General features: G+C 63.8%; 60 protein-coding genes (2 of these 60 running past the window's edge). 49 read left to right on the top strand and 11 right to left on the bottom strand.

What is annotated here, in order from left to right; all coding sequences use genetic code 11:
- Positions 1–217: the 3' portion of an insulinase family protein gene (locus tag KF838_08825; GenBank protein QYK46888.1), read on the top strand. It extends 2,726 nt beyond the left edge of the window; only the last 217 of its 2,943 coding nucleotides appear in the window; the start codon falls outside the window, past its left edge; it ends in the stop codon at positions 215–217.
- 100 nt (positions 218–317) lie between these two features.
- On the top strand, positions 318–836 hold the full coding sequence (locus KF838_08820; GenBank protein QYK46887.1) for a hypothetical protein: 519 nt from the start codon (positions 318–320) through the stop codon (positions 834–836).
- A gap of 31 nt (positions 837–867) precedes the next feature.
- Here KF838_08820 and KF838_08815 read toward each other — a convergent pair whose 3' ends face one another.
- The 3 genes from KF838_08815 to KF838_08805 form a co-directional block, all read right to left on the bottom strand.
- Positions 868–2,391: a DEAD/DEAH box helicase gene (locus tag KF838_08815; protein ID QYK46886.1), complete on the bottom strand. Its 1,524-nt coding sequence runs from the start codon at positions 2,389–2,391 to the stop codon at positions 868–870.
- Positions 2,364–2,864 (bottom strand): hypothetical protein, encoded by a 501-nt coding sequence (locus KF838_08810; protein ID QYK46885.1) that lies wholly within the window; start codon positions 2,862–2,864, stop codon positions 2,364–2,366. The genes KF838_08815 and KF838_08810 overlap by 28 nt, the downstream gene beginning before the upstream one ends.
- Before the next feature lie 291 nt (positions 2,865–3,155).
- The gene (locus KF838_08805; GenBank protein QYK46884.1) at positions 3,156–3,980 is read right to left on the bottom strand and encodes a glycosyltransferase family 2 protein; all 825 of its coding nucleotides are present in this window, start codon (positions 3,978–3,980) and stop codon (positions 3,156–3,158) included.
- Between the two features lie 59 nt (positions 3,981–4,039).
- On the opposite strand from KF838_08805, the gene KF838_08800 reads away from it, so the two are divergent.
- The 45 genes from KF838_08800 (at position 4,040) to KF838_08580 (ending at position 47,172) form a co-directional block, all read left to right on the top strand.
- Positions 4,040–5,290, top strand: coding sequence for a tRNA-dihydrouridine synthase (locus KF838_08800; GenBank protein QYK46883.1), 1,251 nt, complete (start codon positions 4,040–4,042; stop codon positions 5,288–5,290).
- Positions 5,291–5,380: 90 nt separating this feature from the next.
- Entirely contained in the window at positions 5,381–6,472 is a 1,092-nt protein-coding gene (locus KF838_08795) for a hypothetical protein (protein ID QYK46882.1), read from the top strand.
- A gap of 178 nt (positions 6,473–6,650) precedes the next feature.
- The gene (locus KF838_08790; protein ID QYK46881.1) at positions 6,651–7,733 is read left to right on the top strand and encodes a DUF1573 domain-containing protein; all 1,083 of its coding nucleotides are present in this window, start codon (positions 6,651–6,653) and stop codon (positions 7,731–7,733) included.
- Positions 7,705–8,349, top strand: a complete 645-nt coding sequence (locus KF838_08785; protein ID QYK46880.1) for a rhodanese-like domain-containing protein — start codon at positions 7,705–7,707, stop codon at positions 8,347–8,349. The genes KF838_08790 and KF838_08785 overlap by 29 nt, the downstream gene beginning before the upstream one ends.
- Entirely contained in the window at positions 8,346–8,870 is a 525-nt protein-coding gene (locus KF838_08780; protein QYK46879.1) for a DoxX family membrane protein, read from the top strand. Before KF838_08785 ends, KF838_08780 begins: the two co-directional genes overlap by 4 nt.
- 196 nt (positions 8,871–9,066) lie before the next feature.
- The gene (gene rpsR, locus KF838_08775; GenBank protein ID QYK46878.1) at positions 9,067–9,309 is read left to right on the top strand and encodes a 30S ribosomal protein S18; all 243 of its coding nucleotides are present in this window, start codon (positions 9,067–9,069) and stop codon (positions 9,307–9,309) included.
- 20 nt (positions 9,310–9,329) lie between these two features.
- Positions 9,330–9,845 (top strand): GAF domain-containing protein, encoded by a 516-nt coding sequence (locus KF838_08770; protein ID QYK46877.1) that lies wholly within the window; start codon positions 9,330–9,332, stop codon positions 9,843–9,845.
- A 20-nt stretch (positions 9,846–9,865) separates the two neighbouring features.
- Positions 9,866–10,336, top strand: coding sequence for a GNAT family N-acetyltransferase (locus tag KF838_08765; GenBank protein QYK46876.1), 471 nt, complete (start codon positions 9,866–9,868; stop codon positions 10,334–10,336).
- Between the two features lie 48 nt (positions 10,337–10,384).
- A complete protein-coding gene (locus tag KF838_08760) occupies positions 10,385–11,398 on the top strand; it encodes an ATP-grasp domain-containing protein (GenBank protein QYK46875.1) in 1,014 nt (337 codons plus the stop codon).
- Positions 11,395–12,459 carry a hypothetical protein gene (locus KF838_08755; GenBank protein ID QYK46874.1) on the top strand — a complete coding sequence of 355 codons (1,065 nt, stop codon included), beginning with the start codon at positions 11,395–11,397 and terminating at the stop codon, positions 12,457–12,459. Before KF838_08760 ends, KF838_08755 begins: the two co-directional genes overlap by 4 nt.
- 11 nt (positions 12,460–12,470) lie before the next feature.
- Positions 12,471–12,995, top strand: coding sequence for a GNAT family N-acetyltransferase (locus KF838_08750; GenBank protein QYK46873.1), 525 nt, complete (start codon positions 12,471–12,473; stop codon positions 12,993–12,995).
- A gap of 40 nt (positions 12,996–13,035) precedes the next feature.
- Entirely contained in the window at positions 13,036–14,316 is a 1,281-nt protein-coding gene (locus tag KF838_08745) for a 6-phosphofructokinase (protein QYK46872.1), read from the top strand.
- A gap of 85 nt (positions 14,317–14,401) precedes the next feature.
- Complete coding sequence (locus tag KF838_08740; protein ID QYK46871.1) at positions 14,402–16,033, top strand: RDD family protein; 1,632 nt, start codon at positions 14,402–14,404, stop codon at positions 16,031–16,033.
- 108 nt (positions 16,034–16,141) lie between these two features.
- Positions 16,142–18,643, top strand: coding sequence for a tetratricopeptide repeat protein (locus tag KF838_08735; GenBank protein QYK46870.1), 2,502 nt, complete (start codon positions 16,142–16,144; stop codon positions 18,641–18,643).
- A gap of 31 nt (positions 18,644–18,674) precedes the next feature.
- Positions 18,675–19,145, top strand: coding sequence for a flagellar export chaperone FlgN (gene flgN / locus KF838_08730; protein ID QYK46869.1), 471 nt, complete (start codon positions 18,675–18,677; stop codon positions 19,143–19,145).
- Positions 19,142–20,098 (top strand): hypothetical protein, encoded by a 957-nt coding sequence (locus tag KF838_08725; protein QYK46868.1) that lies wholly within the window; start codon positions 19,142–19,144, stop codon positions 20,096–20,098. The genes flgN and KF838_08725 overlap by 4 nt, the downstream gene beginning before the upstream one ends.
- On the top strand, positions 20,095–21,600 hold the full coding sequence (locus tag KF838_08720; protein QYK46867.1) for a sigma-54-dependent Fis family transcriptional regulator: 1,506 nt from the start codon (positions 20,095–20,097) through the stop codon (positions 21,598–21,600). Before KF838_08725 ends, KF838_08720 begins: the two co-directional genes overlap by 4 nt.
- A gap of 70 nt (positions 21,601–21,670) precedes the next feature.
- On the top strand, positions 21,671–22,114 hold the full coding sequence (locus KF838_08715) for a hypothetical protein (GenBank protein QYK46866.1): 444 nt from the start codon (positions 21,671–21,673) through the stop codon (positions 22,112–22,114).
- Between the two features lie 20 nt (positions 22,115–22,134).
- Positions 22,135–22,551, top strand: coding sequence for a flagellar basal body rod protein FlgC (gene flgC, locus KF838_08710; protein QYK46865.1), 417 nt, complete (start codon positions 22,135–22,137; stop codon positions 22,549–22,551).
- A 63-nt stretch (positions 22,552–22,614) separates the two neighbouring features.
- On the top strand, positions 22,615–22,941 hold the full coding sequence (gene fliE, locus KF838_08705) for a flagellar hook-basal body complex protein FliE (protein ID QYK46864.1): 327 nt from the start codon (positions 22,615–22,617) through the stop codon (positions 22,939–22,941).
- A gap of 169 nt (positions 22,942–23,110) precedes the next feature.
- Positions 23,111–24,814 (top strand): hypothetical protein, encoded by a 1,704-nt coding sequence (locus tag KF838_08700; GenBank protein QYK46863.1) that lies wholly within the window; start codon positions 23,111–23,113, stop codon positions 24,812–24,814.
- 30 nt (positions 24,815–24,844) lie between these two features.
- Positions 24,845–25,882, top strand: coding sequence for a flagellar motor switch protein FliG (gene fliG / locus KF838_08695; protein ID QYK46862.1), 1,038 nt, complete (start codon positions 24,845–24,847; stop codon positions 25,880–25,882).
- A 39-nt stretch (positions 25,883–25,921) separates the two neighbouring features.
- On the top strand, positions 25,922–26,731 hold the full coding sequence (locus KF838_08690) for a hypothetical protein (GenBank protein QYK46861.1): 810 nt from the start codon (positions 25,922–25,924) through the stop codon (positions 26,729–26,731).
- Between the two features lie 65 nt (positions 26,732–26,796).
- Positions 26,797–28,158: a FliI/YscN family ATPase gene (locus KF838_08685; protein ID QYK46860.1), complete on the top strand. Its 1,362-nt coding sequence runs from the start codon at positions 26,797–26,799 to the stop codon at positions 28,156–28,158.
- Positions 28,159–28,252: 94 nt separating this feature from the next.
- Positions 28,253–28,678: a flagellar FliJ family protein gene (locus KF838_08680; GenBank protein QYK46859.1), complete on the top strand. Its 426-nt coding sequence runs from the start codon at positions 28,253–28,255 to the stop codon at positions 28,676–28,678.
- Positions 28,678–29,400: a hypothetical protein gene (locus tag KF838_08675; protein ID QYK46858.1), complete on the top strand. Its 723-nt coding sequence runs from the start codon at positions 28,678–28,680 to the stop codon at positions 29,398–29,400. The genes KF838_08680 and KF838_08675 overlap by 1 nt, the downstream gene beginning before the upstream one ends.
- A 37-nt stretch (positions 29,401–29,437) precedes the next feature.
- Positions 29,438–30,742, top strand: a complete 1,305-nt coding sequence (locus KF838_08670) for a flagellar hook-length control protein FliK (protein ID QYK46857.1) — start codon at positions 29,438–29,440, stop codon at positions 30,740–30,742.
- A 24-nt stretch (positions 30,743–30,766) separates the two neighbouring features.
- Positions 30,767–31,192, top strand: coding sequence for a hypothetical protein (locus KF838_08665; GenBank protein QYK46856.1), 426 nt, complete (start codon positions 30,767–30,769; stop codon positions 31,190–31,192).
- Positions 31,192–31,686, top strand: a complete 495-nt coding sequence (locus KF838_08660) for a hypothetical protein (protein QYK46855.1) — start codon at positions 31,192–31,194, stop codon at positions 31,684–31,686. The genes KF838_08665 and KF838_08660 overlap by 1 nt, the downstream gene beginning before the upstream one ends.
- A gap of 30 nt (positions 31,687–31,716) precedes the next feature.
- Positions 31,717–33,474 (top strand): flagellar hook-basal body complex protein, encoded by a 1,758-nt coding sequence (locus KF838_08655; GenBank protein ID QYK46854.1) that lies wholly within the window; start codon positions 31,717–31,719, stop codon positions 33,472–33,474.
- 165 nt (positions 33,475–33,639) lie between these two features.
- Entirely contained in the window at positions 33,640–33,942 is a 303-nt protein-coding gene (locus tag KF838_08650; GenBank protein QYK46853.1) for a hypothetical protein, read from the top strand.
- A gap of 37 nt (positions 33,943–33,979) precedes the next feature.
- A complete protein-coding gene (locus KF838_08645) occupies positions 33,980–34,498 on the top strand; it encodes a hypothetical protein (GenBank protein QYK46852.1) in 519 nt (172 codons plus the stop codon).
- A gap of 147 nt (positions 34,499–34,645) precedes the next feature.
- Positions 34,646–35,014, top strand: a complete 369-nt coding sequence (gene fliN, locus KF838_08640) for a flagellar motor switch protein FliN (protein QYK46851.1) — start codon at positions 34,646–34,648, stop codon at positions 35,012–35,014.
- A 55-nt stretch (positions 35,015–35,069) separates the two neighbouring features.
- Positions 35,070–35,978: a flagellar biosynthetic protein FliO gene (locus KF838_08635; protein QYK46850.1), complete on the top strand. Its 909-nt coding sequence runs from the start codon at positions 35,070–35,072 to the stop codon at positions 35,976–35,978.
- A 128-nt stretch (positions 35,979–36,106) separates the two neighbouring features.
- On the top strand, positions 36,107–36,967 hold the full coding sequence (gene fliP, locus KF838_08630; protein ID QYK49827.1) for a flagellar type III secretion system pore protein FliP: 861 nt from the start codon (positions 36,107–36,109) through the stop codon (positions 36,965–36,967).
- Positions 36,968–36,986: 19 nt separating this feature from the next.
- Positions 36,987–37,238 (top strand): flagellar biosynthetic protein FliQ, encoded by a 252-nt coding sequence (locus tag KF838_08625; protein ID QYK46849.1) that lies wholly within the window; start codon positions 36,987–36,989, stop codon positions 37,236–37,238.
- A 10-nt stretch (positions 37,239–37,248) separates the two neighbouring features.
- Positions 37,249–38,064, top strand: coding sequence for a flagellar biosynthetic protein FliR (locus tag KF838_08620; GenBank protein QYK46848.1), 816 nt, complete (start codon positions 37,249–37,251; stop codon positions 38,062–38,064).
- Positions 38,049–39,116: a flagellar biosynthesis protein FlhB gene (gene flhB, locus KF838_08615; protein QYK46847.1), complete on the top strand. Its 1,068-nt coding sequence runs from the start codon at positions 38,049–38,051 to the stop codon at positions 39,114–39,116. Before KF838_08620 ends, flhB begins: the two co-directional genes overlap by 16 nt.
- A gap of 35 nt (positions 39,117–39,151) precedes the next feature.
- Positions 39,152–41,305, top strand: coding sequence for a flagellar biosynthesis protein FlhA (flhA, locus tag KF838_08610; GenBank protein ID QYK46846.1), 2,154 nt, complete (start codon positions 39,152–39,154; stop codon positions 41,303–41,305).
- A gap of 88 nt (positions 41,306–41,393) precedes the next feature.
- Positions 41,394–42,776, top strand: coding sequence for a flagellar biosynthesis protein FlhF (gene flhF, locus KF838_08605; GenBank protein ID QYK46845.1), 1,383 nt, complete (start codon positions 41,394–41,396; stop codon positions 42,774–42,776).
- Positions 42,773–43,738 carry a P-loop NTPase gene (locus KF838_08600; protein QYK46844.1) on the top strand — a complete coding sequence of 322 codons (966 nt, stop codon included), beginning with the start codon at positions 42,773–42,775 and terminating at the stop codon, positions 43,736–43,738. The genes flhF and KF838_08600 overlap by 4 nt, the downstream gene beginning before the upstream one ends.
- 148 nt (positions 43,739–43,886) lie before the next feature.
- Complete coding sequence (locus KF838_08595; protein QYK46843.1) at positions 43,887–44,198, top strand: hypothetical protein; 312 nt, start codon at positions 43,887–43,889, stop codon at positions 44,196–44,198.
- A gap of 196 nt (positions 44,199–44,394) precedes the next feature.
- Positions 44,395–45,237 (top strand): FliA/WhiG family RNA polymerase sigma factor, encoded by an 843-nt coding sequence (locus KF838_08590; GenBank protein ID QYK49826.1) that lies wholly within the window; start codon positions 44,395–44,397, stop codon positions 45,235–45,237.
- 118 nt (positions 45,238–45,355) lie between these two features.
- Complete coding sequence (gene folK, locus KF838_08585) at positions 45,356–45,880, top strand: 2-amino-4-hydroxy-6-hydroxymethyldihydropteridine diphosphokinase (protein QYK46842.1); 525 nt, start codon at positions 45,356–45,358, stop codon at positions 45,878–45,880.
- Entirely contained in the window at positions 45,868–47,172 is a 1,305-nt protein-coding gene (locus tag KF838_08580) for a hypothetical protein (protein QYK46841.1), read from the top strand. Before folK ends, KF838_08580 begins: the two co-directional genes overlap by 13 nt.
- A gap of 26 nt (positions 47,173–47,198) precedes the next feature.
- On the opposite strand, the gene KF838_08575 is transcribed toward KF838_08580, so the two are convergent.
- The 5 genes from KF838_08575 to KF838_08555 form a co-directional block, all read right to left on the bottom strand.
- Positions 47,199–48,242, bottom strand: a complete 1,044-nt coding sequence (locus tag KF838_08575; GenBank protein ID QYK46840.1) for a tyrosine recombinase XerC — start codon at positions 48,240–48,242, stop codon at positions 47,199–47,201.
- A 23-nt stretch (positions 48,243–48,265) separates the two neighbouring features.
- Positions 48,266–48,532 carry a hypothetical protein gene (locus KF838_08570; protein ID QYK46839.1) on the bottom strand — a complete coding sequence of 89 codons (267 nt, stop codon included), beginning with the start codon at positions 48,530–48,532 and terminating at the stop codon, positions 48,266–48,268.
- Between the two features lie 54 nt (positions 48,533–48,586).
- The gene (locus KF838_08565) at positions 48,587–49,393 is read right to left on the bottom strand and encodes a hypothetical protein (protein ID QYK46838.1); all 807 of its coding nucleotides are present in this window, start codon (positions 49,391–49,393) and stop codon (positions 48,587–48,589) included.
- A 91-nt stretch (positions 49,394–49,484) separates the two neighbouring features.
- Positions 49,485–50,516: a PD40 domain-containing protein gene (locus tag KF838_08560; GenBank protein ID QYK46837.1), complete on the bottom strand. Its 1,032-nt coding sequence runs from the start codon at positions 50,514–50,516 to the stop codon at positions 49,485–49,487.
- A 547-nt stretch (positions 50,517–51,063) separates the two neighbouring features.
- Positions 51,064–51,333 (bottom strand): hypothetical protein, encoded by a 270-nt coding sequence (locus KF838_08555; protein ID QYK46836.1) that lies wholly within the window; start codon positions 51,331–51,333, stop codon positions 51,064–51,066.
- A 123-nt stretch (positions 51,334–51,456) separates the two neighbouring features.
- On the opposite strand from KF838_08555, the gene KF838_08550 reads away from it, so the two are divergent.
- Both KF838_08550 and KF838_08545 read left to right on the top strand, forming a co-directional pair.
- Complete coding sequence (locus tag KF838_08550) at positions 51,457–52,143, top strand: hypothetical protein (protein ID QYK46835.1); 687 nt, start codon at positions 51,457–51,459, stop codon at positions 52,141–52,143.
- Positions 52,144–52,206: 63 nt separating this feature from the next.
- The gene (locus KF838_08545; protein QYK46834.1) at positions 52,207–52,767 is read left to right on the top strand and encodes an NADH-quinone oxidoreductase subunit C; all 561 of its coding nucleotides are present in this window, start codon (positions 52,207–52,209) and stop codon (positions 52,765–52,767) included.
- Positions 52,768–52,812: 45 nt separating this feature from the next.
- Here KF838_08545 and KF838_08540 read toward each other — a convergent pair whose 3' ends face one another.
- The 3 genes in view from KF838_08540 to KF838_08530 are tightly spaced (at most 23 nt apart) and all read right to left on the bottom strand, a layout consistent with a single transcriptional unit that may run on beyond the window.
- Complete coding sequence (locus KF838_08540) at positions 52,813–55,935, bottom strand: hypothetical protein (GenBank protein ID QYK46833.1); 3,123 nt, start codon at positions 55,933–55,935, stop codon at positions 52,813–52,815.
- 3 nt (positions 55,936–55,938) lie between these two features.
- The gene (locus tag KF838_08535) at positions 55,939–56,451 is read right to left on the bottom strand and encodes an HAD hydrolase family protein (protein QYK46832.1); all 513 of its coding nucleotides are present in this window, start codon (positions 56,449–56,451) and stop codon (positions 55,939–55,941) included.
- Between the two features lie 23 nt (positions 56,452–56,474).
- Positions 56,475–56,722, bottom strand: the 3' end of a protein-coding gene (locus KF838_08530) for a KpsF/GutQ family sugar-phosphate isomerase (GenBank protein ID QYK46831.1). Its footprint extends 805 nt past the window's final position; only the last 248 of its 1,053 coding nucleotides appear in the window; its start codon lies beyond the right edge, outside the window; the stop codon is at positions 56,475–56,477.

The following is a 56,722-nucleotide window of genomic DNA, read 5'->3' as shown; positions in this document are numbered from 1 at the left end:
CCAGCAGGACCTGCTGGAGCCGGGGTACTGGTCGCGGCGGATCGGGCAGATGACGTTCCGGGGTGATTCGCTCGACGAGATCCTTGCCGATCCTGAGGCGTACCAGAGAATTGATGCGGAGGCGATCCGTTCGACGTTTGCGAAGTACTACAGGCCTGAGAACATGGTGACGGTCGTGGTGAAGCCGGAGCCGGCAGAAGGTGGCGGAGCACATTGACACACAAGGGTGGAAACCTGCGGCACATGATTGCCAACTGTGACCGGGCACGCTTGCGCGTCGCGAGGGTGGCCGGGTGATTGCGAAGGGAGAAGGTTCGATGGATGCGAGGGCGATTGTCGTTTCGGCGTTGATCGGTGCGGCCGGGCTTGCTGCGTTCAGCGGGGTTTCGGCGGTGCTTGGACAGCCGGCGCAGCCCGCGGGTGGGCAGCAGCGGGGCGGGCCGGATTTCGGGGCCATGCTCGCGGAGAGTCTGCAGAGCGTGGACGGGTGTCTGGGTGTTGAGTCGGCGCGCACGCAGAGCGGGAAGAACGTGATCGTTGCGTGGTTCAAGGATGTCGAGTCTGCGCGGGTGTGGTATCACCACCCGACGCATCGCCGGATGATCGAGATGACGGGCGGCGATCCGGATGTGAAGAAGCCGATGCGGCATGTGAAGGATGGGACACCGGTCATGGTGATGGCGACGATCACGCCCTCGGCGCGGCCGGAGATCGAGGGTGTGCCGATGCCGATCTCACAGATCTCGATCGAGTTGTACACGTCGCTGCCCGGCGGGGCGTCGATCAACGGGCGTTTCTCGCCCGAGGGGTTCCCGATCGAGCATCACAATGAGTGAAGCGGCGCGGGAGTGAGCCGCGGCAACCGACTCAAGTCGAAGCGGGCGGCGTTCCGCCGGGTGGGGGCGGCGGCGGCGCGGCGTCGAGTTTGGCGGTGCGGCTTGTGCGGACCTTGCCGAACATGCGCTTGGTCGGGAGTTGCGTCGGGATGATCCCACCGGGGAACTTCGCGGCGAGTTTCTCCTGGTCCACGGGCTGGGCGGCGGTGGCGGCTGCGCCGGCCGGGGGCGGCGCGGGCGTTGCGTAGCGATTGAATTTCTGCGAGCGCATCTGCTTGAGCTGGGCGTCCTGCTCGCGTTGCTGGCGGTAGCCGTCGGGGACGGGGCCGGGTTGGAAGTCCGGGTAATCGAGCTTGGGGATCTCGGTGTTGATCAGGTGCTCGATCTGGGTCAGGAGTTCGCCTTGCTCGGGGGTGACGAGCGACCATGCGACGCCCTGCTTTCCGGCGCGGGCGGTGCGTCCGATGCGATGGACGTAGATGTCGGGGTCTTCGGGGAGATCGTAGTTGATGACGTGCGTGACGCCGTCAACGTCGATGCCGCGGGATGCGAGGTCGGAGGCGATGAGCACTTCGAGCTTGCCGCTCTTGAGCTGAGCCATGACGGCGTTGCGTTTGCTCTGGGGGAGATCGCCGTGGATGGCGTGTGCCTCGATGTCCTTTCGAGCGAGATACTGCACCAGTTCGTCGCAGGTTCGCTTGAGGCGGCAGAAGACGACTGTGAGCGCGGGTTCTTCGTGGGTCAGGAGGTGTGCGAGGAGGCGTTTCTTGTCCCACGGCTGGACGGTGAGGTAGTGCTGCTGGACGAGCGAGACGGTGAGCGAACCGGAGGAGGTGACGATCTTCTCGGGGTCGCGCATGTGGCGACGGGCAAGGTCCTCGATCTCGTTCGAGATCGTCGCCGAGACGAACATGGTCTGGCGATCGGTCGGGCACATCTTGAGGATCTTGCGGATGTCGTCGCGGAAGCCGATGTCGAACATGCGGTCGACTTCGTCGAGGACGGCGAACTTGACGTTGTGGAGGCGGAGGTGTCCGCGTTCGACCATGTCGATCACGCGCCCGGGTGTGCCGACGATGATCTCGGGGTTCTTGGCGAGGCGTGCCGCCTGCTGGCGGATCGGCTTGCCTCCGTAGACGGTGACAGCGCTGAGGCCTGTGTAGCGACCGAAGTTGGCGAGGTCGTTGTGGATCTGCACGGCGAGTTCGCGCGTCGGGCCCAGGATAAGTGCCTGGAAGGGCTCGCCGGGTGTGCACATGTTGAGCAGGGGCAGACCGAACGCGGCGGTCTTGCCGGTGCCGGTCTTGGCTTGGCCGAGCACGTCTTTGCCTGTGAGGGCAACGGGAACGAGCTGGGCCTGGATGCGTGTGGGATGCCGGAACCCCATCGCCTTGATCGCACGCTGGATCGGCTCGGTCAATCCGAGCTGCTCGAAGGTCATTTCGGTGTCGAAGATTTCGGGGGAGAGCGGCTTGTGCTCGGGGGCGACGGGATCCGGGACGTCGAGGTCCGGATCGTGGTCGAGTTTCACGATCTCGACCATCTCGCCTGCCATGCCGCCGAGCGAGATGTCCTCGTTGGAAGCGGTGATGGGTCGATCGTCGTCGTAGGAATCGCCTCCGTAGCCGCCGCCACCACGTCCGCGTCCGCCTCGACCTCTGCCACCGCCACCGCCACCGCCACCTCCACCTCCACCTCCACCGCGTCCTCGTCCGCCGCCGCCACCTGAACCACTGCGCCGTCCACCATCTCCTCGTCCTTCAGATCGAGGTCCGCCGGAGGAACTGCCTTCGGCGCTCGGGACGGGCGACGGGCGTCCGGCGGATGCGCCTCCGTCTCTGTGACCATGGGCTGAGCCGGAGCCGCCATCGGTACCGCCGTTTGGGGCGGCGTTGGGAGATCCATCGGGATTCGAGCCGCGACTGCGGCCGCGCCGACGGCGCCGCTTCTTGCGAGGTCCGCCATCTCCGCCCCCACCCGCAGACGTGCCGCCTCCATCCGAACCGCCACCGCCACTGCCACTTCCACCCGAAGAGGAGCCGCCCTCACCACCCTCGTGTGAGTATCCAGAACTGTGATCGAACGGTGACGACGAGGCGGAAGAGGTATCAACGTCAGACATGAGTGTGGAGCGCTCGCAAAGGGTTCGCCGTGCGCACCCGAGCGGGCACGCTCACGCGGCGTCAACCACGGGCAGCTCGCTGCCGCCCGTCATCCACCAATCGTATGCCGAATCGCAATGCCCTGACGTTCCCCAGGCAACTTGTTGCCGGTGCGGCAATCCACCGACTTTCACACACGAAGCTCGCCCGTCGGTCCTCAGGCCTCTTTCCCACTCTCCTCCGTGGCCCTCCCGTGGCCCTCCGTGGTGAATGGCTTGGATTGCCTCTCCAACAGGATCACGTGCTTCATCAGCGTCCCCGCCGCGGCAGAACCCGCGGCGGCCCACCCTCGCCATCCATCCCTCCACGCCGAGCGGAGCACGATCTGCTTGAAGAGCGCGCCGATGGTGGAGATGACGAGGCGGGCGGCGTTGGTGCGGCGTCCTTCATTGAAGAGACTCTCGGCGGAGATGCGAGCGTGGCCGACCTGCTTGGCGAGGTGATCGGCGATGGTGGTCCAGGAGTCGTGGCGGAGGTCGCCGGAGAGGCGGGCCACGTATGCGGGGGCACCCGGCGCTTTGATGAGGGAGAGCTTATCGTGGGGGTCGAGGCCGCCCCATGCGGCGGCGCCCTGACGCACGAGGCGGAGGCGCCACTCGGGCTGGTAGGTGTGCTGGAGGAAGCGTCCGGCGTAGAAGATTTTGCGGTTGAGTTCGTAGCCGCGGACGGCGGGGTCGTTGCGGGTGAGCGCGGCGTCGATGGCGCGTGCGAGTTCGGGCTCGACGCTCTCGTCGGAGTCGAGCGAGAGGATCCAGGGGTGGGTGCAGGACTCGAGGGCGAGTTGCTTGGTCCTGACGTGTCCGAGCCACGGGGAGCGGATGACGCGTGCCCCGGCGGCTTCGAGCATCGGGATCGTCTCATCGGTCGAGCCGGAGTCGACGGCGACGATCTCTGAGGCCAGACCCCGCACGGAATCGAGGGTCCGACCGATGGTCGGGGCGTTGTTCCTGCAGACGATTGCGACGGAGAGGGGCAATGCCATGCCTCCAAGTAAAGCAGGATGGTGCTGATCACACAAACGCGCGGTCACTACGATTCTCTGTGACGCTTGAGCCCCTCCAGATCGGTCCGCTGCGACTTTCGACGAACCTGTTGCTTGCGCCGATCGCGGGGTATTGCGATCTGGCGTTCAGGACGGTGTGCCGCGAGTTTGGCGGGCTGGGCTTGGCGTGCACGGATCTGTTGTCGCCTCAGGGGTTGCTCCGGGGGACGGCGACGTCGCTGGACCTTGCGAAGACGAACGACTTTGACAAGCCGGTGGGGATGCAGCTTTACGGGAGCGACCCGGAGATCATGGCGCAGGGGGCGCGGTGGGCGGTGGAGCACGGCGCGACCGTGGTGGACATCAACATGGGGTGCCCGGTCGACAAGGTGACCAAGAAGGACGGGGGATCCAAGCTTCTGACCGATCTTTCCCGGGCTGTTGCGGTTGCCGAGCGCGTGCGAAAGGAACTCGACACCATCCCGCTCTCGGCGGCGGAGTGGTCGAAGCGACTGGGCGATGCCCGCATTGCCGCTTCCTCCCTCTCTCATTCGCCCGCTTCGCCTCCGCGGCCCTCCGCGGCCCACCGCGTTGAGTCCCTTTCTTCACCATTGCCCGTTGCCCATTCCCCATCGCCTCTCCCCGTCACTGTTCCTCTCACGTGCAAGATGCGGTTGTGCTGGCACACATCGGATTATGAGTCGGGGAGCGCGTGCTCGCCTCATCTCGCGCGGATGCTGGCGGATGTGGGGGTGAGCGCGGTCACGGTGCATGGGCGGACGACGGAGGACAAGTTCGCGGGGAGCGTGCGGCTGGAGGGGATCGCCCGGGTGGTGGAGTCGGTGCGGGGCGCGATCCCTGTGATCGGGAACGGGGATGTGCGCGAGCCCGAGGATGCGGCGAGGATGATGCGCGAGACGGGGTGCGCGGGCGTGATGATCGGGCGGGGCGCGCTTTCGACGCCGTGGATCTTCCGGAGCGCGTGGGGGGTGCTCACGACGGGCACGGCACCTGCGGCACCGACGGAGCCCGAGATCATCGAGATGATCCGGCGGTTCTTCACGCTGATGCGCGAGCAGCGGGACGATCGGTACGCGCTGTTCCAGATTTCGAGGCGGATCTCGTGGTTTGCCAAGCGGCTCGGGATGGAGCCGGGCGGCACGCGGCATGGGGTGAAGCCGTTCAAGGAGGCGATCCGGCTGGCGACGCACCCGGATCAGGTGCATGAGGCGTTGGATGCCTATCTGCGAGGGGATCTTCGGACGTACTTCCAGGATGCCGAGCGAGTCCAGGGTGCAGAGGCCGAATAACTGATCAGAATGGGCTGGTTCGGGGGAGGTTGATCTGTATATTGGGTTTGGCCGTGCTCTGGAATTGGACCCTGTGAGATGGAGAGAGGTATGTCACGCGTTGCTCGGATGTGTGTTGGTGCTCTTGTCGGTGCCTTTGTCGGGGCGATTGGTGCCACATCGTCGATGGCTTCGGATGCGTATCGGTTGACGCTCCAGCCGTCTTCCAGGGTGGTGGTGGACAACTCGATCTTCGCGCCCTCGACTGGGACGCTGATCGGGAACTACGACGCGACGACCAACCCGACGGGGACGCGGACACTGCCCGGCATCTTCGGCGGGAGCGGGAACAACCCGATCCCGATCTCGTTGGATGTCAACGTGGGTGAGGAGAGCGAGACATCGCCCGGGGGTGTGTTGACGCTGCTCGCAAACACCGGCGCGGGGACGTTCGCGATCTCTGAGCTTTGGATCGATCTCTTGAATGAGGTAGTCATCGAGGCACCGATCAGCGCGACCATCACGTATTCGACGTTTCGGACGGTGAGTCCGACGTTTCTCTATCCGGGCGGTATACCGATCACGATTCCGATCGGGAACGCACAGATCACCGTGCTCACGGCGACGCTTGGGGCGGGTGATTCGGTCGGCACGCTGACGCCGAACGGAGACGGCTCGTACACGCTGGCAGGGGTCGCATGGCTCGACGTCACGTTTGATGCGACGGTGCTTGGCCAGCCGGGGCAGGGGGGGACGTTTGCGATCGCGGCTCCGATCGGCGGGACGCTGACGCCGACGGTCGATGGAGCCATGCTGACGCTTGGGATCAATCTGTCGAACAGCTCGGAGATTCCGGGTCCGTTCCCGGCGGTTGAGAATGTGCCGCTCGATCTGCCGACGCTGGATCCGAACACGCCTGCGAAGGTGCTGCTGACGCTCGAGTTTCAGCGGATCGATGTGACGATCGCGAGCGAGGTCGAAGGTGTTGCGGCTGGGCCTCGGGTGTGTCTTGGGGACTTCAATCGGGATGGCTCGGCGGACATCCTGGACTTTCTGGACTTCTTCGACGCGTTCGGCGGGTGCCAGTTGCAGCCATCGCCGTGCCCTGACCCGCTTCGGGATGCGGACGTGAACTCGGATGGTCTGGTGGACATCCTGGATCTGTTGGACTTCATGCAGGCGTTCGCGGAGGGGTGTGCGTAACTTCCTGGCGGGAGGGTGCAACCTTCGGGCGGGAGCTTCGGTACGGACTTGATTCGGGGGCGTGGCGTGCCGATGCGTATAGTTCGGCGCGTGAGTCTCTCATCGCCGTTCGAGGTCGGACGGGGTGTGGTTTGTGTGTGTGTGCCGTGATTGACGGACCGGGAGTAGGAGGATTCGGATGAGAACCCTGCCAACAGCCGCGATGATTGTTGTGGGCACGTTTGTGGGCCATCGTGCGTGCGCGCAGTTGCTCGCGCCGCCCGCTGCGCCGGCCCCTGCCGCGTCGCCTTTGCTCGGGAATGCGGCGATCAGCTTCGATCGCACGACGCACGATTTCGGCGAGGTGCTCGACGATGTGAACGTTGACACGACGTTCAGATTCACGAATACGGGGGATACGACGCTGGAGATTCTCGATCACCGCGCGACGTGCGGCTGCACGGTGCCGGAGATCTCGAAGCGTTCGCTGCTTCCGGGTGAGTCGGCGACGATCAAGGTCGTGTTCCATCCGGCGCACAAGAAGGGGATGCAGCACCAGACGGTGACGCTTCTGACGAATGCTCGGGATCAGGAGCAGGTTCAGTTGGTGATCAACGCGAACGTCAAGCAGATGACCTGGACGGAGCCGGCGGTCGCCCACTTCTCGAGGATTGACAAGGGCGATCCGCGGGCCGTGGTGATCGAGGTGCTTTCGCGGGTGCCCGGGTTCAAGGTCGAAAGCGTCGCGGTGACGAACGAGGTCGTCTTCCGCGCAGAGGTGGGCGAGGCGAGCGAGGTGAAGAGCGAGGAAGGGGAGATTTTCAGGAAGTACCCGGTGCGGGTCACGCTTGCGCCGACGGTGCCGATCGGGAATCACAGCGAGACGATCGCGATTCGCACGAACGACCCGAAGAAGCCGGTCGTTCAGCAGCAGGTGATCGCGGAGGTGCTCGGCGACCTGGTGCCGAATCCGAATCGGATCTCGCTCGGAGTTGTCCGTCCTGGGGATCCGCTTCGTGCGGAGTTCAGGGTGACGAGCAGGAGCGGGAAGCCGTTCAAGATTCTGAAGTCGCAGGTTGTGCCGGCGAATGCGGGGAATCTGGTTGTGGAAGTCGAGGCGATCTCCGAGGGCGGCACCTCCGAGGTGAAGGTTGTGCTGACGGGGACCGCGCCGAACGCGGTGCAGCCGATTCGCGGGAAGATTGAGTTCACGACGGACAACAAGGACCAGCCCAAGGTTGAGGTGCCGTTCTATGCCACCGTTCGAGGGGGCGGGCGCTGAGATGGATAAGGCGTGCGGGGGTGCGTGCGGGTGCGGCGCGCGATCGGGTGCTGCTGCGCGCGTCGTGGGGCGGGCGATCATCATCGTGGGCATCGCGGGATTGATCGGCGTGATCGACTCTGTGCGACGGCCGGTGCAGTTGGCGCTGAGGCCGACCGCTCCGGCGGCGATACGTGCCACGGGAGCCGGGCAGGGCGCGGATGTGGATGCACAGCCGGATCGGGAGCCGGGCGTGAGCGAGCCGGTCGTGCTCGACGTTCGGATCACGCTGGCGCAGGCGCGGGCTCTGTATGACTCGGGCGATGCGGAGTTCATCGACGCGCGCGAGGCGAACGAGTATGGGCCCGGCCATATTCCGGGGGCGTACAACCTGACGCAGGCCGACTTCCGGGGGAGCAGGACGCCGGATGTGCTCACCTATCTTGATCCATCGCGGCCGGTGGTGATCTATTGCGGCGGCGGTGAGTGTCACGCTTCGGAGAACGTGGCGATTCTGTTGCAGCAAGCGGGCTTTGCATCGATCCACATCATGGTCGAGGGGTTTCCGTCATGGGTCGAGGCGGGGTATGAGGTTGAGGCCTCGCACGATGAGTCCGAAGAGGGTGGTGGCTCATGAGCGGCGGAGGGTGTTGCCGCACGGGGCCTCGGGCGTGCGAGTCGATCGGCGTCGGGTCTGTGCTTCTGCTCGCGATACGTCTGTTTCTGGGGGGCGTGCTGGTGTACGCCTCGCTGGTCAAGATCGGAGACCCGCAGCAGTTCGCGTTCGGCATCGAGGCGTATCGGCTCGTGCCTGAGGATGCGAAGCACCTGACAGCTCTGGGAGCGTTTGTCGTTCCGTGGATGGAGTTGATCGTTGGTGCGATGCTGGTGCTGGGTGTGTGGAGCCGCTCTGCGGCGGCCGTGGCCATGTCGCTGATGGGTCTATTTGTGTACGCGGTGTGGAGCGTGATCGCGCGCGACCTGGATGTCACGTGCGGGTGCTTCGGCAAGATGAAGGGGCCGTTCGGGTGTGAGGGACCGATCGGGATGTGCAAGCTCGCGGAGAACCTGACGCTGTTTGCTTCGGCTCTGGCGTTGGTTGTGCTCGGGCCCGGGTCGATCGCGCTCGACGGTCTTTGTCGGCGACGAGGGGCGTGAGAACCCGAACGCATTCCTTCCTCGGTTCTTGAGAGTGGGTGTTGCTGAGACGGAAGAAGTGTGCGGACCGGTTGTGAGAGGGCGTGTGGGGATTCGCGGGCGGGGCACGCCTATCGTCTTGGCCCGGTCGGACAGGTGTCCGGCCTTCCCGTCGCCTCCGGATTCTGGAGGCCGAAAGTCCACGACGGAGCATTGAATGAGCCGCTTCAACCGTTTCACGCAGACCCCGAAGATCAAGGTGACCCGCAAGTCCGGCAACGGGACTCAGTATGTTGATTGGAAGGACATCGAGAATCTTCGTCGGATGATGAGCCCGAACGGGAAGATTTACGGCCGCAAGCGTCTCTCGACGAGTGCGCGTGAGCAGAAGATGATCGCACAGGCGGTGAAGCGGGCCCGGTTCATGGGCCTCCTGCCGTTCACGTCCGCGACGCTGTGAACCGCTCAGAGTCGAGCACGATGGCTCCAGTTCATACCCAGGCCGTTCGTCGTCCGTATCACGACGTTCGCGTCGCGTCGCGCCCGTATGTGACGGACGCGGGCGAGCGTGAGCGTGTGATGCGTGAGGTGATCGATGCGCTCTGGGATGTGACGGGTCGGCACGGGGTCTCGTGGATCGGGTTTTATCTGCGAGTGCCCGGGCGTGATGAGATGGTCCTCGGTCCGAGGCGTGACAAGCCCGCGTGCTCGCCGATCGGGCTTCAGGGCATGTGCGGACGCTGCATGCTTGAGCGGAAGCCGATCCTTGTTGATGACATTCGGACGCTGGGATCGAACTACATCGCGTGTGATCCGAGGGACATGTCTGAGGCCGTGGTGCCGCTGATCGGCCCGGATGGCTCTTGCGATGCGGTGCTCGATGCGGACTCGTATGAGTTCAATGCGTTCACACGGCACGACATCGATCATCTGTCAGCGATCCTGCTCCGGGCGGGGCTGTCGGCGCAGATCGCGGCGCCCACGCTCAATCTCTGATGTGACGCTACGCTCGCGTCATGGCCGAGGGCATGGTTTACGCGGTTCGTCGGGACGGCTTTCTCATTTCCAGCGATCCGACGCTGCTTGATCTCGATGTGATCCACGGGTTCCTCTCGACCTGCTACTGGTCGCCGGGAATCCCGCGTGCCACGATCGAGCGGGCTCTCGCTCACTCGCTGTCGTTCGGTTTGTACGAGACGTCCGGAGCGGCACCAAGGCAGATCGGCTTTGCTCGAGTCGTTACGGATCGAGCGACCTTCGCCTATCTCTGCGATGTCTTTATCCTCGACGCGGTTCGGGGACGCGGCCTGGGGACGTGGCTGATTGAGTCGCTCCTGGCCCATCCGGATCTCCATGGGCTCCGTCGGTTCTGTCTGCTGACGCGCGACGCCCACGCGCTGTATGCGAGGTTCGGCTTCAAGCCGATGCCCGACCCCTCGCGGTACATGGAGGTCTGGAATCCAAACGTCTACAAACCCCAGGATTGAAGGCGACAGAGGTCCACCGTCGAGGGGCTTGCCCCATACGCTTGGGCCATGCACATCGGGCTGACATACGACCTCAAGAACGAGTATCTCGCGCAGGGGTACACGCCGGATGAGTGCTCGGAACTGGATAGCATCGAGACCGTCGATGCGCTCGCGGCGGTCGCCGAGTTGATGGGGCATCGCACGACGCGTGTGGGGCATGTGAAGGATCTTGCCAAGCGCCTTGTTGCGGGCGAGCGATGGGATCTTGTGATCAACATCGCGGAGGGGATGCACGGGATTGGTCGTGAGGCGCAGGTCCCCGCGCTCCTGGATGCGTACAGGATCCCCTATACCTTCAGTGACCCGCTCGTGTGCGCGCTCACGCTGCACAAGGGGATGTGCAAGCGTGTCGTGCGCGACATGGGATTGAACACGGCGCGATTCGGGCTTGTCGGTTGCGAGGGTGACCTGGGATCGATCGAGCTTGCGTATCCGCTCTTTGCGAAGCCGGTCGCCGAGGGGTCGAGCAAGGGCGTGACGGGAGCGTCGAAGATCTCGGAGCCGCGTGAGCTTCGGGATGTGTGCCTCGCGTTGCTCGAGCGGTACGGTCAGCCGGTCTTGGTCGAGGAGTACCTGCCGGGTCGTGAGTTCACGGTCGGCATCGTGGGGACGGGTGAGCGGGCCAGGGTGCTCGGATGCATGGAGATCCACATCGGACCGAATGCGCCACACGGATTTTACTCGGCGACCAACAAGGATGACTGGGTCGGTAAGGTGTCGTACTCGATTGCGACCGACGACGAGGCCCGGGCGGCATCGGATCTTGCGCTTGCGTCGTATCGCGGGCTTGGCTGTCGCGATGTGTCGCGGGTTGATGTGCGGACCGATCGGAACGGCAAGCCCGCATTCATCGAGATCAATCCTCTGCCTGGGTTGAGGCCTGGTTGGTCGGATCTGGTCTTTCTCTGCAAGTACGCGGGGATCGAGTATGAGCAACTGATCCGTTGGATCATCGAGTCCGCGATGGAGCGTGTTTGCGAAGGGTCTCAGGTGCGCGACGCGGCGGGTGCTCGGGGATGAATGTCCTCATCCTTCATGACGACGTGCCCGCGGATTCCGCTCCGGACGCGTTGGATCTGCTGGCGCAGGTTGATGCGGTCCGTGCGGCGTTGGTGCAGACCGGGCACGTGGCGAGCGTGATCGCATGCTCGCTGGATCTTGCATCGCTGGAACGAAACCTGCTGAGCGAGCGTCCCGATGTGGTGTTCAACCTTGTCGAGACGCTGGGGTCGCGCGGGCGGCTGTGTCCGCTTGTGCCGTTGCTGCTTGAGTCGCAGTCTGTTCCCTTCACGGGGAACGGGTCTGCGCCGACGTTCATCACGGCGAACAAACTGACGGCGAAGCGTCTGATGCGCGGATCGAATCTGCCTACGGCGGACTGGATCGAGATTGATCGGTCCCGTCGCCATCTGCCGACGCACGCGGTCGGCGGCGGGGCGTTCCCGAGGTCGGCGACCTGGATTGTGAAGAGCGTCTGGGAGCACGCGTCGATCGGGCTTGACGAGGACTCGGTGGTCTCGGTCGAGACTCGTGAGGCATTGGAGCGAGAGATCGAACGGCGGTTGCCCGCGCTCGGGGGCGAGGGGTTCGCTGAGAAGTTCATCGACGGGCGCGAGTTCAATCTGTCGTTGCTCGAAGATCCGCGCTCGCCTGGAGTGCCCGAGATTCTTCCTCCGGCCGAGATCGTCTTCGAGGGGTATGGCGCCGAGAAGCCGAGGGTCATCGGCTATCGCGCCAAGTGGGACGAGAGCAGCGAGGAGTACAAGCGGACTGTGCGCCGGTTTGACTTTCCGCGTGAGGATGCTCAGCTCATCGACCGGCTGAGGGGCGTTGCGCGGCGTGCCTGGGAGGTCTTCGGCCTTTCCGGGTATGCGAGGATCGATATCAGGGTCGATGGGCGCAACGAGCCGTGGGTGCTCGAGGTGAACACCAATCCGTGCATCGCGCCCGATGCGGGATTTGCGGCGGCACTCGGCCGCGCGGGCATCTCTTACGCAGGGGCAGTTGATCGGATCATTCGCTGCGCAATCGAACGCCGAATCGCCCCTTCACTCCCACATGACGCGAGCGAACCACGATGAACGCGGCTGACATGCCCCTTCGACAACCCGGCGACCTGCTTCGCACGCTCACACTGCGCGAGGCCGTTATGCGTGAGGACATCGTGCGCGTTCGCGAGATTGTGTCAAGCACGCGGTTCTTCTACGACCACGAGATCGATGTGGCCTGCGAACTCGTCGAAGAGACGCTCGCGAAAGGCCCGATCGAGGGGTACCGCTTTCTCTTTGCCGACGCCCCCGATGGGAGCGGCGGCACCCGCACGATCGGCTACACCTGCTACGGGCAGACGCCCTGCACCCAGGGGACCTTCGACCTTTATTGGATCGCCGTCCACAACGACTTCCGGGCTCATGGCCTCGGTCGGCTCCTCCAACGCGAGACCGAGTCGCGAGTTCGCGGCTTGGGCGGCCGTCGCCTCTTCGCTGAGACGTCCGGCCGCGATCAGTACGCGCCGACCAGGAGGTTCTACATCTCTCTCGGATATGCCGAAGAGGCGCGCCTGGCGGACTTCTACGCCCCGGGCGACGACAAGGTCGTATACGGCATGCGCCTCTGATCGGAGGTAGCTCTACGATGATGGCCTCAGGAGATATGCCATGCCCGACCTTGTCCGTGGAAACGCAGCGATCGGTCAGTCCGGCGGCCCGACGGCTGTCATCAATCAGTCACTCGTCGGCGTGGTCGAGGGTTTGCGTTCGGGGCTGCACGCCTCGGGGCACGTCTCGAAGATCCTCGGGATGAAGCACGCTGTGCGCGGGCTGACCAAGGGCGAGTTCCATGATTTCACCGACACGCACCAGGATGTGCTCGATCGGCTCGCGTTCACGCCTTCGGCGGGGCTCGGCTCGACGCGCGACAAGCCGGATCGTGCGTATTGCGAGAGGATTCTTGAGTCGTGCAAGAAGCACGACATCAGATACTTCTTTTATATCGGTGGGAATGACTCGAGCGATACGTGCCGCATCGTGCGGGAGATGGCGGTCGCTTCCAACTATGACATGCGTTGCTTCCATGTGCCGAAGACGGTTGACAACGATCTGATGGAGAACGACCACACGCCGGGATTTCCATCGGCGGCGCGCTTTGTCGCGATGGCGTGCATGGCGGACTTCATGGACAACATCTCGCTTCCGGGGATCAAGATCAACGTGATCATGGGTCGGCACGCGGGGTTTCTGACAGCCGCGAGTGCGCTCGCCCGGCGTTTTGATCGGCACCTGAACCCGCATGTGCAGGGCGAGTCGACGGACGGTCCGCAGTTGATCTATCTGCCCGAGGTTCCGTTCGAGACCGATCGCTTTCTTGCCGACGTAGAGGCGATTTATTCGAAGAAGGGGCGTTGCCACATCGCGGTCTCTGAGGGGATCAGCGACGCGAGCGGCACGCCGATCGGCGCGACGCTCATCAAGGGTGGGCAGGTCGATGCACACGGGAATGTGCAGCTCTCAGGTTCGGGCGCGCTGGGTGACCAGTTGTCCGATCTCATCAAGGCGAAGCTGACCCCTGCGGGCGGCAAGCCGCCCCGCGTCCGGGCTGACACATTTGGATACATCCAGCGATGCTGGCCGGATACGTCGCCGATCGACCGGCTGGAGGCGAGACGAAGCGGGCAGTATGCGGCCCGGGTCGCGATGCAGGGGCATCTGGATGGGAGCGTGGCGATCAAGCGTCCTGGCTCCGGCTCGACGCTGTGGCTGGGGATGGACAACGGCGCGCCGTATGTCAGCGAGTATCAGCGTGTGGAGTTGTCAGCCGTGGCCGCGAAGACACGTCACATGCCCAAGGAGTTCATCCAGGGGCACAACAATGTTTCGCGAGAGTTTGTCGAGTATGCACTGCCGCTGGTTGGGTCTCTGCCGACGTTTGAGAGACTGTGAATCGGGCATCGCGGGGAGGTGTTCCGGCGATGTGCTGGGGCCCCTTCCGCGAGGTCTGCGCTTGCTCGGCCGTAGGATGGCGTGCATGGGTATGAACCGAGCGATGATCCTGATCGGTTTCGTCGTGTGGGTGTGCGCTCATTGCGCGCGAGCCGAAATGCCTTCGGCGGGGAGTGTGTCGGGCCTCGCGGGTCCATCGCATGGCTGGGTTGTGCTGCCGGATCCGAACCCCCGCAATGAGCGAGCGACGATGCTTGCGCACGTCGCGCCGAGGGCGGGGTTGTATGGCGCGTCGGATGGATTGCTCTATCCCGCGATGCGTCTAGAGCAACCGGCGGTTGCGATCGCGGCGGTCTCCGACCGTGTGTACATGCTCTTCGATCCGCCTCCGGAGCGTGATTCGGGCTCGCTGGAGGTGTTGTCGCTTCGAGCGGTGCTGACGCCGATCGCGGGGATGTATGCGTATGAGCCGCGTGGACGCTTGGATGCGCACCGCTCGCTCTCCAGGCGAGGCGGTCTGCTCGGCGTTGCAGGGACGAGCGAGGGCGTGTTTGCGGTGGTTCGGTCGGACGAGCCCGGGGCAGTCGGCGGCGTGGTGGTCTCTCGACTGAGCGGGAGCGCGTGGGATGAGGTCACGCCATTTCCAACCGATGGCGATGGCGGGGTGGACTTGCAGAGGCCGGTTGATGTCGTCACGATTGACGGACGGCTCGGGATCGTGGGGCATGCGAGGGGGGGCGGGCTGAGTGTGTGGGTGAGATCGGTGGAGCCCGGTCCGGGATCCGAGAATGGGGATGATGATGCGGGTGTCTGGGTCCGGCGCGGGTTGGCATCGGTCCCCGATGAGGTTCCCGGGGTGCGGTTCGTGGGTGTTGGCTCTGTGCTTGTTGCGGTGGGGTGGCTTGGCTCGTCGTTGAATTACTGGACGGACATCGGCGGTGGTTGGTATCGGATCGCCGCGCATGATGAGTGCGGGCAACCGGTCGGGATCGTGCCGCTCGGGGATGTCGGCAGGGTGGTGGCGGTGTGGACGGGAGAGGGCGACGAAGGGGGAGTTGAGCGTGGCGCGGCGTCTGCGAAAGTGTGGGAGGTGTCGGCATCGACCGGGCTTGTATTCCATGACGGGTCTGCGGCACGGAGGGGGCCGCTTTCCACGCAGGATTTCCGCGCGTTGGTTGTGCTGCTTGTGGGTGCGACGACTGCGGTGCTGCTGTTTGTGATCAGGATCGGAGACGACTCGGGTGTGCTGACGCTTCCCCGTGGTGTGGCGCTGGCTCCGAGTGGGCGACGGGTCGCGGCATCGGTGATTGATCTGTGTGTGGCGGTGGGCGCGGTCTGGCTGCTGACCGGCGCGTCGCCGGGGCAGCAGCTTGACGTCTTGAAGCTGACGCCCGGGGGCATGGGCGTCATGGGGCTAGTGGATATTGTGGTCGTAGGGTTCTTTGCGGGGACGATCGCCGAGGCGTTCTTCGGTTGCTCGATCGGGAAGGGGTTGCTGGGGTGCGAGGTGCTGCCTGTGGTAGGACGGGAGACGATCGACCGGAGGGGGCTTGGACTGCTGCGTGCGGCGACACGCAACGCCGTGAAGTGGGCGCTTCCGCCGGCGGCGATGCTCGGGCTTTTCGAGGCCGGTGGCAGGCATCGAGGGGACGTGGCGGCCGGGGCGGTGGTGGTCGAGCGGTTTGATCCTGAGGAGAGTTCGGTGCGGGGAGAGTGAGCGGGTGTGTCGCTTCCAGCGGTGAAGAAGTGGGGGTAGAACGTCCGATAGCAAGCCAGGAGCCGGGGCGCGTGCCGCGGCGTGGATGTTCCTGCGCGAGGCCCGAGTGTGGCAGCAGACTCGACACAGCACGAGGACCAGGCCAGTGCGGAGGGAGCGCCAGAGGGGGGGCGTCGGCATGCGTCGTGGCGTGAGATCTGGCAGGTGCCCCTGCTTGTTGTGGGTGTCGCGGGTCTGACGATCGGCTTGTACCGGGTTGCGACGAACGTTCCGAAGCCGGATGTGTCGGGTCCGCTTGAGCAGGCGTCCCGGATGATCGCGGATGATCGCAGCCCGGAAGCGCTCGCGCTCCTGAATGAGAAGGTCTTTCCGGCGGTGGATTCCGGGGCTGTCGGGCTGGAGCAGCGTCGTGCGTACCACACGCTGGCGGCACGAGCGATCTACCTCGGGCAGCAGCGGCTGGGGATCTCTCTCATCGAGAACAACGAGAGTGTTGCGCGGGAGTATCTGCTGGCCGAGCAGCTGGGTGAGCGTCTTGATCCGCGTGACTCATACTTCCTTGCGGACACCTTGGTCTCGCTTGGCAGAGTTGATGAGGCGCGTGTGAGGGCGGACAAGCTCGGGGAGAACGACCCGGCGAAACGACGGACGCTGTATCGGCGGATGGTCGAGCTCGCGATCAAGGAGGGTGTCTCTGGGAGGGACCGTGCGGCGAGCATGCTCAGTTCGATGCTCTCTGATGCGACCCTGCCTCCTCAAGATCGGTCGTGGGCGACGGCTCGTCAGGCGGAGGCGATGCTCGCTGCGGGGTATGCGGAGGATGTGATTGCTCGGCTGCTTCGAACCCTGCCGCGCCTTGCGGGTACGGAGGGGCGCGAGGTCGCGGAGTTGCATCTGCTGCTCGGGCGCGCGTACATGCAGACCGGCGAATCGGAGGAGGCGTCGAGGAGTCTGGCGCGAGCGGGGCAGTTGCTTTCTGCGGGGGATGGACTTCGCGGTGAGCTTCTCGCGATGGAGGCGGAGATCGATGCGCGTGAGGGGCGGACCCAGGACGCGCGAGAGAAGTATGTTGAGATCATCGAGAACTTCAGCGGTAGCCGCACGTTCATAAGAGCCATGCTGGGGCTGGGTGAGAGCGAGGCGTTGCTGGGGAAGTTTGATGAGTCTCTGGGTGCGTATCGGACGCTGGTCGGTGCTCTTCACGCCGGCGAGCGTTCGGGGCTTGTCTCGACTGCGGATGTGATTGAGAGTCTGCTGCGTCAGCATCGGGTTCTGATGGCCGGAACACCCGCACGGGGCGGCGACCCGGATCCGCGGAGCGCGTTGGCATTCGCTTCGCTGGCGGAATCGCTCGCTCCTGAGGGTCGGGCACCCGCGGATGTGTACCGTGCAATGGCGGCGTCGCACCGTGCGATTGCGGCTGAGTTGCTGCCATCAAGATCTGAGTCGACTGATCCGGCGATGGAGATCGCGTCGATGGAGCCGGGAGTCCGCGAGGAGGCGAGGAGCCATCTCCGGCAGGCGGGTATGTACGCGAACTTGTACGCGTCGAGTGTCTCGGACGATGCGGTGTCGTACGCCAATGCGATCTGGGACGCGGCGGATGCTTACGACATCGCGGGTGACCGCGATGAGGCGGTGGCGGCACTTCTGGAATTCACGGAGTCGTTTCCGAGCGACGGGCGTCATGCCGAGGCCAGGTTCCGGCTGGGCACGGCGTACCAGGCGCGTGGGGAGTACGAGCGCGGTGCCGAGGTGTTTCGCTCGATCCTTGCGGATCGATCGCTCCGTGATGTGGGCGTGCGGGTGGGACCGTACGCGGACGCCAGTTATGTGCCGCTTGCACAGTGTCTGCTGCTCGACGGGAAAGCGGAGAACGACCATGAGGCGGAGGAACTTCTTGTGTCGGTTGTGGACGGGGCGATTTCGGGGACGCGAGCGACGGTGTATCGCGATGCCCTGGTGGAGCTCGCCGGGGTGTACGAGCGGAGCGGACGCTGGCCACGCGCGATCGAGAGGTACTCCGAGGCACTCGAGCGGTATCCGGAGGATGCGCGAGCCGGGCTCTGGAGATTCCGGCTGGCTGATTCGGCGCGGCGTGATGCTGAGCGGATCCGAGCCGTGTTGCGGGGGGCGATGCCGGACGGCGATCGTGTTGAACTGGAGACGACCCTTCGGGATCGACTCGGGCTGGCGATCGACCAGTACGAGCGTGCGGCGGCCTTGATCGAGAAGAAGGAGCAGCGTCGTCGCCGGGCGATCGAGTCGCTGTACCTGCGAAATGCGTTGTTCTACCTCGGGGACTGTGCGTACGACCTTGGCCAGTTTGACGAGGCGATACGGCGATATGAGGTCGCTCGGGAGCGGTACCCGAACGACCCTGCCTCGCTTGTCGCGATGGTGCAGATCGTGAACGCGTATGTGGAGCGGGGTGACTGGGAGCGAGCCAGAACGGCGAACCTTCGGGCCAGGCGGTTCTATGAGTCGCTACCGGAAAGTGTTTGGGATGACCCGAACTTGCCGATGACCAAGAAGGACTGGGAGCGTTGGCTGGAGGCCAGCGCGAGGTTGTACGCACTCGAGCAGTCGAGGAGCGGCGGATTGGATTAAGTGTGGCGCGGAACTGGACAGGAGGTCCGGGATGACGCGATCGAGCGGAGCGATCGGAGACAACTGGCGTGAGCGGCTCGTCGCCTTGGTTGAGCGGCAGAGCGCGCTGTACGCCTCTCTTGATGCGCTCTCCCAGCACCAGACCACGCTTGTTGAGGCGGGGGACGCGCAGGGCGTGCTCGAGGTTCTGCAATCGCGTCAGGGGCTGCTGGATGAGTTGGCCACGATCGCGGAGGAGCAGCGTCCACTGCGCGAACGGTGGGCGAATTCGCTTTCCACGATCGATGCACAGACACGCGAGCGGATGGCCCAGCGGGTTCGCGCGATCGAGCGGCTGGCGGCGGAGATCAGCGAGAGAGACGAGCGAGATCGTGAGTTGCTCGCGGCTCAGCGGGATGGGATCGCGACCGCGTTATCAACTGTCGGCGTGACCCGGCGCGCGGTCACGGCGTATGGGGTGAGTCCCGAGCCAGGTGCTCGGTTCCAGGATCGCGAGGGATGAGCACAATGGAACTGATCGCGGACCAGGCAGCAGCGTTCGAAGCCGCGGGAAGGGCGGCCCTGACGCCGACCGATCTTGCGGAGCTGCTTGGCGCGTTCAATGAGGTGACGGAGCGGTTGGAGCGGACGCACGGGCAGTTGCGGGCCGAGGTCGCGCGCCTGAACGCGGAACTCGAGCGAGCGAACGAGGAGCTGGAGCGTTCGAGGCGGCTGGCTGCGATTGGGGAAATGGCCGCGGGCATCGCGCACGAGGTTCGAAACCCCGTTGGATCGATCAAGCTGTATGCCCGGATGCTGGAGGATGATCTTGCGGATCATCCAGCGTCGCGCGAGATCGCGAGAAAGATCGCGGGCGCGGCGAAGGGGTTGGATGCTGTCGTGGGCGATGTGCTCGCGTTTGCGAGGGAGATGAGGCCTCGGCTGGGTGTCGTCGAGGGGCGAGACCTGCTCGATCGCGCGTTGGAGCAGTGCGCGGATGTGCTGGCGTTGGTGCCCGGCGGGCTGCGCACGGCCTGGGCGATCGAGGGGGATGGGCTGATGGTTTGCGACCACGCTCTCGCGGAGCGTGCGGTCTTGAACATCATTCGGAACGCTGTTGAGGCGATGGCCGAGAGCGGTCCGAGGGATGGCGGGCACGAGTTGGTGCTCGGGGCGAGGCAGGAGTGGGGGGCACGCGGTGAGGGAGAGGGTTGGAGCGTGGTGTGGGTGCGCGATAGCGGCCCGGGCATGAGCGATGATGTGATCGCTCGCATGTTCAACCCGTTTTACACCACGCGTGCGGCTGGAACAGGACTTGGCCTGTCGATCGTGCACCGGATCATGGAGGCGCACGGCGGCAGGGTGGTTGTGAGGCGCGAGCGTCCGAGCGGCGCGTGCGTGGAGTTGTGGTGGCCGTTGCGCGAGAGCGAGCGGCTGTGTGGCGCCGGACTTCTGAGCAGGGAGCACGCGGGATGAGCATGGTTCTGGTCGTTGATGACAAGGAGATGATGCGCGACAGCGTCGCGGGGACTCTCGAGCGGGCGGGGTTCGAGGTGGCGACGGCCACGGACGGGGCCGCTGCGCTGGAGATGATCGCTCGCCGACGTCCTGCTGCGGTCGTGACGGACCTTCGGATGCCCGGGCTGAGCGGGATCGAGCTGATCGAGCGGATACGAGCGATCGATGAGGAGCTGCCGATCGTGCTCATGACCGCTTTCGGCACGATCGAGACGGCTGTTAAGGCGATGCGGGTCGGCGCGTTCGACTACCTGACCAAGCCATTCGAGGGAGATGAGCTGGTTGTCGCGATCAAGCGAGCGGTGCAGCACGCCGGTGTCGTCCGCGAGAACGCCGTGCTTCGCGTGGCGAGCGGGCGAGCGGACGGGCAGATCGAGTACTCCGGGCTTGAGCGATTGATCGGGTCGTCGGCAGCGATGCGCCGGGTCAAAGAGCAGGTGATGGCTGTGGCTTCTTCGCATGGGAACGTGCTGATCTGCGGGGAATCTGGCACGGGCAAGGAGGTCGTTTCGACGGCGATCCACGAGATCTCGCCCCGGGCGGGGAGGCCGATGCTCGCCGTGAACTGTGCCGCGCTGTCCGAGTCGCTTCTGGAGAGTGAGCTCTTCGGTCACGAGCGTGGCGCGTTCACTGGCGCGGACCGGATGCGGAAGGGGAGGTTCGAGCTTGCGGACGGGGGCACGCTCCTGCTTGATGAGATCAGCGAGGTGAGCCCCAGCGTGCAGGCGAAGTTGCTGCGCGTGTTGCAGGAGCGGGCGTTCGAGCGGGTGGGGTCTTCGATCACGATCGGCGTTGACGTGCGGGTCGTGGCGACGAGCAACCGGGATCTGCCCCGGTCGGTCTCGGCAGGCCAGTTCCGCCAGGATCTGTTCTTCCGGTTGAATGTGCTGCCGATCCATCTGCCGCCGCTGCGGGATCGCGCGGAGGACGTCCCTGAGCTGGCTGAGCATTTTGTTGATGAGATCTGTCTGAGAGATGGTCGCCAATCGATGGGCTTCGAGCCCGACGCGATGGCGCTTCTGTGTTCGTACTCGTGGCCCGGGAATGTGCGCGAACTCCAGAACATCTGTGAGCGCGCGGTTGTGATCTGGGCTGCGACGGGTGGCGGTAGTGTTGAGATGCCCGCGTCGCTCATCGAGCCGTGGCTGCTCGGTGGGCTTGTGGCTCCGGCTCCGAGCATGCCCGGGTCGGCGAGTGCGCTGATCGGTACCGGAATCGGATCTGGTTTGGGTCAGAATGGATACTCCCGTCCTGAACGCTTGGTTGAGGGGAAGCCGACTGGGATCGAGCTGGACGGGCTGAAGCTGGAAGAGATCGAGCGGATGGCGATTCTGCGAACGCTGGGGAAGCACGATGGCCACCGGCTCAAGACGGCAAAGGAGCTCGGGATTGGCGTGCGGACACTCGGGCTCAAGATCAAGAAGTGGAAGGAAGAGAAGATCGTCGCCGAGACGCTGTAAGTGGGGGGAGAGTTGGAGCGGTGGGTCGAGTCCATGAGAGTGGCGCGGCGGTTGCGAGGGCAGTGGCGAGATGATCAACGGGATTGTCAATACCGGCGCGTTGCCCGTCCTTGAGATGGCGGTCGGGTATGCGAGCGCAAGGCAGCGGCTGCTCGCCCACAACATCGCGAACCTGAGCACGCCGGACTTCGTGCAGCGTGACGTCAGCCCCGAGACCTTTCAGCAGTATCTGCGCGAGGCGGTGCAGGAACGGCGTGAGAGGCGCGGATCTGCGGGGGGCATGCAGGGAGAGCTGCGGCCGCCGAGCTCGCGCGAGATCCAGATCGGCCCGGCGGGCCTTCGGCTCTCGCCCAAGTCGCCTCGGTCGGGTGTCCTGTTCCATGATCGCAACAACCGGGATATCGAGCGGCTGATGCAGGACATGGCCGAGAATTCTGCGGCGTACCGGGTGGCGATCGATCTCATGAGAAGCCAGTCCGAGATCATGAAGATGGCGATTGCACAGCGGGTTTGATCGGATAAGGAGTCCACCGGGTGTACGGAGCGCTTGACATCTCGACCAGCGGCATGGTGGCGGAGCGGACGCGATTCGCGTCGATCGCCGCGAATATCGCCAATCGCGACACGCTCGTCGATGCGGACGGGAAGTACAACCCGTATCGGCGTCGCCAGGCCATGTTTGCGCCGGGGGATCCGGCGGCGAGCACACCGGAAGGACGGAAGCTCGGCGTGCACGTGGCGAAGATCATGGTGAATGACGATGCGCTGATCGAGAAGCACGATCCGGCGCATCCTTTCGCGGATGAGCGCGGCTATGTGAAGGTGCCGGATATCAATCCGATCGTGGAGCAGTTGAACGCGATGGAGGCGGTGCGGTCGTATGAGGCGAACGTTCAGGCCGCGGAGGCGACCAAGTCGATGCTGATGCAGGCGCTCCGGCTGCTTGCGTGAGCGGGTTGCGAGTGGCATGGCTCGTGCGTAGATTGAATCGAACGGTGAATGAGAGGGCTGCACGTGTCTGATCCACTTGGACTGATCCGCGGGGGTGACGGGTTTGTCGGCCGTGCGGCACCGAACGGGAATGCTCTTCCCGGTGCGGCGCAGGGCAAGCCGGAGTCCGGTCCGTCATTCCGTGATGTTCTGATGCGCAACATCGAGCAGGTCAATGAGTTGCAGAAGGACGCGACGCTCGCGATCGAGCAGTTGCAGACCGGAGAGCGGCAGGATGTCGAGGGCGTGATCCTGGCGACGCACAAGGCCGATCTGGCGTTTCGGGCGCTTCAGAGCGTGCGGAACCGGATGATGGATGCGCTGGAAGAAGTGAAGCAGATGCGCGTCTGATCCGGGATTCGACCGGGCAGGAAGTGCGCGTCGCGCAGAATGGTGCGCTCGGCAGAGCGCAGGTTTGAAGCAAAGCGATGTCTCTGGCCGAAGGTAAGGGTCGCCCGAGGGCGTCGTGCCTGCGGGTTGATGTCTCCGTGGAACGGGGACTCTCGGCAGGAGGCCGGTCTTGGAGCGTTTACAGAACGCGATCGCGTTGGTCCGGAAGCGCCTGGGCGTGCTGACGCCGACCCAGAAGATGCTGATCGGCTCCGTGTGCGTGATCGCAGCGATGGCGCTCTTTCTTGTCTCTCAGTATGCCGGCAGCCCGGCGATGGTTGAGCTTCTGCCCGGAGTGGCTCCGGCGGAGCAGGCCCGGGCATCGGCGATTCTGAGAGCGTCGAACATCCAGGTCAGGGACGAGAACGGTCGGTTGATGGTCCAGCCGGGCACGGAGGGGCGCGCGCTTGCGATGCTCCAGGAGGAGGGGCACCTTCCCGATGACACGTCGCTCCTCTTCAGGAACCTGATCGAGAAGCAGAGCTGGCAGAACTCACGCACACAGAACGAGCAGATGTTCCAGATCGCTCTGCAGAACGAGCTTGGAAGAGTGATCTCGAACTTCAAGGGAATCCGGCGGGCGACGGTCTTGATCGACGCGCCGCAGGCGGTCGGGCTGGGGGCTGCGGTCCGGAAGCCGACCGCTTCGGTAACGGTCTTTACGGATGGTGGCAGAGCGTTGGATCAGGCGACGGTGGACGCGGTCGCGTCTCTTGTGAGCGGTGCGAAGTCCGGACTGCTTGTGGATAACGTGCGTGTGATCGATGGCTCGACGGGGCGTCAGCGGACGCCGACGTCGTCGGATCAGGTGATGCCGGTCCACTATCGAGAGGCCGCGGCGCATGCCGAGGAGCAGAAACGCCGCCAGATTCTGGAGCTTGTGTCGTATATCCCGGGCGTGGTGGTGGCGGTGACTGCGGAGGTTGACATCACCCGGCGCGATTCACAGTCCACGATGTATTCGTCGGTGGACGAGGGGGGCACGGTCTCGCTGCTGAGGAGCGAAACGAAGAACAGCGTCACGGACTCTTCCGGGGGCGGATCAGCCGAGCCGGGTATCCGCTCGAACCAGGGTCAGGATATCTCTCGCGGCAGCGGGGGCTCCGGGCAGAGGTCCGAGCAGAAGGACACTCAGACAGAGATGGAGAATCGTGTCGGTTCCAAGACCGAACGGGTGGTGGATCCACGCGGGATGACGACCAGACTGGCGGCGAGTGTGAACGTGCCGCAGGGGTACGTCGAGATGCTCGTGAAGCGGGCGAAGGAGTTGGCGTCTGGCGGGGCTTCGACCAGCGCGCCGGTTGCGATCACGCAGGACGAGGTTCGCGACAAGTTCATGGAGATCGAAGCGGACATTCGGGCGAGTCTTCTGCCTCATTTGAGGGCTGGAGCCACGGATGGCGAGGTTCGTGTGTCGATGGTGCCGGTCGAGTTGCCGCCGATAGGTGTCGGCGGTCCGACACAGGCGGGGATGTTCGGATCTGGTGGCGGGGGCGTACTTGCGCTCGGGACGGGCAGTGGTCTGATCGAGAAGGGTGTGCTCGGTGTGCTGGCGCTCGCGGCAGTCGGGATGATGCTTCTCATGGTGAGGAAGACGACGAAGCCGGTGTCGCTGCCGACGCCGCAGGAGATCGTCGGCGTTCCGCCCACGCTTGAGACCGGCGCGAGCGTCGTGGGAGAGGCAGACGAGATGGAGACCGCGATGGCGGGGATCGAGATCGAAGAGGACTCGGTGCGTGTGCAGAAGATGCTCGAGCAGCTGGGTGAGATGGTGAAGACGGATCCGGTCGGGACGACACGCGTGTTGAACCGTTGGCTCCAGGTTGATCAGTGATCGCAGGGATTGGTCGTAGCGGAGTGAGCGATGGCGCGGAAGCCACATGACAAACTGCCGAGCGACCCGGCGGAGTTGGAAGGCCTGACGAAGGCCGCGATCCTGCTTTTGACGATCGGTCCGGAGCAGGCGGCGGCGATGCTCAAGTCGCTTCCGGCGGAGACTGTCGAGGAGGTCACGCGCGAGCTTGCGGGTCTCGGGCGTGTGCCGGATGCGCTCCAGTCGGCTGTGGTGGAGGAGTTCTACAACCTGACGATGGCGCAGCGGTTCGTGAACGAGGGGAGTCTGGATTACGCGAAGCAGGTGCTTGCCCAGTCGCTCGATCCGAAGCAGGCAGAGAGGGTGCTTGCCCAGATCCAGACGCAGGTGCAGAAGACACCGTTCAGCTTCCTGCAGCGCGCCGAGACGGACAACCTCTTGACGTTCATTCAGGATGAGCACCCGCAGACGATCGCGCTGATCACATGCCATCTTCCGCATCACAAGGCGGCGGAGATCATCGGCGGGTTGCCGGTGCAGAAGCAGATCGAGGTGATCAAGCGGATCGCGAACATGGAGCAGACCAATCCCGAGGTCATCCGCGAGGTGGAGAAGGGGCTGGAGAGCCGCCTGGCGAGCATGCTGACACAGTCGATGGAGAAGGCGGGTGGTGTGCCGACTGTTGCGGAGATCCTGAATCTCGCCGATCGCTCGACAGAGAAATCGATCATGGAGGGTCTCGAGGCGGACGATCCGGATCTGGTGGAACAGATCAGGCGGTTGATGTTCGTGTTCGAGGACATCCTCATGGTCAACGACAAGGGGATCCAGGCCGTTCTGAAGGAGGTCGAGAACAGCGAGCTTGCGTTGGCGCTGAAGACCGCGAGCGAGGAGTTGAAGCAGAAGATCTTCGGCAACATGTCCGAGCGTGCGGCATCGATGATCAAGGAAGACATGGAGTACATGGGTCCTGTGCGCGTGAGCGATGTCGAATCGGCGCAGCAGCGGATCGTCGATGTCGTCAGGCGTCTGGAAGAGTCCGGAGAGGTCGCGATCTCTGGGCGCGGTGAGAGCGAGATGATGGTCTGACCGGCAGCAAGCGGTGTTGCGACAAGCGGAGCGTGATCGATGGGTCTGATACGGCGTCCCGACATCCAGCAGATGGCAAGAGACGCCATCGTGATGAATCTCGGGGACATGGCGCGCGAGGGCGAGCGTCTGGCTGCGAAAGCGCAGGCAGATGCCGCGCGGATCGTTGCTGAGGCCACAGCCGAGCGTGAGCGACTGCTCTCGGGCGCTTCGGAACAGGGGCGTGCAGAGGGGTATCAGAAGGGGCTGGAAGAGGGACGTGCTGCTGGTATTGAGGAGGGGCGTCGGGCTGCCTTGGAATCTCACGCGGCAGAGTTGGCGAGATTGCAGCAGTCCTGGGAGCGTGAGATCCAGGAGTTTGAGGCCCAACGTACGGAGATGCTGTCGGCGCTCCGCAGGGATGCTGTTTCACTCGCGGTTGCGCTCGCCGAGCGTGTCATTCGGCGCTCGGTCGAAGCGGACGAGTCGGTTGTGTTGCGACAGATCGAGGCGGCGCTTGGTGTTCTTGCCCGTGCGACGCGTATCGCGGTTGCGATCCACCCCGATGATGAGGAACTCGTGAGAGGGGCTTTGCCGGGTCTTGTGCAGCGGTTCTCTGAGGTGACCCACGCTGAGATCGCGCTCGATCGCGATATTCCACGAGGCGGCTGCGTGGTACGAACCGAGTCCGGAGGGATGATCGACGCGACGCTTCGGTCTCAGCTCGACCGTCTGGCCTCGGCGATCGGTGCGCGGGGTTGCTCGATCGAGGGTGCGTTACGTCCTGTTGTCGCTGCGGAGGATGAACGCACTGTCGGCCAGAGGGAGCAGGGTGAGATCACGGGCGATCAGTCGAGATCCGCGGCATGACTGCTGCGCGAGCGAAAGGGGCGGAGGCGAGTGGCCGCGCAACACCATGTGGCTCGCGTGTTGCCATGGATCTCGGACCAGAGTTCTCGATGCTCGGCAGGGCGCAGCCGCTCGGGGTCACCGGGCGGGTTGCGGCGGTGCGTGGGATGACCGTGCTCGTTGAGGACCTTCCTTTGCCGGTGGGGACACTGGTTTCGATCGGGCGTGGCGATGGCGCGTGCGCGGGGGAGATCGTCGGATTCTCTCGCGAGCACGCGGTCATCATGTCGCTGGGTCGAATGAACGGTGTTCGCCCGGGTGATGATGTGGTTGGTGAGCAGTCATCGCCGACGATCGGTGCGGGGATGTCGCTTGTCGGGCGGGTGATCGACGGTCTTGGAAGGCCGATCGACGGCAAGGGACCGGTGTCGGGGCTGTCGCCGACGCTGCTCTCTCCGGAGCCGCTGCGGGCGATGACGCGGAGGCGTGTGACCGAGCGGATCGACACCGGGGTGCGATCGATCGACCTCATGATGACGATGGGGCGTGGACAGCGAATGGGAATCTTTGCCGGACCTGGTGTGGGCAAGAGCACACTGCTCGGAACGATCGCAAAGGGGACGAGCGCGGACGTGTCAGTCGTCGCGCTGATCGGCGAGCGAGGGCGAGAGGTGCGCGACTTTGTCGAGCACACACTCGGGCCTGAGGGGCTGGCTCGATCTGTCGTTGTCGTCGCGACGGGGGATGAGTCGCCCTTGATGCGCGTTCGTGCGGCGATGGCGGCGATGTCGATCTCCGAGTGGTTCAGAGATCGCGCGATGGACGTGATGCTGATCATGGATTCCGTCACGCGATTCGCGCATTCCCAGCGCCAGATCGGGCTCACGGTGGGTGAGCCGCCCGCCACACGCGGGTACACGCCGAGCGTGTTTGCCAGTCTCGCACAACTCATGGAGCGTGCAGGTGCGGTTGATCTCCCCGGGGGCAGATCAGGATCTGTGACGGGCATCTTCAGCGTTCTGGTTGAGGGTGACGACATGACCGAGCCGGTTGCCGACGCGTCACGAGGCATCCTGGATGGGCATGTGTGGCTCTCTCGTAAGCTTGCGCAACGCGGCCACTATCCAGCGGTAGACGTTCTGGACTCGGTCAGTCGAGTCGCTGACGACGTGACTGATAAGGGGCATCAGTCGGCGCGACGGCAGATCCAGCGGCTTGTTGCGCTCTACCGCGACATTGAGGAGCTTGTTCGCATCGGTGCGTATGCGTCGGGGTCGAGCGCGGAGACCGACGTGGCCATCGAGTTGATGCCGCGGATCGACGCGCTGCTGAGACAGAGCCGCGACGAGAGAGTCTTGTTTGACGAAGCAAGATCCGAGCTCGTCAAGCTTGCTCTGGTGTCGGGGGACATGGTGCAGAAGCGTGGTCAGGTACGAGTGAAGACTTGAGCATCGGGCGTGAAAGGAATCGCTGCCAGTGGCAAGGTTCGTGTTCCAACTCGAGGCCGTGTTGCGTATGCGTCGACGCGAGGAGGATCGTGCCATGCTCGCCCTTGCCGAGTGCGAGCGGGTTCGCCTTGAGCGGCTGCGTGTCGCCGGCGAGATCGAGTCTCGAGTTGCGATGGGGAGAGCAGACTGGAGGGATCGGCTTGCTTCAGGAGAGGGAGTCGGCGGCGTCGAGATGGGCGCGGTGAGACTGCAAGCGAACTCGACCCTCAGGGATCTTGTTGTGCTGAAGCAGGCCGCGATGCAGGTCGCGGCGGCGGAGCGCCAGGTCTCACGAGCACGCGATGAGTTGCTGCAAGCGACTCGACGTCGGCGAGCGATCGAGGATCTTCGTCAGCAGAGACTCGATGAGTGGCGTTTGCAGGATCTTCGCCAGGAGCAGCGTGAGATGGACGAGATGGCGATCATGGGACGTTCATCCCGGCGCGGCGAGTTGGATCGGCTGATTGAAGGAGCGGTGTGATGCGCACGATCTGGAATGCCTTGTCGGTGATGGCGATTGCGAATCTGATCGCTCTCGCGAGCATTGTCGCCTGGCTTGTCGTCGGGGGGCGTGTGGATCGCGACCGTGTGCAGCGTGTGCGCGAGACCTTTGTCGAGACGGTGGCCGAGGAGCGGCTGCGGCTCGAGCAGGAAGAGGCGGAGAGGCAGGCCACGGAACTTGCGGCCATCGAAGAGGCGAGAAAGAAGGAAGGATCGCCGGTTCCGTTCGCAGATGCGATGGACATGAGGATCCAGCGGAATGCCGACGAGGAGCAGCGGCTCGAGAGACTGCGCAAGGAGATCTCGCTGTTGCAGGCAGCGATTGCGCGTGAACAGCGCAAGATCGACTCGGATCTTGAGGCACTCGAGGTGAGAGAGAAGGCGTTCGCAGCGATGCGAGAGCAGATACGCCTGACCGAAGGGAACAAGCAGTTTCGAAAGGCCGTGTCGGTTCTGGAGTCACTGGATGCGGCCGATGCGATGGCTGCAATGGCGGAGATGCTGCGTTCTGGGGATCCGGAGCAGGTGGTCGCGTATCTGAACGCGATGCAGGATCGAAAGCGTGCGGCAGTGTTGACGGAGTTTATCGCGGCTGGGCAGCAGCAAGTGGCAGCGGAATTGCTGGAACGGCTCAGGACGCGCGGTTCAGAGCCGTTGCCCGAGCAGTCCGCTCTGGGTGGCGCTCTGAGTGCCGGCCCATAAGGGATCCCGATTGAGTCCTCTATCCAGCGAGCGGACGTTGGAGAGCGTCCGACCAGCAGGGACCGAGACCGGCGGCGGAGCCGCAGAGAGCAGGAAACGCGGTGCGGACAGCGGTGATACGCCGTCGTTCGACGACGCGATGTCGCGCGCCGAGGGTATCTATGTCACGCTCGACGGTCGGCTTGATGTCGCTGCGTTGATGGCGCTTGATCGGCCGATCGACCAGCAGCAGGCGGCGATCGATCACAAGCGAGCGACCATCGAGGGGAGTCGGCGCGAGGAGCCCTCGGAACAGCTTACTGTTGTAAATGATGGCGGGCGTCGGACTTCGGGCCGCGTTGTGACCGCAAGCCATCAGAAGCCCGCTGAGATTCCTGTGCCGCCGCCTGCTGATAGGAGTGGACAGAACGGGTTCGGCATCGAGATTCCGGCGGGTGAGCCACGGGAGGACCCGCGCGCGATGCCGGTGAGCTCTGAGCGTCTGGGCACGACGCAGCCAGCGAAGCACGATCAGTTGGCTTCTCCATTGCACGCACAGGTCCCAATCGGTGGCGAGGTGATTCGCAGCGGCGCGGCGTTGGGTGCGTCTCGTGGTGAGGTGGCTGTCGGGGGTGTTGGGTCTGTCCAGCCGGTGTCGAGCACGGGTGGCCAGATGGGTGCGGGTACGAATGGAGAGTCGGCACTCTCGGATCATGGCGGTCGCGCGGCACTCGCACGACTGGTCGGTATCGGCGCGAGGCACGAACAAGCAGCGCAGACGGATCGGCCAGCTTCAGCGCTCAGATTCGAGCAGGAAACGCAGGTATCAGCGCAGTTCAAGCGCGGTCTCGCGCAGGTGCTGAAGGCCGGGGGGGGTGAGATCACGATGCGGCTCAATCCCGAGCAGCTTGGCGCCCTGCGTATACAGGTGCGTGTCGGATCGGGGGTCATAGGTGTACGCGTGCAGGCGGAGACTGAACAGGCACGGGAATTGCTGATTCGGGACTCAGCGACATTGAGAGCCGCGCTGGAATCGCGTGGCCTTGATGTGGAGTACCTGACGATCGACAAGCCGGCGCGGAGCGCGGGGCAGATCGATGGCCAGACTTCGGAGACGCCGCCCCACGAGGATCGCGGGGCTGGGGATATGCGCGAGGATCGCTCGCACGGCGGAGACCGTCAATCCCAGGACGCGGGGGCGCAGGGACGCGCTCGCTGGTCGTGGCGCGGAGCGCCTGAGTCACTTCCTGATGGAGCGGCAGGTGCGATCGATCCGCGCCTGGCGTATGGCGGTCGCTGGCTGGAGCCGCATGCAGCGCTCGCCGAGGTTGCGGGTGTGATTCGTCTCGACGCGACGGGCTGAGCCACGTAGACGAAGGAGTTCGTGATGTCGATACAGGGTGTGCTTGGTGCTGGCGAGGGGACGAGGACGGCATCGGGGGATGCGTTCAGCAACCTGAGCAGCGAGGAGTTCACGAAGATCATCCTGACCGAGCTTCAGAATCAGGATCCGCTGTCGCCGAACGACACGGGAGCGCTGCTGCAGCAGCTCTCGAGCATTCGGTCGATTCAGTCGGATCTTGAGCTGCAGTCGCGGCTCACATCCATGGTTGCGCAGAACGAGCTTGCCGGGGCGTCGAGTCTGATCGGGCGTCGTGTCAGCGGCCTCACCGATTCCAACCAGAGGGTGGAAGACGAGGTTGAGTCGGTGTCAAGGACAAACGCCGGCGCGGTCTTGAACCTGAAGGGCGGGAAGAAGATGCGAATGGCGTATCTCGACGAGATTCTCGCGACAGTTCCGGAGACCAAGTGATGGCGAGTGGAGCAGAACTGCTGAGAGCTCTGGGCGCCGGCGTGAATGGGCCGGAGCGGCTCTCTACGAACAAAGCGACCGCGCCCGTTTCGGGAGGCGTGCAGGCAGACTTTGCCGCGCTGCTCGAGCAAGCGAGGGCGGGCGCGCTAGAGACCGGCCTGCCTGTCCGAATCGCGAGCGGGTCAGCCACGGAACTGAGCGAAGAGCAGTTGCATCGCATGGGTCCGGTTCTTGATCGGCTGCATGCGAGCGGCGCGAGCCACGCGCTCGTCGCGATCGATGGAAGGTTCTTCAAGGTGGATGTCCTGACTCGCGAGGTGCGGGGCGAGTTTGATCCGGCCTCAGGAGAGTTGCTGGACGGCATTGATGCGGTGGCTTCGGTTCCTGGTCGGCAGGCAGCGGAGAGCGACGAACCGAGCGGGTCCGTCGGGCTTCCGACGGTGCCTGTGATGGGGCCATCTCTGGCGAGAGCGATCGGCGTTGACGCGGCATAAGCCGTGTGATTCGGCACGGGAGGATTCACGATGGCGACAACAACCGCTTTCTACACAGGGCTCTCGGGGCTCGCGGCGAACTCGCGGACGATCGAGGTCGTCGGCAATAACATCGCGAACGCGAACACGACGGCATTCAAATCCAGCCGCGTGAGTTTCTCCAACATGTTCGGCAGGACGCTGAGCATCGGTACGCCTCCCGGCGACACGACTGGCGGCACGAATCCCTCGCAGGTGGGCTTCGGCGTGAGGGTTGCGGGAACGCAGCGTCAGATGGGTGGCGGTGCGATAAGCCCAACCGGTGATGGTCGCGACTTGGCGATCGACGGCAACGGGTTTTTCATGGTGGAGCGAGGCGGCCAAGTGGGGTATACGCGGGCCGGCGGCTTTCGTCAGAACAGTGAGGGCGACCTCACGACCGTGACCGGTGAGCGTCTGCTCGGGTACTCCGTTGATTCAGAGTACAACATCCAGCGTGGCACGCTGGGCGGCATTTCGATACCGATCGGTGAGCTGACGATCGCAGAGGCCACAACGCTCACGCGATTCAGCGGCAATCTGAATGCGGGCGGCAGCGCGTCAACGAGGGGCTCTGAGGTGACACTCGGTTCGTCGGAGATGGCAGGGTTCTCGCTTGTTGCAGGCGCGACAGTGCCGGCCAGCGGATCGAATCTGCTCGAAACGACGAGTCTCGTGGTTGAGATCGAGGATCCTCTGGCTCCCGGCAGCGGTACGCCGTTGTTCATTGCCGGACAGTCTCTTGAGGTCCGCGGGGCGCAACGCGGCGGTACGACATTGCCGCCCAACTCGCTTCGCATCGAATCGACGACGACGGTTCAGGACATCATGGACTTTCTGACGCGAGCGATGGGCTTGCACAGCACGGGCGGGACCAATCCCGATGGCGAGACGCCTGGGGTGACGCTCGATCCCGCGACTGGCGTCATGACCATCGTTGGGAACACGGGCTCGGCGAACGCGATTCAGATTGATGCATCGGACCTTCGCGTGCTGAGCGCGGAGGGCGGGCTCGTATCGACACCGTTTGTGCCGTCGGTGGTGCATGAGGCGGATGGAGAGTCCGTGAGAACGGCGTTCATCGTCTACGACTCACTGGGTGCGCCTGTGCAGGTCGAGGTGATGTTTGCGCTTGAGTCCAAGGGCGATCTCGGGACAAGGTGGCGGTACTACGTTGATTCCCGCGATGGCGGCGGGGGCGATGTTCGTGTTGCGACCGGCACGGTTGACTTTGATACGAACGGGCGGCTTCTGACGACGGCACCCATCGGAGTGACCGTTGACAGGTCTGGCACCGGTGCGAACCCCGCCTTGTCGTTTGAGATCGACCTGCAGGACGATGCGGGGGAAGTGACAGCACTCTCGGGCAGCGGCTCGGCTGTGGCGGCTGTCTACCGGGACGGTTCCCCGATCGGGACGCTTGCCGACTTCGGCATCGGGGCTGATGGGGTTGTCACGGGTGTGTTCACGAACGGGCTGACTCGACCCTTAGCCCAGGTCGCGCTCGCGACGTTCAGGAACTCCGAGGGGCTTGTAGATCTTGGGAACAACATCTATGTGGTGGGCTCGAACAGCGGCCCTGCGGTCGAGGCGCTGCCGGGTGAACTGGGCGCGGGCGTGATCGTGAGTGGCGCGCTCGAGCTCTCGAACGTTGATCTGGGACAGGAGTTCATCACGATGATCACTGCCTCGACGGGCTACTCCGCCAGCTCGCGTGTCGTGCGGACTGCGGACGACCTGATCCAGCAGCTGCTCCTGATCGGACGTTGAGCGTCGCCCGCGGGTCGTCCGATAACAAGTGTCCGAAGCGTTCGAACAGTGTATCTGTTGCCCGATGAGCGTCGTCATCGAGGCAGCGGGGCCCAGTGCTTAAGACGTTCGTGTACGGAACCGATGCTCAAAGACCCGGTGCGATTGGCCGGGTCGGAGCATGTCATGCGCACGGTCAGCGGGTTCCAAGGTCTGCGGCACATGGAACGCCATCAGAGGATGAGTGCTGTCCTCGGCGGGCTGTGCATCTTCGCCATGGCGATCGGCGTGACCCCGGGGCTATCGGCTGGACAGGTCTTCGGAGCGATCGTTGCCATACTGGCGTTTGGGTCGATCCTGACATTGGCGATTGGGTCGAAGGTCGGGAGAGCGGCCGGACCTGTTGCAGGTCGGATCGCGCCCGAGGCGACCTCGGTTTCGGATGGGGTGCGGGTGGCGAACGGGCGTTCGGGACGCCGCGCGGCGTGACCATGAGTGTGTGGATCCCCATGGATGGGAGAGCGGGATGTCAGCAGAGACCCCCAAGTCGGAAGAGAAAGCGGCGAAGAAGAAGGGTCTTCCGCTGCCGATCGTCGTCGGGGCATTGATGGCCGTTGAGGGGATCGCGGTCTTCGCAGCGGTCAAGATGATGTCCGCTCCTGCCAAGAGCGAGGCATCGGAGATCGACGGCGGGCATGCCGCGGCGGAAACGGCTCTCGTGGAGCTCAGACTGGTGGAGGACCGGTTCCAGAACATGCAGACCGGGCGGGTCTGGCTCTGGGACGTGGAGATCTTCCTCAAGGTGAAGGCCAAGCACGAGGACCACGTCGCGTTTGTGCTTCAGGCACGATCGGCTGAGATCAAAGAGGGTGTCTCCATGCTCTTCAGGCGGGCGAGCCACGCCCAGTTGAAGGAGCCGGGCCTGGAGACAATGAACCGGCAGCTCACGGCGTACATGGCCGAGGTGATGGGGACCGATCCGAACGGAGACCCCTACATCGCACGGGTGCTCATCCCGCGTTGCAAGGGCATGCAGATCGATTGATGCGCGGCGGACGGCCGGAACCGCGCGGAGATTGCGCGTGGCGGCAATATTGGCGTGCTGGTGGGTATCTCACCGATACCAGATCGCCACTGTGTCGGCGTTGTGGCTGCGCCGTGGCAAGGGTCATGATCTGCAGAGGCGGAGCCAATGTCAGAGCAGACGAGTCCTCCGGATAGTGCGACGCCTGGCGGCGAGACATCGCCGGCGAAGTTTCAGATTCCCGACATCCAGGGTGTGGGGGGCAGTGCGGAGAGCCAGGGGATCTCCTTGCTGGCGGACGTCGCGCTCAACGTGAAGATTGAACTCGGCCGGACGCGGATGCTCGTTGAGGATGTTCTTAAACTCGGCGAGGGCGCGGTCGTCGAACTCGAGAAGCTCGCGGGAGACCCGGTTGACGTGTATGTGAACGAGCGCCACGTGGCCCGCGGCGAGATTCTTGTGCTGAACGACAACTTCTGTGTGCGTATCAGCGAGATCGTGGAGACGCCAACAGACCGAGTCAAGACGCCGGCGTGATGACAAGTTGTGATTCGACGCGAGGATCGCGTCGGGACCCTGCCAGGATGGCGACATGGGCCGCAAGAACGACATCATTCCATTCAGAGCGATGCGTGCCGCCGTGTGCGGCGTCTTGATCGGCGTTGCCAGTCAGGTCGTGTGTGGTTCCGGCCCAGAGCCGGAGGAGCATGTGTCGGCGGCGGTTGTGCCGCGAGCAACGGACGTTCGAGGTCCAGTCGTCGCGAGCACGGACATGGCTGCGCAAGAGCGTCGGCCGCTGGGCGTACCCGCAGTCGAGGCCAAGCCGCTCCGATCAGGCAGCGAGGAGCGTTCTCGTGGTGTGGCATCGGAGGCCCGAACGCTGATTGTGCTCGGCGGGATCATCGTCGTGATCGTGGGCTTTGCTGCCGGTATCAGACTCATTGCAAAGAAACACGGGGGCATCGCGGGCGCTTGTGGCCCTGGCGGAAGAGCGCCCGCCGGGGTTCTTAGCGTGCTCGGGCGGTATCCGATCGCGCGCGGGCAGTCGCTGCTTCTCCTGCAACTGGATCGCAGGGTGATCCTTGTGGGACAGACGGCTGGGCGAGGCGGGGCGCGGCTTGCGACGTTGGCTGAGCTCAGCGATCCGGAGGATGTGGCGTCCATTCTTGTGAAGACTCGCGATGAGTCCGGAGAGAGCGTCGCCAGGAAGTTCAGAGAGATCATCGAGAAGATGAGTGAGCCGGCGCAAGCTTCTGAGCGCGCCGTGACCGTTGTGCCCCCGATCGAGCGTGCCGACTGGTTCGAGCGTGTCGGGGGTCGGCGTGGATCTGCTGCTCGGCAGAACGCGGCTGGAAGTGAGCCAATCGCTCGTTCCCAGCCGCTTGTTCGGCAGCAGACGCCCGCAGTTCAAGTTGGGAACACAGGGCAAGGGAGCAAGCAGGATGGGGCGGAGGCACTTCGATCGAGAATCGAAGCCATTCGGCGAGGAGGAGGCCGATGAGCCGGTTGCTGTGCATCATGCTCGTCGTGGCGTTCATGGTGTGGCCTGCTGGCGCGCAGTTCGGGCCGCCGGTTGAGAGCGGGTCGATAGGTGCTGCATCGAGCGGGGACGACCTGCTGCAAAGCTCGATGTCGGGCACGCTGAATCCGCTTCGTGTGCTCGACGATGCGGCGGGGACTTTGACGGGACGTGGTGCAGGGTCGCGTGAAGGGGTGGGGCTGTCGGCCGCGATCAACGTGATGCTGGTGCTGACTGTTATCTCACTCGTTCCATCGATCATGCTGCTTTGCACGTGCTTTCTGCGGATTCTTGTCGTGCTTGGCCTGCTGAAGCAGGCCATGGGCACGCAGACGCTGCCGCCGCCTCAGGTCGTGACCGGGCTGGCGCTGTTCATGACGATGCTCGTGATGGCTCCGACAGCGCAGCGAGTATGGGATGAGGCGGTTGAGCCGTACAGGCAGGGGGAGATCACCGACTACGACACGCTGTGGATCAAGGCGCGTCAGCCGCTCAGGGACTTCATGTTTGACCAGATCGACGCCAGCGGCAACTGGTCGAGCGTGTACATGGTGCTCGAGTATCGCGGCGTGGATACGACGGAGCCGGAGCGTCTGACCCGGGGCGACGTCGATATGGTGACGCTCATCCCTGCGTTCGTGCTCAGCGAGCTGAAGGTCGGGTTCATGATGGGCTTCAGGGTGTATCTGCCGTTTCTCGTGATCGACATGGTGATCGCGAGCATCCTCATCTCGATGAGCATGATGATGCTGCCGCCCGTGCTGATCTCGCTGCCTTTCAAGCTGCTGCTATTCATCCTTGTGGACGGCTGGCGGCTGGTTGTCGGGGGTCTGCTGACGAGTTTCGTGACGACGGGACAGGGAGGCGAGGGCGTCGAGTCGGGCGTTCGGAGCGCGATGTTGCTCGGTCCTGATGGTGTGCTCGCGGTCTTGCACGACATAGCGCCGGGGCTGATCGGGGTGGTGTGCTGATGCGTGAAGGGGATCTCTGATGAACGACGGTGTGATCGAGATGACAACGCAGATGCTGCTTGTGATGCTCAAGATCGCTGCGCCGATCCTGCTTGTCGGCATGCTTGTTGGGCTTGGGATCAGCATTTTCCAGTCGGTGACTTCGATCCAGGACCAGACGCTCACCTTTGTGCCCAAGATCGCGGTCATGGTGATCGTCGCGGCACTGCTTATCCCGTGGATTGCCCAGCGTCTGATCGAGTATGCGATCGAGGCATTTACACTGTCTTAGGAGTCCGTTGATGCCGGGCGTCGAGGCCCTGCTGGGCCAGACAGTTCCGTGGTTGCTCGTGGTCGCTCGCATCGCGGGCCTGTTTGTCTTCGCGCCGATGGTGTCGAGTCTGACGCTGCCTCTCCGTGCGAGGGCGTTGCTGGCGGCCGCGCTCGGGCTGGCTGCGGCACCGATGGTGATTGGCGCGGGATGGGCGGACATCAAGCCGGATCTGATCTCGCTGCCGTGGTTGCTGTTCTCCGAGACGATGATCGGTGTTTCGATCGGGATGATCGCTGTCACCCCGCTGCTGGCTCTCGACCTCGCAGGTGTGTTGATGGGTCATCAGATGGGCATGAATCTCGCCCGTGTCTACAACCCTGAGACAGACGCGGAAGTCGATGCGGTCGGGCAGCTCCTGTTCTTTGTCGGTTTCGCGGCGTTTGTTGTCATCGGTGGATTGGAGAGTCTCTTTCTTGCTTTGCTTGCGACGTTCGATCGTGTGCCGCTGGGCGGGTTCGGGGTCGAGAATCTGCCTCTGGAGACCTTTGTCGGTGTGCTCGGTTCTGGTATGGAGCTCGCGGCGCGTATCGCGGCCCCGGTGTGGGGTGCCGTCGGTGCGTTGATGGTCGTGATGGGGCTGCTCGGCAAGTTCGTGCCTCAGATCAACACGATGACGATCGGATTCATGCTCAAGATCCTGCTCGGGGTCTTTGTATTGGCGATCTCGATGCACGTGATCGGCGATGTCAGTGCCGACGCCATGTCGGGGATGGTCCGCGTGGTCGAGGGTTGGGTGGGCTCGCTCGGCGCGGAGAGTGAGGGGGCGATATGGCCCAGGAGCTAGGGGAGAAAACGGAAGCGCCAACCGGGCGTCGTCTCGGCGATGCCAGGAATAAGGGGCAGGTCCCCAAGAGCACAGAGTTGACAGGGGCGATCGAGATCGCGGTCGCGCTCGCGGTCCTGCTCGTGCTCGGGGCGTGGATGATCGGCAGCATGTCGTCCGTGATGCGTCGCACGCTCGAGCTTGAATCGGACGCGGTCGCGCTCGGACACTCGGATCTTGCGCGCACGATCAAGTGGGCGGCCATGGAGGGTGTGACGATCGCCGGTCCATTCATGATCATCATGTTTGTCGCGGCGGCCATCGCCCACATGATGCAGGTCGGGGTGTTGTTTACGACCTATCCCCTGAAGCCGAAGCTGGAGAAGCTCAATCCGGTTGCGGGTGTCAAGCGAATCCTCGGGCTTCGCGGCATGGTGAAGGGCGCGATGGGGGTCACGAAGCTCGTGATCGCCGCGGGGATCGCGACGATCGTTCTGGCATCGAACATGGGAGCGCTCGCGACGCTTCCGAACCTCGATGTGCTCGCTGCGGTGTCTGTGATGACATGGTCGATCGTTGAACTCGCGGTATGGGTCATCGCGATTTTCCTTGTGCTTGGCGTGCTCGATTGGTGGTATCAGAAGTGGCAGCACACGCGCGACCTTCGCATGACCAAGCAAGAGGTCAAGGATGAGCGGCGTTCGATGGAGGGGGACCCTGAGATCAAGCGCAGGCGGATGAAGATCGCGTACGAGATGGCGATGCAGAGGATCCGGTCTGACGTTCCGAAGGCGGACGTTATCGTCACGAATCCGACACACTTTGCCGTCGCGCTCAGGTACGACAACGAGAAGATGCGGGCTCCGGTCGTGGTCGCGAAGGGGGCCGATCTTCTGGCGTATCGAATCAGGGAGGTCGCGGCGGTCTACGGGGTTCCGATCGTTGAGCGTCCGCCTCTGGCGAGAGCGCTGTATTACAACGTCGAGGTCGGGCACGCGATCGATCCCGAGCAGTACGAGGCGGTTGCGGAGGTGCTTGCGTACGTCTATCGATTGGATCGTCGCACCGCGTGATGGTGTGAGTAGTCAGAGGAGCGGCAGCGTTGGCGGTGAATGACGGCAGAGCGAGTGCGACGGCAACGGGCGGGATCACCGCCTGGGTTGCGCGTCATCGTGGGCTCGTTGTGCCTGTCGCTTTCGTGCTGATGATCGTTGTGATCGTGGTGCCGCTGCCGCCGGCGGCGCTCGACATCATGATCTCTCTGAACATCGCGGCATCGGTGATTGTGCTCCTGACATGTATCTACATGGCCAAGCCGCTGGAGTTCAGCGTCTTTCCGTCGCTGCTGCTTGCGACGACACTGACTCGGCTGGTGCTGAACATCGCCTCAACGCGCCTGATTCTCACGGCGGACGCCTCATCCCCGGCGGAGGCGGCCCTGGTTGCGGGTCACGTCATCCGCGCCTTCGGGAACTTCGTGGCGGGCGATTCGCTCTTTGTCGGTGTGGTGATTTTCCTGATCATTGTCATCGTTCAGTTCGTCGTGATCACCAAGGGAGCCGGGCGAGTCAGCGAGGTTGCGGCGAGGTTCACCCTCGATGCGATGCCGGGAAAGCAGATGGCGATCGATGCCGACCTGAACGCGGGGATGATCGACGAGGCCGAGGCGAGGCGCAGGCGTGACGAGATCAGGCAGGAGGCCGATTTCTTCGGCGCCATGGACGGTGCGAGCAAGTTCGTTCGGGGCGATGCGGTCGCCGGGATCATCATCACCATCATCAACGTGCTCGGCGGGTTCGCCATCGGGATCATCGACCGCGGCTGGCCTGCGGGGCAGACGGCCGAGGTCTTCACGAAGCTCACGATCGGCGATGGACTCACGAGCCAGATTCCCTCGTTCATCATCGCGATTGCATCCGCGTTGATCGTGACGCGATCCGGCTCACGCGAGGACCTGGGGCAGGAACTGACGGGCCAGTTGATCAGCCAGCCGAAGGGGTTGTTCATCACGACCGGCTTTCTGACGCTGCTTGCCATGACGCCTTTGCCAACGATACCGCTTCTGACCTGCGCCGGACTGATCGGGTGGATCGCTTGGTCAAAGACACGCGGGAAACGCAGGTCTGCGCAGGATGCGGAAGCTGCTGCTGCGGCGACCCACACGAGGGCCGAGCCCCCTCCGGTTGAGACGCTTCTGAAGGTGGACACCCTCGAGCTTGAGGTCGGCTACGGCCTCGTTTCACTGGTCGATCCGGGCCAGGGCGGGACACTCCTGGACCGGATTGCCGCAGTGCGTCGCCAACTCGCGATGGAACTCGGGCTTGTCATGCCGCCTGTGCGCATGCGTGACAATGTCCAGCTTCAGTCCACCGAGTATCGCGTGAAGGTGCGGGGTGCGGTCGTGGCGAGCGGGAGCGTCCGCCCCGATCGGCTGCTGGCGATGGACTCCGGGATCGCCGAGGGCAAGGTAGACGGGGAACGAACGAGAGAGCCCGCGTTTGGTCTGGACGCCTGGTGGATAGAGTCGTCGCAGCGAGCCAGAGCGGAGTCTATGAACTACACGGTTGTCGATCCGACAAGCGTGGTTGCGACGCATCTCACGGAGATCATCAAGCGACACGCGGATGAGTTGCTGACCCGGCAGGAAGTGGCCAACCTGCTCGAGCCGCTGAAGGAGCGAGCTCCGAAGCTGGTTGAGGAGACTGTGCCGACAATCGTGAAGCCGGCAGAACTCCAGCGGGTCCTCCAGAACCTCCTGCGGGAGCGTGTGCCCGTGCGTGACATGGAGACAATCCTTGAGACCCTCTCCGAATGGGGGGCGAGGACCAAGGACCTGGATATTCTGACCGAGTACGTCCGCAATGGGCTGAAGCGATCGATATGCCAGCAGTACGCGAGCCCATCGGCCGAGGGTGGTATGACGCTGACTTGTGTGACACTCGACCCGTCCCTCGAGGACGTGATCAGTGGATACATCGACCGTGGAGCCGCGGGTACCACCTTCTCAATGCCTGCGCGAGTTGCGGGTGCGATCGCGGAGCAGATCGCCGAGGGGCTCAAGCGGGTGACCGCTGCGGGTGGGCATCCGGTGGTTGTTGCCTCGCCGCAGGTGAGGGCGGCGGTGCGACAGATCCTCGATCCGCACATGCCCGCTGTGGCGGTGCTCGGGTACAACGAGGTCGCATCGGGCGTCGAGGCGGAGTCGATGGGGCTGATCGGGGTGCCGAGCGCATTGTCGCGGCACTCTCCGGCAGCGGCATAGCCGAGAAGGTCGGCGGTCGGTGGATGCAGAGCGGGAAGATCTGCTACAGTGAGTGTGCAGGAAGCACGATGGCCCAAGGACGGCGCCGATGGAACTGAAAACCTACCGCGCTCACAGCATGGCGGACGCGCTCTCAGAGGTCAAGAAAGACCTCGGGAAAGACGCGGTCATTCTTCACGCACGTTCATTCAAGGTCGGCGGCGTCATGGGCGTTGGTGCCCGAACGATGGTCGAGATCACAGCGTCGTCTGACCAGCGGGCGCCGGGTCCCAGGCCGCGGGCGGCTGTTGGTGCGAACCCTCAGGTGACGCCGACTCGGGTCCGCGAGCCGGTTCTGTCTCCTTCGGCGACGTCAATACCAGCCATTGCGAGAGCTTATGCTCTGCCTGATTTTTCTGAGCCGGGCAAACCACGCGAGCCGGTGCCTGGACAGACGCCCGCTGCTCGCGACATCGCGACGCCGGTTCCGGTTGTTCCTGTTCCGAGCGTGTTGCCTCGCACTCGGGTTGGTATCAATCCGGTTGATGAGGCAGCCAGAGCGACGCTCGAGTCTGAACTGGCATCGATCAAGAAACTCGTGAGCGAGGTGCTCGAAATCAGCCGGCGTCCTCCGACAGAGCCCACCACGGCCACAGGTCCGCGCTTGGGGGGGCCACTCGGCGGCTGTGTCGATGCGCTGCGTCGGCATGGTGTGGCCTCTGTCTGGATCGATGAGTTGGTCGAGCGCGTGCAGGCGGACCCCACGATCGGCGGCAGCAGCCAGGGTGTCTGGAGAGCAATCCGGAGCACGCTGGCCTCGATGGTGCCGATCTCGCCGGTTGCCGATGGCGTCGCTCCGAGGCGAGGGCGACCCCGCGTTGTTGCGCTTGTCGGTCCGACTGGCGTCGGCAAGACGACAACGATCGCGAAGATGGCCGCGGATCTTGCACTGCGACAGAACAAGAAGGTCGGGATCATCGCTGCGGATACATACAGAATCGCAGCGGTCGAGCAGGTGAAGACCTACGCGGGCATCATCGGCCTTCCTGTAGAGGTTGTGAGGGGACCCGAGGAGATGGCGGGTGCGATAGGTCGCTCGCATGGCGTGGATGTCGTCTTGGTAGATACCGCGGGTCGGTCGCAACGCGACTCCGAGCGGTTGAATGAACTGGCAGAAGTCATCGCGGCGGCAGAGCCAGACCGCGTGCATCTTGTCCTCGCGGCAACGGCTGCTGAGCCCGTTCTTCTTGAAGCGGTGGCATCATTCGGCGTGCTTCGGCCGACTAGTCTCGCCTTCACGAAGCTGGATGAGGCGGTCGCTCTGGGCTCGCTCATCAATCTTCCGCGTTCGCTCGGGCTTGGTCTGACGTACTTGACGAATGGGCAGGATGTGCCCGACAACATCGAGGTCGCAAGCGGCGAGCGGGTCGTGTCGATCTTGCTCGGCCACCCGAGTCGTAATGAACAAGAGAGCAGGAGGCCTGTGGGATGAGCGTGCCTCCGGTGATCTCGCCCACGCCTGTTCGATATCGAGAGGCCAACGTGGGAGTCGATCAGGCCGCACGGCTCCGTTCGTTGGCGGAGGCAGCGCAGCGTGCTCCGGCCATAGTTCCGATCGAGTCGCCGCCGGAGGTCTCCCGTGATCGGCGGGGGTGGCCTGGCGTTATCGCCGTTGGATCTGGGAAGGGAGGCGTCGGGAAGACTGCTCTCTCTGTCAATCTCGCGATTGCGCTCTCGAAGCGGGGTCTGCGCGTTACGGTTGTCGATGGCGATCTGGGCACTGCGAATATCGATGTGGTGTGCGGCCTTTCTCCGTCACGTCGGCTCGACCTGCTGACTTCGGACCGCCAACTGTCCCAGGGTGTGGCACCGCTTCGGGCTTTGTCGATTGATACCGGGTTGGGGTTTCGGCTTGTTCCCGGTGCCGCGGGCGTGGCGCGGGTAGCGGATGGCGACAGAACCGCCTGTCACGCGCTGGTGATGGGGCTGGGCACGCTTGGTGCCGACGCGGACATCGTGGTTGTAGATGCCGGCGCGGGGATCGGCGTCGGGGTGAGATCGTGGATGCACGCTGCGGATGTGCCGCTCATCGTGGCGACGCCAGAGCCGGCAGCGATCGCGGACGCATATGGATTGATGAAGGCACTGCGCGTTGAGAATCGGTCAACGGCGGCTCGCGCGGGGTTGGTGCTCAATCAGGTCGGCTCTGCCGCTGAATCTGAGCGAGTTGTCGAGCGGCTCGGTGCCGTGGTTCAGAGGTTCCTGCAGATGGATCTCAGAACCGCGGGCACGATCTCGTGGGATCGTGACATGGTGCTCGCATCGCGAACCCGTCGTCCGCTCCTGAGCGACCCCGGAAGGTCGCGAGCGAGGCGAGATATCGTGGCGCTCTCGCAGACGGTTGCTGAGTGGGTTCGGCTGAGCCATGCGACAACTGTTCGGGGCGCGCGTTAGGGCGGCGTATGGATAATCGGTGGCGCGATCGTCACAGGTAGGAAGTTCACCGCCGGGTTGAGCTACTTCGCTCAAGCGCGGGCTTTCTTGGGCCGATGAGGCCCGCTTCGGCCTCGCTGAAGGGCCGTTGTACGGGGTGAACCGCGACGTGGAATCCATCGGCCGACCCATCGGGGCGTGTTTCGCGCTGGCTTCATTCGCGATCGCGATCGCGGCGGGTTTGCTTGCGCAGAACGATGCGGTCACGGTTCTGGGGCGTGCGATCATTGTGCTCGTGGTCTGCCGCGTTGCTGGGGGAGTTCTGGGCTGGGTTCTCTCTGCCGTCGCAAGCGATGCGGCCGGCGTTTATGGGAGCGAGAGACCTGTTCTGGGCGAGCAGCAGATTGAGGGACACGTGCCGGCAGGAGCAGCGGCTGGCGGACTCCACGCAGATGCAAGGGAGATCCGTCGTGCTGCGTGAATTCTTGGGTGGACAAGGTGTGGATTTGGCAAGCGTGACACGGAGAAGCATGTATACTCCCGCGTCACCTGGCCAAGGACGGTTCAGGTGCGAGCCTGTAGGCGGCAAGGCCTCTGCCTCAGCCGGAACATAGAGACTCGACGTCGAGGGTCAAGGAGCGGACCAGATGTCAGCAGCGAAATCACTTCGTCACGGCATGAGAGGACACGGGCGGTACGCCGCGCGTCACGCTGAAGCGTGGCTTGCGGGTTCGCCGTATGAATCGTGGCCCATCGAAGAGGTGTGGCGGGAGTACCAGAAGGCCCCGTCGGAGGAGTTGCGAAACTATCTCATGGAGAAGTTTCTGCCGCTTGTCCGTTACAACGCCGAGCGGATCTATGCACGCTTGCCTGACGAGGTCGACATCGAGGACCTGATGTCCGCGGGCCTGTTCGGCCTGATGGATGCGATCGACGCATACGACCTCGACCGAAAGGTGAAGTTCGAGACGTATTGCGCCCCCCGCATTCGCGGCGCGATTCTTGACGAACTCCGATCCATGGACTGGGTCCCTCGCCTTGTGCGTCATCGCACGGCGAAGGTCGACCACGCTCGCCAGAAGATCGAGATGGAGACCGGGCACGAGGCCTCGGACCAGCAGGTTGCCCAGCGACTGGGCATTCCGTTCGAGGAGTTCGAGAAGTACAAGCGTGACTCCGTCGCCGTGAACACGATCAGTCTCACACGCAAGTGCTTCGGCTCCGACGGCACGCGCGAGCTGCGAGAGATCGATGTGATCCGCGATGAAACGCAGCGGAACCCGCTGCGGATGCTGCAGAGCAGGGACCTTCGCGAGATGCTCACAAAGGGGCTTTCCCGTGCGGAGCGTCTGATCGTGATTCTGTACTACTACGAGGGGATGACGATGAAGGAGATCGGCGCGACGCTCGCTCTTTCTGAGTCTCGCGTCAGTCAGATGCACTCTTCCATCCTCGCTCGCCTGAAGGCCCAGATGCAGCACAAGATGCGGGAACTCGAGGACGACGGCAGCGATCGCTGAGCAGTCTTGGTTCGGCCTTTGCTGTCCGGCATGCATACAGACTGGATGAAGTCCACACACGGACCCGGAATCTTCCGGGTCCGCTTGCTTTTGCTCTGGCTGCGGGCTTGGCTGTAGTGTGCCGGTCGATGACGAGATATCGGGGCAGGTGAGTCCGAGCGACGGCGTGGCTGTTGTCGCGTACATCGGGCTCGGTTCCAACCTGGGCGAGAAAGCGGCGACGCTGGAGTCCGCGATCTGTCAGATTGCACGGCTGCCTCATACACGCGTGATCGCGAGATCGGACTGGATGCAGACCGCCCCGGTCGGCGTCACCGATCAACCGGACTTTCTCAACGGAGTCATTGCGATCGAGACCTTGCTGCCCTCGCGGCGGCTGATTGGGGAGCTGCTGCGGATTGAGGCAGAGCACGGGCGGGACCGTGCGACGGTGTCCCGATGGGGGCCTCGGACCCTGGATCTCGATCTCTTGCTCTATGGGAGTGCGATGATCGACGAACCGGGACTCCAGGTTCCGCACCCGCGGATGTTCGAGAGAGAGTTTGTCCTCGCGCCACTGGCCCAGATCGCTGCCCAGGCAAGGATCCCTGGATATGGTCACACAGTGGCGGAGGCATTGGAGCGGCTGCGATGTGGCGACTGAATCGCTTCGGAGCATCAGGATTGAAACGGGTCTGTGCGGCCGCGTTCGTCACGTCTTTCATCGCGACACACGTCCTTGCGATCCAGCCGACCGATGCCGGTGAGGTCATTGCGATGGCACGCAAGGGCTACGCATCAGCACCCTTCGCCGACCGAATTGACGTCGAGGTGATCGACGGCATGGGGCGTCGCGAGCGTTCGCGGCTCTTGGTCAGGGTGAATCCAGCCGGCGAAGGCGTTGCGAGTCTGCTCATCGAGTTCCCTGGGATGAGCGTATGGGCCGATGAACGAGGTGTGCTGGTTGTTGGATCTCGGGAGGCGAGTGGGTGGTGGGAGTCTGAGCGAGTCGAGGAAGGTCCCGTGGCTTCGTTGCGGGCGGTCTTGCCACCGATCGTGGCTCCAACCGTTGCGATCTTGTCTGGCGAGGCAGCATGGACCCCCGCGACTCCGGAGATCCGTTGGAACGGCTTGGCAGAAGACTCAACCGGAGCGTTCTGGGTGCTGGGCGGCATGAGCGGCGATCTTGCCGTACAGGCGACCTTCGATCGGGGCAGCTCACGTCTGGTGCGTCTTGTGGTGTCTGGCCCGAGCGGTGGTCCGCTCGCGATGCTCACTGTGACGCTTGAACCGATCGAGGCGGGTGAACTGACTGGATGGAAGCCCCGCACACAGGGGCTTGAGAGGCGAGCAACGCTGGCTGCGGTGGTGGATCGACGTCCAACGATCGTGCCCGGAGATCTCTTTCCTTCAGTCGGTTGGGTCAGATCAGATGGGCGATCATGGGTGTTGAACGAGGACCTGTGGACAAAGCCCGTCTCGGCGAACTCGAGGAATGGAATTGGCGTGGCGGTGGTGACGATGTTCCGCGCGAGCGGCGATCAAGCGTCGCTATCGGCTTCGTTGCGTGACGTTCGGAAGGGCGCGGAGATCTGCCGGAGCGTGCTGCGCGAACGGCTGCGCAGCCGCGTCGTGTCGGGAGAAACACGACCTGGATCGGAGGTTGTGCTCCTGCCGGCGGCGATTTTCGGTGGTGTGGGGTTCAGCGCATCCCGCTACGAGGCGATCACGAGTGAGATCGGTGATCTCGGTCCGGACGGTGTGGGGATCGTCTGGAGCACGCCCGAGAGACGCACGATCGATGCCGTGGCACCAGGTGCGAGGGCGGCGATGTGCATCGTTGACCGCGCGGGGAGGTTGCACAAGGTCGTCGTTCTTGATGACCTGGAGGACAGGATCAACGAGGCACAGGTCGAGATTCGCGATGCGATTTCCGAGGCGCTCGGAGAGCGTTGAGCGATTCACGCCCATGCCAGCGGTGATCAGATCGCCTCGGCCCTCGGGTGTGCGCTCTTGTACGCATCCTTGGTTCGCTGCGATGTGAGATGGGTGTAGATCTGCGTCGTGCTGAGTGACTGGTGGCCGAGCAGTTCCTGGACGCTGCGGAGATCGGCACCGTTATCGAGCAGGTGCGTCGCGAACGAGTGGCGAAGCGTGTGCGGGCTGATCGAGGGATCGAGCCCGACCCGGATGAGGTACTTGTCGAGCTTTCTGCGGACGGAGCGGCTGGACAGTCTCTGTCCATGCTTGTTCATGAAGAACGGGTGTGTCGGGCGGGCATCGGTCCAGTTCTGGGCGAAGCGAGGGTCGGCCTTGACCATCGCGATGTAACGGGTGATCGATGCGAGCGCGTGAGAGCCGAGCGGAACGAGACGCTCCTTCTTCCCCTTGCCGCGCACACGCAGCGCTTCGCCGGAGATATCGAGATCCTCGATGTCGAAGCCGACGAGCTCGCTGACGCGGATACCGGTTGAGTAGAGGGTCTCGAGCATCGCGCGGTCGCGCACACCGAGCACGTCTGAGTCGCCCGGGGCAGAGAGCAAGCGCTCTACCTGCTCGACGGTGATCGCCTTCGGCAATCGCTTGCCCTGGCGCGGCGTGCGGATCATCATCATCGGATTTGTGGACGAGAAGCCGCGGCGATCCGCCCACTTGTAGAACGAGCGCAGGGTCGCGATCTTGCGGGCCATTGTTGCCGCGGAGTACTGCTGCTCGCCCAGGTGGGCGAGAAAGGCCCTGATCGAGTCTGCAGTTGCGTCGCAGATCAGGCCGGTGAGCGAGTGGGGGGCGATCTTGGCCAGGACGTTATGGTCGGTCTTGGACTGACCGGGCTGTGCGGCACGGTCAGCGAGCTGGGAGAAAATCTCCGCCTCTCGCTTCTCATTGATCTCTGTCCCGTGCTCGGAACAGAGGAAATCGACGTACTGGCGGAGGTCGGCACCGTAGCAGCGGGCCGTGTATGGGCTGAAGTGGCGCTCGTCAATCAGGTAGGTCGCGAACGCTTCAATAATCGAAAGAGACGACATGTGATGCTCCTGTACGTACAGGTTTATCGGCCGGTAGGGGGGTGGTCCTGTGCCGAGGGTTGACGGATTTGTGGGACAAGCCCGAGACTCTCGGCGACCGCGCGCCGGACGATGAGCGCGTCGGATTCACAGAAGCTCAGCCCGCTGTGCGAAACGAGCGATTGCAGGGTGGTGTCGAGCGCGTCGCGTCCACGCTGGTCGCACTCGAACGTCCAGCGATGCTTGCCGGATGCGAGCGTGATGCGCACGCTCCGGCTCGCGGCGTTGTTCTGTTCGGGACGGAACGGCATCGTCGTCTCGCGCTGAGGTCCTCCGACCCCGGCAGGCCGACGAGGCCGTGGGGATCAGGGGGCTGCCTGTGCCTGGCGCCCGGCGTCGTTTGTGAGCCGGAGCCACTCGTTCTGCACCAGCCGGTCCACAACGTGGTGGGCCGCGAATTGCGCGTACCGATCCATGCTCGCGAGGTAGATCTCCCAGCCAAGTGCGCTGCGGTCGTCGTGACGTCCCTGCGCATACGTCTTTACGTCCATGAGGACCTGGTGGTTCGCGCCATCCAGCATCGCTGAGACAACCGTTGAAGGCGATTGCGACGATCTCGCGTGTTGGCGTGATGCGTCGGTCGCCTGTGTGCTGAGCGTCCGCGTGTCGAGGTTTGTGCCGCTTCCGGCCGAGTTTGAGTAGAGGGCGAGTGCTAGGCCGATCCGCGGCGGGTTGTACGGGTCGTACGCCGTGATGGAGCCGACAATCAGGCCATCAACGCGCAGCGCGCTCGCCAGACGCTGTGCGTCGTCCGGGGTGCGAACCGCCATCATCTCGAGCGAGCGCATCGTTTCGATCACACGATTGAGTGGGAGGCATCTGATACCGCGGACCTCTTCGACAGCGAGGATCACCTTGTCCGTGATCTCGAATCCATCGATGAGGGTTGTGCCGGACTCGTTGCGAAGCGGCGCGACGGCCCAAAGCGTCTCGCCTCGCGTCGTGTCATACGGAGCGACGAGGACGCGCGGGGGCGTGAGCACCCTCTCGGTCTGTGTGCCCGAGCACGCCACGAGGGCGAACAGGGTGCAACACGAGGCAATGAGCGGGGTTCCGAGGCGCGAGATCGCTCGCGACACTCGGGATCTGAGCATGGTCGGTGCGGTTGTCATGGCGTCCTGCCTTCTTCGCCGCCGGTCCTCCGGTCGGGCTTCTGTGATGGGGTGCCGGCACGTTTCCGCGCGGGCACCCGTGTGCTTCTGTTTACTCTCTCTCTCGCACGTTTGCGAGAGGTTGGTCTCGTTCGAGTGTGATTGTTCTGGTGCCAGATCCGGTGATGACCGATCTCGATGCGGGCTCGGAGCCGGTGATCGCCAGGATCGCAGGAGAGAGGTCCATTGACCAGATGTTGTCCGATCCTGAGCGATCAGAGACGAAGAAGATCCTGTTGTCGGGACCCCATGTCGGCATGAGGTCGACCGCGTCGCCCGATGTGAGCGCGACACGCGCACCGCCCGTCACTGGCATCATCCAGAGTTCCGCTCTCGGAGGCCGGGCGGCGGATGCATCGGACCACGCGGCAGGGGTCGGGACCGTCGCGAACGCGATGTGCTTCCCGTCCGGAGCCCACGATGCGTTGATGAACGCGGAGAGAGGCGAAGCGATGATCTGTGTCAGATTCCCCACGCGTCCATTGCCGTAGTCGAGCGTCCAGAGGCCGAAAGCCCTGTCTCCACGTTCGCGGCTGCGTTGGAAGAGGATCTTGTCCGAGCCGCTCTCGCCGGTGCCGGCAATCGGGCACCATTCTGGGAACATGCCGAATCCGATGAACTCCGAGACTGTCGGGCTGGAGGCGTCGACGACCCACATCTCCCATCGGCGCGTGGTCTGACCGAGGCGGCCGAAGACAAGTCTTGTTCCGTCAGGCGACCAGGACGGGTGGATGTCGTGCGACGAATCTGTTGTGATCTGAACCGCGGGTCCGCCGCCGACGGGCATGACATAGATATCCCAGTTTCCCGAGCGATCGGAGCAGAACGCAACGCGGCTGCCGTCCGGGCTCAAGGCGGGCATGGCGTTGCTGGACGCATCGTTCGTGAGCTGTCTGATGACGCTTGAGCCGACGTGCTTCAGATAAATATCAGGTGTCGGTCTGTGCTGCGTGCTGGCATAGACAATGACCGATCCGTCGGCTGAGACCATCGGGTCAAAGTCCGCGCCATCGAATGTGTAGGTGATCTGGTTCGCGTTCGGCGCGTTCCGATCGGCCACGCCGATCGACGCCTCAGAAGGCACTGCGTGCCTCAAAGCAACCGAGTATCCCGTGTCGGACGGATCAAAGGCGAAACCTAGACTCGATCCACGCGGCCCGCCGAGACCCTGCTGGTCGTTGTTGCTTCGGGCTGATGTCGCAGGAACGGGTTGATCGTGAGAGGTCGCGACAGGCCTGGGGTCGGCTGATGAGCCGGATGGGGTATATGAGGTTGCCGTGAAGCTCTGGCAGCCCGCACATGCCATTGTGCATGCACATGCCGCTGCGGCTGCCGAGTGAGGTGGTCGCATTCGCACGCTCCGTGTCACCTTCCGGGTCGGGGTATAGCCCTACCTCGTAGCACTTATCGGACCACTCAAGAGCCGATCTTGAAGGGATCTACGACAGGCACCTACATCGGACGGAGACGCGGCGTGCATGAGTCCGGGAACCAAGAAAGTCCGCATGTGTTCTCGCCGAGATCCCCCATAACCGGCGGCAGCGCGGGCGGTCCACCACAACCGCCCGCGCCACGTGCCAGAAAGCAAGGTCTCGGGAATTGGAGCGACGAATACAGATGTCGCGCCCAAATTAATCTGTCGGGGACTCGGTCCAGACGATTGCGGGAGTCGAGGCGGAACGCACCCATCGGTTGCCGCGCGGCTCGGAGGCGATCTGGAGGTGGCTGAGATACTCCTCCAGCGTGCGATCATCGAATCGCAAGAGGAAGGCCGGGTTCGCTGTGGGATTGAGTCCCACGATGCGATCCACGAGCTGGTCGCGGCGCAGGCATGCCGACAGCTCTGGCTCTCCTGTGCCGATGGACGACTCAACCGTGTGTTCAAAGAGGAGTCCGATCAACGCATCGCTCCATGAGTTCCCGTTCGGGCATCCACTATCGACGGTCAGGATTCCAAAGCTCCACGGTGTAACCGACAAGGACGTAGCGGGACGCGCAGCATGTGCGCAGCTATCGTCGGGTCTATGCAGATTCTGTTCCTCAACGCGAGCGGCGTGATCTCAGACCGAGAAGCCAAGCCGATTGGCAGGTGGATCGATCGCAATCCGCTCGGCGAAGAGCTCGAGACGGAGAACCTCAGGATCTATCGCGAGCATCCCGTGCTTGTGTTCCGTAGCGGCTCGTTGGCGTTGCCGCATCACACATGGGGACTCGCGGGACAGCAGGCATTGGAGCACTGGCTGAAGCGCCTCCGATCTGAGTTCTTGCGTCGAGATGAAACAGGATTCTCCAGCGTGCCGACGCGTGTGATGATTCGACCCAACCATGCGGATGTGTTGTCCGATCCACAGCGTTGCCTGGCGTTTGCTCGACAGGAGCAGCATGGCCTCTTGCTTGCTCTTGATCCGGTCGGTCTGCTTGCGCCAACGATGCTCGATCAAGCCGAGGACCACCTCTCGCGGGTTCGGCAAGTGGCAGAGCACGCTCCGCTCCTCGGTGCGATCATTCTTTCAAATGTCGATCTCGCACAAGACGGGAGGGCTGTCGCCGCATCACTCGATGCCGGGCGAATCGACCCCAGACTGCTGAGGCCGTTTGTTGAAGTGGCCCGGGCACGAGAGATTCCGTTGATGATCGCTTGTGATGGACCGGTGAATGTGCCGGATGAGTCTGGTTTGTGGGCCGCGATCGGGCTCGGGCGGGAAGTCTGAGGGTGTGGCTACAGTTGCTGCCCTGTCCCCCATGATCGTGGCGGCCAGGCACGCGAGGCACGCATGACACAGTCGAAACCCAATCTCGAGCATCCGACGTTCAAGATCGTGAAGGACTCTTTGCCGGCGTCTCGCTTCCGCGCGACGGAGTTCCGAGGTCAATCCACCCTGATCGTTGAACCCGCCGATCTGCATCGGGTCATGTCTTTCCTGAAGAGTGATCCCCGGTGTGCGTACGACTTCTTGTCAGACGTGATCGGCGTCGATTACCTGGGTTATCCGGCTCAGATGCCCGGCCGCTTCGCCGTGATCTACAACCTGGTGAGCAGCTCACGCGACGACAGGTTCTTTGTGAAGGTCTTCCTCGATCCGTCGAAACCGACGGAAGGTACCGAAGAAGACCCCTCGCTCGTGATCGACTCTGTGACGGATCTCTGGCCCGGTGCCGAGTGGACAGAGCGTGAAGTGTTCGACATGTTCGGGATACGGTTCAACAACCATCCCGATCTCCGGCGCATCCTGACGTGGGAGTCGTTTCCTGCTCACCCGCTGAGGAAGGATTACCCAGTTCGAGGCCGGGGTGAGCGCGAGCATTACCGGATTGTTGATCGCACGTCGAGCTGATGTGCTAGGCACAAATGGTTCGGCCGAGTCGTGCTCAGGTCTTGGTCAACGTGGCGAGGTGACCGGGCTGAGGCCGCGGACATCGATCCGGTCCTGAACCAGATCCCAGAAGATGCTGCGGGCTAGGATGGGTGTGCCCCGTTCGATCTCGAAGAGCGTCACACCTGAGTCGGTTGTAGCGGTCGCCTCAGCGACTCCTCTCACTGTGTCGTAGTCCAGCCGATCCGCGACGATCTCGCGTTTGAGCGTGAGCGGAGAACCCACGCGCTCGATGACCACAACGTTCCCGGTCGCGGTCACGCCGGTCAGATCGAAGGCGGGCTGCGAAGGTGCGGCCGCGCTTCTCTCTTGAACCCTCGCCTCAAGCATGCTCGCGTTCACGTTGACAACGCCATCGTCCTGGAGTCGCCTCTGGACCATGGAGGCATTGTCGTTCAGGCGCACGATGCCTGTCGCTCGCTCAAATCGCATCGCACCGTCCCAGCGAAAGAGCGTCCGGCCGCGCGATGATGCCTGAGACGCCATGCCCGGAGAGCGATCTGCGCCGGTCGGTTTGTCTCGAAGGTCGGCGACGACGAAGCGGCCGGGCCCTGGGATCTCGAGTGTGCCGGTGCTCTGGTCGCTTGTGATGACCGCGCCCTGGGCTTGGAACAGACGCTCGATGCGCCGTCCCTCAGGTGCGTCGTCGTCGATCGCGTAATAGACCGCTTGGACCATCGAGTCCGTGCCCGTTTCAGTGTCGGATGTTGATTGGGCAAACAGGATCTCGCGCTCGGGCGTTGGCAGGCCGTCGCGGCGTGCATCGCGGAGGCGTCGCTCGAATGTGCCCGCCGGCTCGAGATTGACATCAACGCTGTCGGCCTCGATCGTCTGTCGCTCGAGGATCGATACGTTGGACTCCGCTCGCACATCGCCTCGTGCACGGAGTTCACCACGGGCATCATCGAACATCATCGACTCTGTCCAGGCGGCCTTGATCGAGCGGCCCGGTGTCTCTTCCGAGGTTCGGCTCGATTCATGGGCGAACGATCCCGGGCCCGTGATCGTGATCGCGTTTGTAAGGCCATCGAGCCGGATCAGTTCGCCCTTTGCAGTTGTGCGAGCATGAGGCGTCGATTGCGAGACGCTCGAGCCCGGCCCTGAAAGATCGATGAGCTGCTCGGGCACGAGCGCGAGGAGCGTCGAAGCGACTGCTTGCTTGCCATCCGATGTCGTGACCTCCACCCATTCCTCGGCTCTTGCGGTGTGGGCGGTCAGATTGCCGGTCGGATCGCGGGCCAGATCCGCCTCGACGAAACCGGCCGTCACGATGTCACCCTGTGAGCTTGCGACACGCACAGATCCGATCGCGGTGGCCACGCTCGGCTCGGGGTTGGCTCCGGCATCCTGGGACACAAATTGCACATCGAGCAGTTCTGACTGGATCGAGTTTCCGGCTGCGTCGCGAGCCAGCACGCCACCTTGTGACCTGACGCGGCTGAGCGAGGGTGAGCTCTGGGCCGCCGAAGTCGGAGAGAACCACGCCTCGATCGTCTCTCCAGAGATCGATGAGCCGCTCGCGGATGCGAGCGAGTTACCTTCAAGCATGACACGTTCGGGCCGATCGGACATTCTCCCATCCAGCGTCGCGAATGCGAAGACCGCGCTGCGGCTCCAGCGAGCCATGGGACGCTGCGGATCCCTTGCGTCGGCGACGTCGAGCGATTCCATCAACCCGGCTCCCGGCACATAGCCGATGCCGGTCGCGAGATTCTGCTCGATCCTGGTCGCGGTGATCCGGCCCTTTCCGGGGAGCGACAGCGTCGCGCCTTCGGCTCCGGATCGAGCGATGGCAATCTCCTGACGCGTTGCGGCATATTCCAAGAGCGTGCATCGCCCTTCAGCCCCTGACGCGGTATCGTCCATTCTGACGAGCCCGGTTCGGTCGGCCGTCACGCGCAGCCATACATCGTCGAGTTCCAGTTCGACGGGTTCGTAGGCGAGCGGCCGCGCGACCATGACACCCTTCCATGTCAGCTCGACAGAACCATCGGTCTCGTCGGACTGAGCTGCGATCTGTTGCGAGGGCGGCGAGGCAGGTTGGCTGAGGGGGTTGTTTGTTGCGGCAGGCGTGTTCCGTGTCGTCACGGCCGGCGTGATGGGGGACTCTGACGTTGGGGCCTCGCTTCTCTCAGGTGTGCGGGGTGAACTGCCGCCGATCGCGCCGTCCGGAAGTCGTCCATCGATGATTCGAGACCAGACATCAAGGCGATCCCCGGTGAGCATCCGCGTGGTCTGTGTCACGACGACATCGTCGGCGAATGTCGTCATGTAGTGGACGATGTTCGCATCGCCCGGAGCGGTGGTCTGAGGCGTTTGCGCGGCTTGCCCGCGCGGCTGATACGACGCGTTTGTAGCACGCATCGTTTCACGCCCGGAGGTCTGGCGAGTGGGATGGAGCATCGCAGGCGCAGCACTGCTTCGGCCCTTGCCCGCTTCTGATGGGGTGCACACGAGACGCCCGCCTCGGAGGACTTCGACAAGTTCGAGCCGCTCTCGCGTCTGGCTGGCCAGCACGCGCAGCGTCTGTCCCTCAAACAGAATGCCCCGCCCCTGCACGGTGAACGGTTGAGGCGACTCGAGCTCGGGAACGGTCGTGTCAAATGTCAGAACTGGCATGCGAGCGACAATGGACGGTGCGCCGAGTTCGGTCTCGTCTCCGACACCGATCGTGTCGTAGATGCGGATCTCGACAGAGCCGCGCAGCACGCCGGATTCCGGCTCTTGCCTGCGCGACGGCATTACGAGCTGGCCTGAATCGGCACGAACAAAGAGGGTCTTTCCGTTCTTCAGGAACATCCAGATCTGCGGCTTGTCGACCGCATAATGGCCAGGGAGTTGCATCGGATCGACGACCGCAGCACGAAGCTCGCCCGATTGGCGAGTGGGGTCCGCTTTGTCCATCATCTGAACCCGCAGATCCTTGCCGGCCATCGCGCCGATAGAGGCGTTCTGCGGCAGTGCTTCGCGAATGTCGGGCGGTGCGGGCGTTTCCGAGTCTTCGGCGAGCTGCGGCGCCTCATTCGCGGAGACGATGAGAAACGTGATCAGGGCACCCGCACCGATCGCGAACGCGCCGGCACCGACGAGGCCGTAGAACCGGGCTTTGAGCATACGTCTGCGTGCCATCGTTCAATCGTAGTGCGCGAGGGCTCTCTCCATGAGTCCCTTGAGAGAGAGAAGGTGCTCGACCGCCTCTCTGACCGCACCGTGGCCTCCTCGTTGGCGTGTCACGTGATCGGCGGCGGCGATTGTCTCCTGTGTCGCGTCCGCTGGCGCGATGGCGTATCCCGCCTGACGCATGATACGAATGTCGGGCCAATCATCGCCGATCACGCACACCCTGTCCGCGGTCAGATGCAGGGCTTCAAGCATGGATGCGAGAGACCGGGATTTGTCCTTCGAGCCCTGCACAACAGGGTCGATTCCCAGCTCGCGAGCGCGGGTTGTGACGGCCTGGCTCGATCTTCCTGTGATGATGGCGGCACGAAATCCCATCTGCTTCCAAAGGTTGAGACCGAACCCGTCCTTCGTATTGAATCGCTTCAGCTCGAAGCCCTCTGGTCCGTGGATGATGGAGCCGTCGGAGAGGACGCCATCGACGTCGAGTACAAGGAGTTCGATCCTCGATCCGTCTCGTTTCACGGGCGATCCTCCGGCGTAGACACTCAATCCTTGACGAGTTTCATCGCGACCAGATCCTGGACGTCCAGTAGCCCGACCGGGCGATGATCGCTGTCAACGACCGGGATCTCATCTGCCCTGTGCTCGCGAACCATGCGCACGGCGTCGCGGACAAGCGCGGTATCGGAGAGGGTTCTCGGGTTGCGCGTCATGACTTCGCGGATCGGGCGAGCGAGCTCGGAAGGGTCGCGAAGCACCAGCCGCCGCAGATCGCCGTCGGTGAAGATGCCGG

It is taken from the genome of Phycisphaeraceae bacterium (genome assembly GCA_019454185.1).
In the GTDB taxonomy this organism is placed as follows: Bacteria; Planctomycetota; Phycisphaerae; order Phycisphaerales; family UBA1924; genus JAHBWV01.
This window is presented reverse-complemented; position numbering and strand designations above follow the sequence as displayed.

What these genes read in the sequence shown, in the direction of transcription:
- KF838_08820 (QYK46887.1), top strand. Translation starts at nt 318, where the DNA reads ATGGATGCGAGGGCGATTGTCGTTTCGGCGTTGATCGGTGCGGCCGGG.
- KF838_08815 (QYK46886.1), bottom strand. Translation starts at nt 2,391, where the DNA reads ATGGCAGGCGAGATGGTCGAGATCGTGAAACTCGACCACGATCCGGAC.
- KF838_08805 (QYK46884.1), bottom strand. Translation starts at nt 3,980, where the DNA reads ATGGCATTGCCCCTCTCCGTCGCAATCGTCTGCAGGAACAACGCCCCG.
- KF838_08795 (QYK46882.1), top strand. Translation starts at nt 5,381, where the DNA reads ATGTCACGCGTTGCTCGGATGTGTGTTGGTGCTCTTGTCGGTGCCTTT.
- KF838_08790 (QYK46881.1), top strand. Translation starts at nt 6,651, where the DNA reads ATGAGAACCCTGCCAACAGCCGCGATGATTGTTGTGGGCACGTTTGTG.
- KF838_08785 (QYK46880.1), top strand. Translation starts at nt 7,705, where the DNA reads ATGCCACCGTTCGAGGGGGCGGGCGCTGAGATGGATAAGGCGTGCGGG.
- KF838_08780 (QYK46879.1), top strand. Translation starts at nt 8,346, where the DNA reads ATGAGCGGCGGAGGGTGTTGCCGCACGGGGCCTCGGGCGTGCGAGTCG.
- rpsR (QYK46878.1), top strand. Translation starts at nt 9,067, where the DNA reads ATGAGCCGCTTCAACCGTTTCACGCAGACCCCGAAGATCAAGGTGACC.
- KF838_08770 (QYK46877.1), top strand. Translation starts at nt 9,330, where the DNA reads ATGGCTCCAGTTCATACCCAGGCCGTTCGTCGTCCGTATCACGACGTT.
- KF838_08765 (QYK46876.1), top strand. Translation starts at nt 9,866, where the DNA reads ATGGCCGAGGGCATGGTTTACGCGGTTCGTCGGGACGGCTTTCTCATT.
- KF838_08760 (QYK46875.1), top strand. Translation starts at nt 10,385, where the DNA reads ATGCACATCGGGCTGACATACGACCTCAAGAACGAGTATCTCGCGCAG.
- KF838_08755 (QYK46874.1), top strand. Translation starts at nt 11,395, where the DNA reads ATGAATGTCCTCATCCTTCATGACGACGTGCCCGCGGATTCCGCTCCG.
- KF838_08750 (QYK46873.1), top strand. Translation starts at nt 12,471, where the DNA reads ATGCCCCTTCGACAACCCGGCGACCTGCTTCGCACGCTCACACTGCGC.
- KF838_08745 (QYK46872.1), top strand. Translation starts at nt 13,036, where the DNA reads ATGCCCGACCTTGTCCGTGGAAACGCAGCGATCGGTCAGTCCGGCGGC.
- KF838_08740 (QYK46871.1), top strand. Translation starts at nt 14,402, where the DNA reads ATGGGTATGAACCGAGCGATGATCCTGATCGGTTTCGTCGTGTGGGTG.
- flgN (QYK46869.1), top strand. Translation starts at nt 18,675, where the DNA reads ATGACGCGATCGAGCGGAGCGATCGGAGACAACTGGCGTGAGCGGCTC.
- KF838_08725 (QYK46868.1), top strand. Translation starts at nt 19,142, where the DNA reads ATGAGCACAATGGAACTGATCGCGGACCAGGCAGCAGCGTTCGAAGCC.
- KF838_08720 (QYK46867.1), top strand. Translation starts at nt 20,095, where the DNA reads ATGAGCATGGTTCTGGTCGTTGATGACAAGGAGATGATGCGCGACAGC.
- KF838_08715 (QYK46866.1), top strand. Translation starts at nt 21,671, where the DNA reads ATGATCAACGGGATTGTCAATACCGGCGCGTTGCCCGTCCTTGAGATG.
- fliG (QYK46862.1), top strand. Translation starts at nt 24,845, where the DNA reads ATGGCGCGGAAGCCACATGACAAACTGCCGAGCGACCCGGCGGAGTTG.
- KF838_08690 (QYK46861.1), top strand. Translation starts at nt 25,922, where the DNA reads ATGGGTCTGATACGGCGTCCCGACATCCAGCAGATGGCAAGAGACGCC.
- KF838_08685 (QYK46860.1), top strand. Translation starts at nt 26,797, where the DNA reads ATGGATCTCGGACCAGAGTTCTCGATGCTCGGCAGGGCGCAGCCGCTC.
- KF838_08680 (QYK46859.1), top strand. Translation starts at nt 28,253, where the DNA reads ATGCTCGCCCTTGCCGAGTGCGAGCGGGTTCGCCTTGAGCGGCTGCGT.
- KF838_08675 (QYK46858.1), top strand. Translation starts at nt 28,678, where the DNA reads ATGCGCACGATCTGGAATGCCTTGTCGGTGATGGCGATTGCGAATCTG.
- KF838_08665 (QYK46856.1), top strand. Translation starts at nt 30,767, where the DNA reads ATGTCGATACAGGGTGTGCTTGGTGCTGGCGAGGGGACGAGGACGGCA.
- KF838_08660 (QYK46855.1), top strand. Translation starts at nt 31,192, where the DNA reads ATGGCGAGTGGAGCAGAACTGCTGAGAGCTCTGGGCGCCGGCGTGAAT.
- KF838_08655 (QYK46854.1), top strand. Translation starts at nt 31,717, where the DNA reads ATGGCGACAACAACCGCTTTCTACACAGGGCTCTCGGGGCTCGCGGCG.
- KF838_08650 (QYK46853.1), top strand. Translation starts at nt 33,640, where the DNA reads ATGCGCACGGTCAGCGGGTTCCAAGGTCTGCGGCACATGGAACGCCAT.
- KF838_08645 (QYK46852.1), top strand. Translation starts at nt 33,980, where the DNA reads ATGTCAGCAGAGACCCCCAAGTCGGAAGAGAAAGCGGCGAAGAAGAAG.
- fliN (QYK46851.1), top strand. Translation starts at nt 34,646, where the DNA reads ATGTCAGAGCAGACGAGTCCTCCGGATAGTGCGACGCCTGGCGGCGAG.
- KF838_08635 (QYK46850.1), top strand. Translation starts at nt 35,070, where the DNA reads ATGGGCCGCAAGAACGACATCATTCCATTCAGAGCGATGCGTGCCGCC.
- fliP (QYK49827.1), top strand. Translation starts at nt 36,107, where the DNA reads ATGTCGGGCACGCTGAATCCGCTTCGTGTGCTCGACGATGCGGCGGGG.
- KF838_08625 (QYK46849.1), top strand. Translation starts at nt 36,987, where the DNA reads ATGAACGACGGTGTGATCGAGATGACAACGCAGATGCTGCTTGTGATG.
- KF838_08620 (QYK46848.1), top strand. Translation starts at nt 37,249, where the DNA reads ATGCCGGGCGTCGAGGCCCTGCTGGGCCAGACAGTTCCGTGGTTGCTC.
- flhB (QYK46847.1), top strand. Translation starts at nt 38,049, where the DNA reads ATGGCCCAGGAGCTAGGGGAGAAAACGGAAGCGCCAACCGGGCGTCGT.
- flhF (QYK46845.1), top strand. Translation starts at nt 41,394, where the DNA reads ATGGAACTGAAAACCTACCGCGCTCACAGCATGGCGGACGCGCTCTCA.
- KF838_08600 (QYK46844.1), top strand. Translation starts at nt 42,773, where the DNA reads ATGAGCGTGCCTCCGGTGATCTCGCCCACGCCTGTTCGATATCGAGAG.
- KF838_08590 (QYK49826.1), top strand. Translation starts at nt 44,395, where the DNA reads ATGAGAGGACACGGGCGGTACGCCGCGCGTCACGCTGAAGCGTGGCTT.
- KF838_08580 (QYK46841.1), top strand. Translation starts at nt 45,868, where the DNA reads ATGTGGCGACTGAATCGCTTCGGAGCATCAGGATTGAAACGGGTCTGT.
- KF838_08575 (QYK46840.1), bottom strand. Translation starts at nt 48,242, where the DNA reads ATGTCGTCTCTTTCGATTATTGAAGCGTTCGCGACCTACCTGATTGAC.
- KF838_08570 (QYK46839.1), bottom strand. Translation starts at nt 48,532, where the DNA reads ATGCCGTTCCGTCCCGAACAGAACAACGCCGCGAGCCGGAGCGTGCGC.
- KF838_08565 (QYK46838.1), bottom strand. Translation starts at nt 49,393, where the DNA reads ATGACAACCGCACCGACCATGCTCAGATCCCGAGTGTCGCGAGCGATC.
- KF838_08550 (QYK46835.1), top strand. Translation starts at nt 51,457, where the DNA reads ATGCAGATTCTGTTCCTCAACGCGAGCGGCGTGATCTCAGACCGAGAA.
- KF838_08545 (QYK46834.1), top strand. Translation starts at nt 52,207, where the DNA reads ATGACACAGTCGAAACCCAATCTCGAGCATCCGACGTTCAAGATCGTG.
- KF838_08540 (QYK46833.1), bottom strand. Translation starts at nt 55,935, where the DNA reads ATGGCACGCAGACGTATGCTCAAAGCCCGGTTCTACGGCCTCGTCGGT.